Origin of the sequence: Agrococcus sediminis (genome assembly GCF_007923295.1) — a bacterium.
Taxonomy (GTDB): domain Bacteria; phylum Actinomycetota; class Actinomycetes; order Actinomycetales; family Microbacteriaceae; genus Agrococcus; species Agrococcus sediminis.
In genome coordinates, this window is the sequence record NZ_VOIR01000012.1 from 110982 (window position 1) to 167877 (window position 56896).

The 56896-nt window shown below is 73.8% G+C and carries 47 protein-coding genes and 1 riboswitch (2 of these 48 only partly in view); of the genes, 19 read left to right on the forward strand and 28 right to left on the reverse strand.

The features are described from left to right. Positions 1–1202, forward strand: the 3' portion of a protein-coding gene (locus FQ330_RS04215; RefSeq protein WP_146355540.1) for an extracellular solute-binding protein. 157 nt of this gene lie to the left of the window's left edge; 1202 of the gene's 1359 nt are visible here — the last part of the coding sequence; its start codon lies beyond the left edge, outside the window; the stop codon is at positions 1200–1202. A gap of 68 nt (positions 1203–1270) precedes the next feature. On the opposite strand, the gene FQ330_RS04220 is transcribed toward FQ330_RS04215, so the two are convergent. The 3 genes from FQ330_RS04220 to FQ330_RS04230 all read right to left on the reverse strand — a co-directional run bounded on the left by FQ330_RS04220 (position 1271) and on the right by FQ330_RS04230 (position 3636). Further along, on the reverse strand, positions 1271–2242 hold the full coding sequence (locus FQ330_RS04220; RefSeq protein ID WP_128190289.1) for a carbohydrate ABC transporter permease: 972 nt from the start codon (positions 2240–2242) through the stop codon (positions 1271–1273). Beyond that, positions 2239–3144 carry a carbohydrate ABC transporter permease gene (locus FQ330_RS04225; RefSeq protein ID WP_164877176.1) on the reverse strand — a complete coding sequence of 302 codons (906 nt, stop codon included), beginning with the start codon at positions 3142–3144 and terminating at the stop codon, positions 2239–2241. Before FQ330_RS04225 ends, FQ330_RS04220 begins: the two co-directional genes overlap by 4 nt. A 120-nt stretch (positions 3145–3264) precedes the next feature. Continuing rightward, on the reverse strand, positions 3265–3636 hold the full coding sequence (locus FQ330_RS04230) for an A1S_2505 family phage non-structural protein (RefSeq protein WP_146355542.1): 372 nt from the start codon (positions 3634–3636) through the stop codon (positions 3265–3267). 42 nt (positions 3637–3678) lie between these two features. On the opposite strand from FQ330_RS04230, the gene FQ330_RS04235 reads away from it, so the two are divergent. Then, on the forward strand, positions 3679–4218 hold the full coding sequence (locus FQ330_RS04235; protein WP_146355544.1) for a gamma carbonic anhydrase family protein: 540 nt from the start codon (positions 3679–3681) through the stop codon (positions 4216–4218). 65 nt (positions 4219–4283) lie between these two features. Then, complete coding sequence (locus FQ330_RS04240; RefSeq protein WP_192575840.1) at positions 4284–4784, forward strand: SRPBCC domain-containing protein; 501 nt, start codon at positions 4284–4286, stop codon at positions 4782–4784. Here FQ330_RS04240 and FQ330_RS04245 read toward each other — a convergent pair. Next, on the reverse strand, positions 4781–5668 hold the full coding sequence (locus tag FQ330_RS04245) for a bifunctional methylenetetrahydrofolate dehydrogenase/methenyltetrahydrofolate cyclohydrolase (RefSeq protein WP_146355548.1): 888 nt from the start codon (positions 5666–5668) through the stop codon (positions 4781–4783). The genes FQ330_RS04240 and FQ330_RS04245 overlap by 4 nt on opposite strands. Further along, on the reverse strand, positions 5665–6996 hold the full coding sequence (glyA, locus tag FQ330_RS04250) for a serine hydroxymethyltransferase (protein ID WP_146355550.1): 1332 nt from the start codon (positions 6994–6996) through the stop codon (positions 5665–5667). The genes FQ330_RS04245 and glyA overlap by 4 nt, the downstream gene beginning before the upstream one ends. 38 nt (positions 6997–7034) lie before the next feature. Further along, positions 7035–7113, reverse strand: a riboswitch (ZMP/ZTP riboswitch). A 101-nt stretch (positions 7114–7214) separates the two neighbouring features. Between glyA and FQ330_RS04255 the strand changes: the two genes are divergently transcribed. From FQ330_RS04255 to FQ330_RS04265, 3 genes are read left to right on the forward strand one after another with little or no spacing between them, the layout of a single operon-like run. Continuing rightward, positions 7215–7985: an SDR family oxidoreductase gene (locus FQ330_RS04255; protein WP_146355552.1), complete on the forward strand. Its 771-nt coding sequence runs from the start codon at positions 7215–7217 to the stop codon at positions 7983–7985. A gap of 29 nt (positions 7986–8014) precedes the next feature. After that, positions 8015–8527 carry a DinB family protein gene (locus FQ330_RS04260; protein WP_146355554.1) on the forward strand — a complete coding sequence of 171 codons (513 nt, stop codon included), beginning with the start codon at positions 8015–8017 and terminating at the stop codon, positions 8525–8527. Between the two features lie 11 nt (positions 8528–8538). After that, positions 8539–8898 (forward strand): DUF5655 domain-containing protein, encoded by a 360-nt coding sequence (locus tag FQ330_RS04265; RefSeq protein ID WP_146355556.1) that lies wholly within the window; start codon positions 8539–8541, stop codon positions 8896–8898. Between the two features lie 132 nt (positions 8899–9030). Here the strand turns inward: FQ330_RS04265 and FQ330_RS04270 are convergent, their stop codons facing one another. Then, positions 9031–12540, reverse strand: a complete 3510-nt coding sequence (locus FQ330_RS04270) for a proline dehydrogenase family protein (RefSeq protein ID WP_146355558.1) — start codon at positions 12538–12540, stop codon at positions 9031–9033. A gap of 139 nt (positions 12541–12679) precedes the next feature. Between FQ330_RS04270 and FQ330_RS04275 the strand changes: the two genes are divergently transcribed. Continuing rightward, a complete protein-coding gene (locus FQ330_RS04275) occupies positions 12680–13570 on the forward strand; it encodes a LysR substrate-binding domain-containing protein (protein ID WP_146355560.1) in 891 nt (296 codons plus the stop codon). A gap of 6 nt (positions 13571–13576) precedes the next feature. Here FQ330_RS04275 and FQ330_RS04280 read toward each other — a convergent pair whose 3' ends face one another. Beyond that, entirely contained in the window at positions 13577–14791 is a 1215-nt protein-coding gene (locus FQ330_RS04280; RefSeq protein ID WP_192575841.1) for an MFS transporter, read from the reverse strand. Positions 14792–14815: 24 nt separating this feature from the next. On the opposite strand from FQ330_RS04280, the gene FQ330_RS13230 reads away from it, so the two are divergent. From FQ330_RS13230 to FQ330_RS04290, 3 genes are all read left to right on the forward strand, one after another. After that, complete coding sequence (locus FQ330_RS13230) at positions 14816–14998, forward strand: hypothetical protein (protein ID WP_164877157.1); 183 nt, start codon at positions 14816–14818, stop codon at positions 14996–14998. Beyond that, a complete protein-coding gene (gene purU / locus FQ330_RS04285; RefSeq protein WP_128190135.1) occupies positions 14995–15846 on the forward strand; it encodes a formyltetrahydrofolate deformylase in 852 nt (283 codons plus the stop codon). The genes FQ330_RS13230 and purU overlap by 4 nt, the downstream gene beginning before the upstream one ends. 100 nt (positions 15847–15946) lie before the next feature. After that, positions 15947–18439 carry an ExeM/NucH family extracellular endonuclease gene (locus FQ330_RS04290; RefSeq protein ID WP_146355564.1) on the forward strand — a complete coding sequence of 831 codons (2493 nt, stop codon included), beginning with the start codon at positions 15947–15949 and terminating at the stop codon, positions 18437–18439. Between the two features lie 120 nt (positions 18440–18559). Here FQ330_RS04290 and FQ330_RS04295 read toward each other — a convergent pair whose 3' ends face one another. The 5 genes from FQ330_RS04295 to FQ330_RS13240 all read right to left on the reverse strand — a co-directional run bounded on the left by FQ330_RS04295 (position 18560) and on the right by FQ330_RS13240 (position 27497). Continuing rightward, positions 18560–21955: an error-prone DNA polymerase gene (locus FQ330_RS04295; protein ID WP_146355566.1), complete on the reverse strand. Its 3396-nt coding sequence runs from the start codon at positions 21953–21955 to the stop codon at positions 18560–18562. Positions 21956–22133: 178 nt separating this feature from the next. Then, positions 22134–23690 (reverse strand): Y-family DNA polymerase, encoded by a 1557-nt coding sequence (locus FQ330_RS04300; RefSeq protein WP_192575842.1) that lies wholly within the window; start codon positions 23688–23690, stop codon positions 22134–22136. A 123-nt stretch (positions 23691–23813) separates the two neighbouring features. Next, the gene (locus FQ330_RS13500; protein ID WP_146355571.1) at positions 23814–25631 is read right to left on the reverse strand and encodes a beta strand repeat-containing protein; all 1818 of its coding nucleotides are present in this window, start codon (positions 25629–25631) and stop codon (positions 23814–23816) included. Positions 25632–25720: 89 nt separating this feature from the next. Then, positions 25721–26677, reverse strand: coding sequence for a hypothetical protein (locus FQ330_RS04310; protein WP_146355573.1), 957 nt, complete (start codon positions 26675–26677; stop codon positions 25721–25723). A gap of 88 nt (positions 26678–26765) precedes the next feature. Then, a complete protein-coding gene (locus FQ330_RS13240) occupies positions 26766–27497 on the reverse strand; it encodes a hypothetical protein (protein ID WP_192575843.1) in 732 nt (243 codons plus the stop codon). A 120-nt stretch (positions 27498–27617) separates the two neighbouring features. On the opposite strand from FQ330_RS13240, the gene FQ330_RS04320 reads away from it, so the two are divergent. Genes FQ330_RS04320 through FQ330_RS04330 form a run of 3 tightly spaced genes read left to right on the forward strand, consistent with a single transcriptional unit; the run spans position 27618 to position 30578 of the window. Continuing rightward, complete coding sequence (locus FQ330_RS04320) at positions 27618–28586, forward strand: 1-phosphofructokinase family hexose kinase (protein WP_192575844.1); 969 nt, start codon at positions 27618–27620, stop codon at positions 28584–28586. A gap of 59 nt (positions 28587–28645) precedes the next feature. Next, complete coding sequence (locus tag FQ330_RS04325) at positions 28646–29092, forward strand: GNAT family N-acetyltransferase (RefSeq protein WP_128190652.1); 447 nt, start codon at positions 28646–28648, stop codon at positions 29090–29092. A 28-nt stretch (positions 29093–29120) separates the two neighbouring features. Beyond that, positions 29121–30578 carry an alpha-amylase family glycosyl hydrolase gene (locus tag FQ330_RS04330; protein WP_146355579.1) on the forward strand — a complete coding sequence of 486 codons (1458 nt, stop codon included), beginning with the start codon at positions 29121–29123 and terminating at the stop codon, positions 30576–30578. A gap of 342 nt (positions 30579–30920) precedes the next feature. Here FQ330_RS04330 and FQ330_RS04335 read toward each other — a convergent pair whose 3' ends face one another. The 6 genes from FQ330_RS04335 to FQ330_RS04360 all read right to left on the reverse strand — a co-directional run bounded on the left by FQ330_RS04335 (position 30921) and on the right by FQ330_RS04360 (position 39564). Next, positions 30921–32729, reverse strand: coding sequence for an ABC transporter ATP-binding protein (locus tag FQ330_RS04335; RefSeq protein WP_146355580.1), 1809 nt, complete (start codon positions 32727–32729; stop codon positions 30921–30923). Continuing rightward, a complete protein-coding gene (locus FQ330_RS04340; RefSeq protein WP_146355582.1) occupies positions 32726–34606 on the reverse strand; it encodes an ABC transporter ATP-binding protein in 1881 nt (626 codons plus the stop codon). Before FQ330_RS04340 ends, FQ330_RS04335 begins: the two co-directional genes overlap by 4 nt. A gap of 427 nt (positions 34607–35033) precedes the next feature. Beyond that, on the reverse strand, positions 35034–35582 hold the full coding sequence (locus tag FQ330_RS04345; protein WP_128190191.1) for a P-loop NTPase family protein: 549 nt from the start codon (positions 35580–35582) through the stop codon (positions 35034–35036). A gap of 25 nt (positions 35583–35607) precedes the next feature. Further along, entirely contained in the window at positions 35608–37341 is a 1734-nt protein-coding gene (purH, locus tag FQ330_RS04350) for a bifunctional phosphoribosylaminoimidazolecarboxamide formyltransferase/IMP cyclohydrolase (RefSeq protein ID WP_146355584.1), read from the reverse strand. Continuing rightward, positions 37338–37976, reverse strand: coding sequence for a phosphoribosylglycinamide formyltransferase (gene purN, locus FQ330_RS04355; protein WP_146355586.1), 639 nt, complete (start codon positions 37974–37976; stop codon positions 37338–37340). The genes purH and purN overlap by 4 nt, the downstream gene beginning before the upstream one ends. A 10-nt stretch (positions 37977–37986) precedes the next feature. Beyond that, complete coding sequence (locus FQ330_RS04360; RefSeq protein ID WP_128190194.1) at positions 37987–39564, reverse strand: cell division protein PerM; 1578 nt, start codon at positions 39562–39564, stop codon at positions 37987–37989. 152 nt (positions 39565–39716) lie between these two features. On the opposite strand from FQ330_RS04360, the gene FQ330_RS04365 reads away from it, so the two are divergent. Beyond that, complete coding sequence (locus FQ330_RS04365; RefSeq protein WP_146355588.1) at positions 39717–41933, forward strand: NADP-dependent isocitrate dehydrogenase; 2217 nt, start codon at positions 39717–39719, stop codon at positions 41931–41933. Between the two features lie 135 nt (positions 41934–42068). Here FQ330_RS04365 and FQ330_RS04370 read toward each other — a convergent pair whose 3' ends face one another. The 4 genes from FQ330_RS04370 to sucC form a co-directional block, all read right to left on the reverse strand. Then, complete coding sequence (locus tag FQ330_RS04370; RefSeq protein ID WP_128190758.1) at positions 42069–42881, reverse strand: MBL fold metallo-hydrolase; 813 nt, start codon at positions 42879–42881, stop codon at positions 42069–42071. 55 nt (positions 42882–42936) lie between these two features. After that, the gene (locus FQ330_RS04375) at positions 42937–43134 is read right to left on the reverse strand and encodes a hypothetical protein (RefSeq protein WP_146355590.1); all 198 of its coding nucleotides are present in this window, start codon (positions 43132–43134) and stop codon (positions 42937–42939) included. 108 nt (positions 43135–43242) lie between these two features. Further along, a complete protein-coding gene (gene sucD / locus FQ330_RS04380; protein ID WP_128190687.1) occupies positions 43243–44142 on the reverse strand; it encodes a succinate--CoA ligase subunit alpha in 900 nt (299 codons plus the stop codon). A gap of 11 nt (positions 44143–44153) precedes the next feature. After that, positions 44154–45320 (reverse strand): ADP-forming succinate--CoA ligase subunit beta, encoded by a 1167-nt coding sequence (gene sucC / locus FQ330_RS04385; protein WP_146355592.1) that lies wholly within the window; start codon positions 45318–45320, stop codon positions 44154–44156. A gap of 184 nt (positions 45321–45504) precedes the next feature. Between sucC and FQ330_RS04390 the strand changes: the two genes are divergently transcribed. Further along, on the forward strand, positions 45505–46227 hold the full coding sequence (locus FQ330_RS04390) for a VIT1/CCC1 transporter family protein (protein ID WP_225792685.1): 723 nt from the start codon (positions 45505–45507) through the stop codon (positions 46225–46227). 19 nt (positions 46228–46246) lie between these two features. Here FQ330_RS04390 and FQ330_RS04395 read toward each other — a convergent pair whose 3' ends face one another. Together FQ330_RS04395 and FQ330_RS04400 are read right to left on the reverse strand one after the other, a co-directional pair. Beyond that, positions 46247–46924 (reverse strand): response regulator, encoded by a 678-nt coding sequence (locus FQ330_RS04395; protein WP_146355594.1) that lies wholly within the window; start codon positions 46922–46924, stop codon positions 46247–46249. Further along, positions 46921–48516, reverse strand: coding sequence for an ATP-binding protein (locus tag FQ330_RS04400; RefSeq protein ID WP_128190434.1), 1596 nt, complete (start codon positions 48514–48516; stop codon positions 46921–46923). Before FQ330_RS04400 ends, FQ330_RS04395 begins: the two co-directional genes overlap by 4 nt. Before the next feature lie 162 nt (positions 48517–48678). Between FQ330_RS04400 and FQ330_RS04405 the strand changes: the two genes are divergently transcribed. The 3 genes from FQ330_RS04405 to FQ330_RS04415 are packed head-to-tail and all read left to right on the forward strand — an operon-like array spanning position 48679 to position 51949. Beyond that, positions 48679–49722, forward strand: coding sequence for a Bug family tripartite tricarboxylate transporter substrate binding protein (locus FQ330_RS04405; protein WP_146355596.1), 1044 nt, complete (start codon positions 48679–48681; stop codon positions 49720–49722). Beyond that, positions 49719–50261, forward strand: coding sequence for a tripartite tricarboxylate transporter TctB family protein (locus tag FQ330_RS04410; RefSeq protein ID WP_146355598.1), 543 nt, complete (start codon positions 49719–49721; stop codon positions 50259–50261). Before FQ330_RS04405 ends, FQ330_RS04410 begins: the two co-directional genes overlap by 4 nt. Then, positions 50261–51949: a tripartite tricarboxylate transporter permease gene (locus FQ330_RS04415; RefSeq protein ID WP_146355600.1), complete on the forward strand. Its 1689-nt coding sequence runs from the start codon at positions 50261–50263 to the stop codon at positions 51947–51949. The genes FQ330_RS04410 and FQ330_RS04415 overlap by 1 nt, the downstream gene beginning before the upstream one ends. Before the next feature lie 27 nt (positions 51950–51976). On the opposite strand, the gene FQ330_RS04420 is transcribed toward FQ330_RS04415, so the two are convergent. Further along, positions 51977–52981 carry a cation diffusion facilitator family transporter gene (locus FQ330_RS04420; protein WP_146355602.1) on the reverse strand — a complete coding sequence of 335 codons (1005 nt, stop codon included), beginning with the start codon at positions 52979–52981 and terminating at the stop codon, positions 51977–51979. Continuing rightward, entirely contained in the window at positions 52978–53457 is a 480-nt protein-coding gene (locus tag FQ330_RS04425; protein WP_225792686.1) for a transporter substrate-binding domain-containing protein, read from the reverse strand. The genes FQ330_RS04420 and FQ330_RS04425 overlap by 4 nt, the downstream gene beginning before the upstream one ends. Before the next feature lie 63 nt (positions 53458–53520). Here FQ330_RS04425 and FQ330_RS13245 point away from each other — a divergent pair, with 63 nt between their 5' ends. Beyond that, positions 53521–53697 (forward strand): hypothetical protein, encoded by a 177-nt coding sequence (locus FQ330_RS13245; RefSeq protein WP_164877197.1) that lies wholly within the window; start codon positions 53521–53523, stop codon positions 53695–53697. Between the two features lie 67 nt (positions 53698–53764). On the opposite strand, the gene FQ330_RS04430 is transcribed toward FQ330_RS13245, so the two are convergent. Continuing rightward, a complete protein-coding gene (locus tag FQ330_RS04430; RefSeq protein WP_146355606.1) occupies positions 53765–56137 on the reverse strand; it encodes an ATP-dependent helicase in 2373 nt (790 codons plus the stop codon). A 65-nt stretch (positions 56138–56202) separates the two neighbouring features. Next, a protein-coding gene (locus tag FQ330_RS04435) for a glycerophosphodiester phosphodiesterase family protein (protein WP_146355608.1) crosses the window boundary here: on the reverse strand, positions 56203–56896 show its 3' portion. The gene runs 281 nt beyond the window's last position; 694 of the gene's 975 nt are visible here — the last part of the coding sequence; its start codon lies beyond the right edge, outside the window; it ends in the stop codon at positions 56203–56205.

Here is a 56896-nt window from a genome sequence, read left to right on the forward strand (position 1 = left end):
CGCGCCTCGACCACGCGGCCTCGCAGCTGGAGGGCGTCGAGATCGAGCTCGACCAGACCGCGTTCGACGCGCAGAAGTTCACGACCCTCGCCGCCTCCGGCAACATGCCGGACGTGGTGCAGATCGACCGGCAGTTCGTGGCGACGTACGCGGCGCAGGGCCTCATCATGCCGCTCGACGAGTGCTTCGCGGCGCACGAGGTCGACGCGCAGCAGCGCTGGTACCCGCAGGTCGTGCAGGACGTCACGTGGCAGGACCAGGTGTGGGCGGTGCCGCAGTTCTACCAGCCGCCGCTCATCCTCACGAACACCCGCGTCATGGAGGAGGCCGGCGTCTCGGCCGACGACCTCGACCCGAGCGACCCCGAGGCGCTCATCGCGGCCGCCGAGGCGATGACGGTCTCCGAGGGCGGCTCGATCAGCCGCGTCGGCTTCGACCCGCAGGGCGTCTCGAAGGCGGCGATGTGGATGCTGTCGTTCGGCGGCGGCATCGTCGACGAGTCGGGCGCTCCCACGCTCGACCGCGAGGAGAACGTCGCGGCCGCGGAGTTCCTCATCGAGCTCTACGACGCGCAGGGCGGCTTCGCCGAGGTCACCGGCCTCGTCGAGTCGTTCGACATCTTCGGCGACGGCAACCCGTACGTGACCGACGGCGTCGGCGCCGCCGTATTCGACCAGTGGTACGTCAACGTGCTCACGCCGTACGCCGAGCAGATCGAGATCGGCGCGGTGCCGATCAGGAACCAGGAGGGCCAGCCGTTCACGGCGACCGGCGGCTCGTCGTTCGTCATCCCCGCGAGCGCCGAGAACCCGTCGGCCGCGTGCGCGTGGGCGCTCGCGCTGACGGACCCCGAGGCGTGGCAGGCGGCCGCGGAGGCGCGTGCCGAGACGACCGAGGCGGAGCCCGAGCGGCTCGGCATCAACACCGGCCTCTTCACCGGCTCGCCCGAGAGCGACATGCAGATCCGCGACGAGTTCGCCTCGGCGGAGGGCTTCCCCGGCTTCGAGGAGGCGATCGAGGCGTACTACGCGGTCGCGGCGGAGGGCGCGTCGCTCGGCGGCTCGCCCGCCGGTCAGCAGATCCAGGGCGAGCTCGAGAACGCCATGCAGTCGGCGCTCCTTGGCGAGCGCTCGGCGCAGGAGGCGCTGACCGCGGCCCAGGAGGCCGCGCAGCGCGCGTACGACCAGGTCGCGGGCGGCTGACGCGGCGCTGGACGGAGCGACGGGGCGGAGGCGACTCCGCCCCGTCGTGCTGTCTGCGCCCGGGCCGCTCAGCCCTTGCGGCCGGAGGTCGCGAGGCCCTCGATGAACGAGCGCTGCCCGAAGGCGAACAGGATGAGCATCGGCAGCGTCACGATGAGCGCCGCGACCATCACGTACTGGTAGTCGCCGTGGCCGCCCGAGGTGGGGCTGTACTTCGTCATCGCGCTCGCGATGCCGAGCGGCACCGTGTAGGCCTCCGGGGATCCGGCGTTCAGGTAGATGAGCGCGCCCTGCAGGTTGTTCCAGCTGGCCTGGAACTCGAAGAGGAACACGATCACGAACGAGGGCACCGAGAGCGGGAAGGCGATCCGCCAGAACTGCCCCCACGCGCTCAGCCCGTCGATGCGCGCCGCCTCGAACAGCTCCTTCGGCAGGCTGAGGAAGAACTGGCGCTGCAGGAAGATGTAGAACGCGGAGCCGAAGAGGTTGGCGCCCCACAGCGGCACGTGGGTGCCGACGAAGCCGAGCTGGTTCCAGATGAGGAACTGCGGCACGAGGGTCACCGCGCCCGGCAGCATCATCGTGGCGAGCACGACGCCGAAGAGCACCTTGCGGCCGGGGAAGCGGAAGTAGGCGAAGCCGAAGGCGACGAGCGAGCTCGACACCGTCACGAGCGCGGCGGCGAGCACGGCGATGAGCAGGCTGTTGCCGAGCCACGCCACGAGCGGCAGCTCGTCGAAGACCTGCACGTAGTTCTCGGGCTGCCACGTCTGCGGGATGAGGCGGTTGTCGAAGACCTCCCCGCGCGGCTTGAAGCTCGCGGCCAGCAGCCACGCGAACGGGTAGAGGAACAGCGCGCTGCAGCCGAGCAGCAGGACCCATCGCACCGCCTCCCCCACGCGGCCGAGCGGCGAGAGCGCGGGACCGGGCCGGCGACGGCGCCGGCGGGGCGACGCGTCGGCCCGCTCGACCGGCTCGGCCGGCTCGGGCGCGACGACGTGCGCCTCCTGGATCTGGCCTGGCTGGACGGGCGAGCTCATCGCGCCTCCTCGCTCTCGTAGTAGACGAACCGGTTGCCGACCCGCATCTGGATGAGCGAGATGACGAGGATGATGAGGAACAGCAGCCACGCCATGGCCGCCGCGAAGCCGAAGTTGAACTGCCGGAACGCCTGCTGGAAGAGGTAGATGGCATAGAAGAGCGATGCGTCGGAGGAGCCCTGCACCGTGTCGCGGTGGAAGAGCAGGAACGCCTGGTCGAAGATCTGGAACGCCGCGATCGTGAGCACGAGCACGTTGAAGAAGATCGCCGGCGAGATCATCGGCAGCGTCACGTTCCAGAACCGCCGGAAGGCGCCCGCGCCGTCGAGCGAGGCCGCCTCGTAGAGGTCGGTCGGCACGTTCTGCAGCGCGGCGAGGAAGATGACCATCGTGCCCGCGACGCCCCACAGCGTCATGAGCACGATCGAGGGCTTGATCCACGCCGGGTCGAGCAGCCACTGCGGCCCGTCGATGCCGATCGCCGCGAGCCCGCGGTTGATGGCGCCCTGGCTGCCGTTCAGCAGCAGGAGGAAGACGGATGCCGTGGCCACCACCGGCGTCATCTTCGGCAGGTAGAAGATGGTGCGGAAGAGCCCCGCGCCGCGCCGCTGGCTGTTGAGCAGCAGCGCGAGCCCGAGCGCGAGCAGCACCTCGAGCGGCACGGCGAGCACCGCGTAGTACAGCGTGTTCGCGAGCGCCGTCATGACCTTCGGGTCCTCGACGAGCGCCTGGTAGTTCGAGAAGCCGGCCGGCCGGGCCGTGTCGGTCGCGAGCTGGTAGTGGCTGAACGAGATGACCAGGCTGTAGACCATCGCGCCGAGCGTGAACACGAGGAAGCCCACGATCCACGGCGAGATGAACAGGTAGCCGGCGATCGCCTCCCGCCGCTGCAGCTTGGTCATGCGCGGCTTCGCGGTCGTCGTCGACACCGTGCCTCCCTCGGATCGGGCGTCCCGGGCGGGCCGCTCCTCTCTGTGTACCCCACTTCTCCGAGAAGCGCACGAATCGCTTCTCGGCATGCCTCAGTCGAGCAGCGCCCGGAAGCGCCTCGGCAGCAGCACGTTCTCGCCCGCGCCGGCGAAGAGCGGCGCGATCTCCTCCGGGCGGTGCCCGGCGATGCCGCAGCCGAGCTCGGTGACGAGGAAGTCGAGCTCCGGATGCTCGGCGGCGTAGCGCAGCAGGGTCGTGACCCCGTCGCGGATGGTGGCGAGCCCGCTCATCGTGTCGACCGCGTACGACTGCCCGTGGTGCCCGTGCCCCTCGCCCCACACGGCGCCGAAGCGCTCGTGCGCGAGGCGCGCCGCGCCGCCGTGGTGGGCGCCTGCGGCATTGGAGCCGAAGACGAAGACCTGGTTCGGCTGGAGGGCGTCGATGCGGTCGGGCGAGGTGCGCATGCGGCCATCATGGCCCCTCGCGCCCCGGCGTAGGCTGACGCCATGACCGTCCACGAGCGCGCCACGATCATCCCGCTGCCGGGGCACGCGCCCCACCTGCCGAAGTCGGCGCTCGTGATGCCGGGCGCCGTGATCGCCGGCGCCGTCTCGCTGGGCGAGCGCGTCGGCGTCTGGCCCGGTGCGAGCCTCCGCGCCGAGGAGGAGCCGATCACGATCGGCGACGACTCGAACGTGCAGGACAGCTGCTCGCTGCACGTCGACCACGGCTCGCCGCTCAGGATCGGTGAGCGCGTGTCGATCGGCCACAACGCGGTCGTGCACGGCTGCACCGTCGAGGACGACGTGCTCATCGGCATGCACGCGACCGTGATGAACGGCGCCGTCATCGGCACCGGGTCGATCATCGCGGCCGGCGCGCTCGTCACCGAGGGCACCGTCATCCCCGACCACTCGCTCGTGGCGGGCGTGCCGGGCAAGGTGCGCCGCGAGACGACCGAGGACGAGCGGCGCGGCATCGCCCGCAACGCCGAGACGTACGCCAAGCGCATCCAGCTCTACGTCGACGCCATCCACGCGCACTGACCCGCCGGCGCCCTAGCGGGCTGGGTCTGCGGATGCGTAGGCTCGGCCGCACCGGAGGGAGCCACATGCCCGTCACACCGACCGGCACGGTCGTGCGGCACGGCGACGCCGCCGAGCTGGTGCTCGAGCGCAGGGTCGGCAACGACGCGATCGCGGTCTGGCCGTACCTCGCGGAGTCGCGCGAGCTCAGCACCTGGTTCGGCGCCTACGTGGGCGACCCCGACTCCGGCGAGGTGGTGCTCGCGATGACCGCCGAGGAGGGCGACGCCACCCAGGCGGTCGAGATCCTCGACTGCGACGCCCCCGAGCACCTCGCGGTGCTGACGACCGACGAGCACGGCTCGTGGAGCCTCGAGGTCGAGCTCGTCGACGGCGGGCACGAGACGGGCTCGGGCACGACCATCCGCTTCACCCACCACGATGTGCCCGCCGCCTCGGTGCCCGACATCGCGGCCGGCTGGGAGTGGTACCTCGACCGGCTGGTCGCCGCGCTCGCCGGGCAGCCGATGCCCGACTGGGATGACTACTACCCGGCGCTGCGCGACGCCTACCGCGGCTCCGACTAGCGGGAGCGCACCGCCTGCTCGGCCATCTGCACGACGTTGTCGAGCAGCATGACGCGCGTCATCGGGCCGACGCCCCCGGGCACCGGCGACACCCACGCCGCGACCTCCTTGACGCCGGGATCGACGTCGCCGAGCAGCTTGACCTTGCCGGTCTCGGCCGACAGCCCGCGCGTGATGCCGACGTCGAGCACCGCGGCGCCCGGCTTCACCCAGTCGGCCTTGATGAGGCCGGGCACACCGACCGCCGCGACGACGATGTCGGCCTCGCGCACCTGCGCGGCCAGGTCGGGCGTGCGGGAGTGGCAGAGCGTGACGGTCGCGTCGATCCCCTTGCGGGTCAGCAGCAGCCCGAGCGGCCGCCCCACCGTCAGCCCGCGGCCGACGATCGCGACGGTCGCGCCCGCGATCTCGATGTCGTGCCGGCGCAGCATCTGCACGATGCCCGCCGGGGTGCACGGCAGCGGCGAGTCGATCGGGCCGTCGACGCCGAGCACGAGCTTGCCGAGGTTGATCGGGTGCAGCCCGTCGGCATCCTTCGCCGGATCCATGAGCGTGAGCATCGCGTGCTCGTCGTGGCCCGGCGGCAGCGGCAGCTGGATGATGTAGCCGGTCACCTCGCGCGCCGCGTTGAGGTCGCGGATCGCGGCCCGCACGTCGGCGCTCGAGGCGCTCGCGGGCAGGTCGACGCGGATCGACTCGATGCCCACCTCGGCGCAGTCGCGATGCTTGCCCTTCACGTACGACTGGCTCGCCGGGTCGTCGCCGACGAGCAGGGTGCCGAGGCCGGGCGTGACGCCCTTCGCCTTCAGCGCGTCGACCCTCTCGCGCAGCTCCGCCTTGATGGCGGATGCGGTGCGGTTGCCGTCGAGGATCTGCGCGGTCATCGGTCGACGCTCGATCCGAGCTCGTGCACCACCTCGGGCTGCCCGGAGGGTCCGACGCCGGGGTAGAGCGGGAACGCCTCGGCGAGCGTCGCGACGCGCGCGCGGAGCGACTCGAGGTCGGCGCCCGGCAGCAGCGCGAGCGCGATGACGTCGGCGACCTCGGTGAACTCGTCGTCGCCGAAGCCGCGGGTCGCGAGCGCGGGGGTGCCGATGCGGAGGCCGCTCGTGACCATCGGCGGGCGCGGGTCGTTGGGGACCGCGTTGCGGTTCACGGTGATGCGGATCTCGTGCAGGAGGTCCTCGGCCTGCTTGCCGTCGATGGCGGCGTCGCGCAGGTCGACGAGCACGAGGTGCACGTCGGTGCCGCCGGCGCGCACCGAGATGCCCGCGTCCTCGACGTCCTGCTGCTGGAGCCGCTCGGCGAGGATGTGCGCGCCGCGGAGCGTGCGCTCCTGGCGCTCCTTGAACTCCTCCGACGCGGCGAGCTTGAACGCGGTCGCCTTCGCGGCGATCACGTGCATGAGCGGGCCGCCCTGCTGGCCGGGGAAGACCGCCGAGTTCAGCTTCTTGGCGATGTCGGCGTCGTTCGTGAGGATGAAGCCCGAGCGCGGGCCGCCGATCGTCTTGTGCACGGTCGACGACACGACGTGCGCGTGCGGCACGGGGTTCGGGTGCAGGCCGGCGGCGACGAGGCCCGCGAAGTGCGCCATGTCGACCCAGAGCAGCGCGCCGACCTCGTCGGCGATCGCGCGGAACTCGGCGAAGTCGAGCTGGCGCGGGTACGCCGACCAGCCGGCGATGATCACCTTCGGCTGGTGCTCGACGGCGAGGCGGCGCACCTCGGCCATGTCGACGCGGCTCGTCTGCTCGTCGACGCCGTACGCGACGATGTCGTAGAGGCGGCCGGAGAAGTTGATCTTCATGCCGTGCGTCAGGTGGCCGCCGTGGTCGAGCGAGAGGCCGAGGATCGTGTCGCCCGGGCGGGCGATCGCGTGCAGCACCGCCGCGTTGGCGGTCGCGCCCGAGTGGGGCTGCACGTTCGCGAACGCGGCGCCGAAGAGCGACTTCGCGCGCTCGATGGCGAGCGACTCGGCGACGTCGACGAACTCGCAGCCGCCGTAGTAGCGGCGGCCCGGATAGCCCTCGGCGTACTTGTTCGTGAGCACCGAGCCCGCGGCCTCGAGCACCGCGACCGGCACGAAGTTCTCGCTGGCGATCATCTCCAGGTAGTCGCGCTGGCGGTCGAGCTCCTGCTGGAGCACCGCGGCGATCTCGGGGTCGACCTCGGTGAGAGGCGAGTTGAACGTGCTGGGCAGGCGGTCGGTCACGGATGCTCCTTCGCTGGTGCGCTGGCGCGCGTCGCTGGATGGGACGCCCAGGCGCGCGGCTCACGGTCGGCCGCTCCCCGGTGGTGCTCCACCTCTGCGCCAGTCACGGCCGCTCTCATGGTACTTGCGCGGGACCGACGCGGGGGCACGCTGAGCGGAGGATCCCTCGGGAGCGGCCCCGAGCCGCGGAGCCGCCCCGACCGGTGTGAGGAGCGTCCATGAGCGTCATCGACCTGACCGGCAAGGTGGCCGTCGTCACGGGCGGGGGCAGCGGCATCGGCCGCAGCATCTGCCAGCTGTTCGCGACCCTCGGCGCGAGCGTCGTCGTGAGCGACATCGCCGCGACCGCCGACGAGACCGTCGCGACCGTCGCGGGCGACGGCGGGACCGCATCCGCCATGGTCGGCGACATCGGCGACCCGGCCGTCGCCGACGCGGTCGTCGCGGCCGCCGTCGAGCGCTACGGCCGGCTCGACGCGCTCGTCAACAACGCGGGGATCATGGACCACTTCGCCGGCGCCGCCGGGGTCGACGACGCGCTGTGGGAGCGCGTCATGCGGGTCAACCTCTCGGCGCCGTTCTACCTCACGCGCGCGGCCCTGCGCGTGATGCTGCCGCAGAGCTCGGGCTCGATCGTGAACATCGCGAGCGAGGCGGGCATCCGCGGCGCGGCCGCCGGCGCCGCCTACACCGCCTCGAAGCACGGCCTCATCGGCCTCACCCGCAACACCGCGTACGTCTACGCCAAGCAGGGCATCCGCGCGAACGCGATCTGCCCCGGCGGCGTCGAGACGAACGTGATGACGCCCGACATCCAGCAGCACATCGACCAGGAGGGCCTCGCGGCGCTCACGCCCGTGCACCAGTCGGCGATGCGCGTGGCGCAGCCGATCGAGCAGGCCAACCTCGCGGCCTTCCTCGTCTCGGACGCGGCGAGCAACGTCTCGGGCGCGATCATCCCGAACGACGGCGGCTGGTCGGCGGGCTGAGCCGCAGGGGCGCGTGGTTGGATCGCCGCGTGAGCCACGACCGCGTCCGCGCCCAGCTGCTCGAGGCGCTCGACGCCCAGCGCCGGCACATCCTCGCCGCCATCGAGGGGCTCGACGACGCGCAGCTGCGCACCCCCGCGCTGCCGTCGGGCTGGTCGCCGATCGGGCTCGTGCGGCACGTGACGCTCGGCTGCGAGCGCTACTGGTTCCACACGGTCATGGCCGGCGAGCCGCTCGACTACTGGCCCGTCGGGGACGCGGCGCTCGACGAGGGCCGGCCCGCCGACTGGCGCGTCGAGCCCGACGAGTCGACGGATGCGGTGGTGCAGGAGTACCGCGACGCGATCGCGCGCTCCGACCGGATCCTCGCCGCGCTCCCCCTCGACGCGGCACCGCGCATGCCCGACCCCGACTGGCCGGAGGCGGCGTTCGGCGACCTCGGCGCGGTGCTGCTGCACGTGCTCGTCGACACCGCGACCCACGCGGGGCACCTCGACGCCGCCCGCGAGCTGCTCGACGGCCGCCAGCACCTCGTGCTGTAGCCGGGCGCGGCATGCGGGCACCGGCGGCAGCGCTCTTCGCCGACGACCCGCGCGGTGCGGCGCTGCATCGCGCGATCGCCGCCCGCGTCGAGGCGCTCGGCGAGGTCGAGGAGCGGGCGTCGAGGACGCAGATCGCCTACCGGCACCGCCGCACGTTCGCGATCGTCTGGCGGCCCGGGATGGTCGTGCGCTCCGACGTGCCCGTCGTGCTGTCGATCGCGCTCCCGCGCCCCGACCCGTCGCCGCGCTGGAAGCAGGTCGCGCATCCGTCGCCGCGCGTGTGGATGCACCACCTCGAGGTGCGCGACGCGAGCGAGGTCGACGACGCGGTCGACGCCTGGCTGCGCGAGGCGCACGCCGCGGCCGCCTGACCCGCCGCATCCCGGCCCGCGCGGCCGCCGCCTGCTCCTCCGCGCCCGAACCCGCTCCATCCCGATTGGTCACTCGTTGCTGCCGGAGCGGGCTCCAGGCAGCAACGAGTGACCAATCGGCGGGCGGACGCGCTAGATGAGCGCGTCGGTGAGGTGGTTGGGCGTGCCGAAGCGGTGCGCCGTGATGGCGACCGCCTGCTCCCGCAGGAACGGCAGCAGCTCGAGCCGGCCCGACTCGGTCACCGGGTGGGCGACGATCGCGAGGTCGGGGCGGCCGTCGACCGCCTCCGCGAGCGCGCGCACGCCCTCGGCGACCGCGTCCTCGGCGGCCAGGTAGCGGATGCGGCCCTGCGCGAGGCGCTGCGCCGAGACGCGGAAGGCCGCGTCGTCCTCGACCGCCACGGGGATGCCCGCGGCCGCGAGCGCCGCCCGCATCGCGGGCGCCGGCTCGACCGCGGTCGAGACGCGCACCTCGGCGCCGGCGCGCAGCGCCGCGGCGACCGTGCGCGCGAGCTGCGCGACGCGACCGCCCTCGGCGAGGCGGATGGTGACGCCGGGCATCGGCAGGTGGCGCAGGATGTCGCGCTCGGCCGAGAGGCGCTGCACGTCGAGCGCGACGCCCAGCTCGCGCGACCACACGTGCTGGTCGGAGCCGGCCGCCCGCCGGACGGCGGCGGCCTCGTCGGCCGTCACCGACGCATCTGCCGACCGCGCGAGCGACTCGGCCGCCTCGACGACGACGCGCACGCCCTCGTGCTCGAGGGGCGCGAGCTCGCGCGCCTGCGAGGGGCGCCAGTCGACGAGCGGCATGAGGTAGCTGGGGCCGCCCGCCTTGGTCGTGGGGCCGACCACCGAGCGCTTCCAGCCGCCGAAGGGCTGCCGCTGCACGATGGCGCCCGTGATGCCGCGGTTGACGTAGAGGTTGCCCGCCTCGACGCGCTCGAGCCACGTGCCGATCTCGGCCGGGTCGAGCGAGTGCAGGCCGGAGGTGAGGCCGTAGTCGACCTCGTTCACGAGCGCGATCGCCTCCTCGAGCGTCTCGACGCGCATGATGCCGAGGATCGGGCCGAAGTACTCGGTGCGGTGGTACTCGCTCCCCGGGCGCACGCCCGCGCGCACGCCGGGGCTCCACAGGCGCCCCTCCTCGTCGAGCCGCTCGGGCTCGATCACCCACTGCTCGCCCTCCCCGAGCGTCGTGAGGCCCTCGAGCAGCTTGCCCTCGGCGGGCGCGATGATCGGGCCCATCTGGGTCGTCGCATCCCACGGCTGGCCGACGGTGAGCGAGCGCACGCCGTCGACGATCTGGTTGTGCAGGCGGCGCGAGCGGCCCGCCTGGCCGACCAGGATCGCGAGCGACGCGGCCGAGCACTTCTGGCCCGCGTGGCCGAAGGCGCTCGCGACGATGTCCTTCGCGGCGAGGTCGTAGTCGGCCGAGGGCGTGACGATGATGGCGTTCTTGCCGCTCGTCTCGGCGAGCAGCTGCAGGTCGGGGCGGATGCGCCGGAAGGCCTGGGCGGTCTCGAAGCCGCCGGTGAGGATGACGCGGTCGACGCGCGGGTCGCCGATCAGCCGGTCGCCGAGGCTGCGCTCCCCCAGCTGCACGAGCTGCAGCACGTCGCGCGGCACCCCGGCCGCCCAGAGCGCCTCGACCATCACGGCGCCGCTGCGCGCGGCGACGCGGGCGGGCTTGATGATGACGGATGCGCCGGAGGCGAGGGCGGCGAGCGTCGAGCCCGCGGGGATCGCGATCGGGAAGTTCCACGGCGGGGTGACCGCGATGAGGCGCGACGGCACGGCGACGGCCCCGTCGACCCGGTCGAGGCCGCGGGCGCGCTCGGCGTAGTAGTGGGCGAAGTCGATCGCCTCGGAGACCTCGGGGTCGGACTGGTCGAGCGTCTTGCCCGCCTCGGCCGCCGCGACCTCCATGAGGTCGGCGCGGCGCGCCTCGAGCTCGCGGCCGGCGCGGTGCAGGATCTCGGCGCGCTCGTCGCCCGAGAGCACCCGCCACGCGGCGTTGGCGGCGACGGCCGTCTCGATCGTCTGCTCGAGCTGCGCGGCGTCGTGCAGGGTGCTCTCGGCGACGAGGTCGACGCCGAGCCGCGAGTGCTGGGCGCGCTCGCGGATGCCGGCCGCCCACGCCTGGTTGGCGGGCAGCGACGGGTCGGAGTCGGGCGCGTTGCGGAAGCCGTCGGCGAGCCCCTCGGCGACCGGCTGCGTGCGGTCCTGCACGCGGTGCGTCGCGGGCGCCGGGGCCGCGAGCGCGTCGAGCGATGCGAGGAAGCGGTCGCGCTCGCGCTCGAAGAGGTGCTCGTCGCGCGCGAGCTCGAACACGGCCGACATGAAGTTCTCGCGGCTCGCGCCCTCCTCGAGGCGGCGGATCAGGTAGGCGATCGCCACGTCGAACTCGGCCGGGTGCACGACGGGCGTGTAGAGGAGCAGCCCGCCGACGTCGCGGCGCACGACCTCGGCCTGGCCCTGCGCCATGCCGAGCAGCATCTCGAACTCGAGGCCGGAGCCTGCGCCCGCGCCCGCCTCGATGCCGCGCTGCTTCGCCAGCAGCCACGCGAAGGCGACGTCGAAGAGGTTGTGGCCGGCGACGCCGAGCCGCACGGCGCGGACGCGCTCGGGCGTGAGCGCCCAGGCGAGCACGCGCTTGTAGTGGGTGTCGCTGTCCTGCTTCGTGTGCCACGTGGCGAGCGGCCAGTCGTGCAGCGACGACTCGACGCGCTCCATGGGTAGGTTCGCGCCCTTCACGAGGCGCACCTTGACGGGTGCGCCGCCGGCGGCGATGCGCTCGGCCGCCCAGGTCTGCAGGCGCTCCATCGCGGGCATGGCGTCGGGGAGGTAGGCCTGCAGCACGATGCCGCCCTCGTACGACTCGAGGCCCTCGGTGGCGAGGATCCGCGTGAAGACCGCCATGGTCATCTCGAGGTCCTTGTACTCCTCCATGTCGAGGTTGATGAAGGTGCCGGTCGCGTGCGCGCGGCGGTAGAGCGGCAGCAGGCGCTCGACGACCTCCTCGACGGCGGCGTCGAAGGCCCACGGCTGGTGCGGCGCGGTGGTGGCCGAGACCTTGATCGAGACGTAGTCGACGTCGGGGCGCTCGATGAGCGCGAGCGTGCCCTCGAGCCGGCGGGCGGCCTCGCGGTCGCCGAGCACGGCCTCGCCGAGGAGGTTGACGTTGAGGCGGGCGCCCGTGGCGCGGATGCGCGCGATCGCGGCGCCGAGCCGGGCGTCGGTCGCGTCGATGATGAGGTGGCCGACCATCTCGCGCAGCACCCGGCGAGCGATCGGTACGACGACCTGGGGCGCGAGCGGCGCGACCCCGCCGCCGAGCTTGAGCGCCTGGCGCATCGGCCAGGGCAGGAAGGCGGGTGCGGCGCCGGCGATCTCGCGGAGCGTGCGGGCTGCGACGTGCACGTCCTCGGGGCGCACGACGCCGTCGACGAAGCGCACGGCGAAGTCGAGGCCCTTCGGGTCGCGCAGCACGCCGGCGAGCTGCTCGGCGCTCGCGTCGGCGGGGATGCGCTCGGCCTCCTCCAGCCACGTGCGCACCTGCGCGACGATGGCGGGCGCGAGCGCGCGGAGGCTCTCGAGCTCGCTCGCGTGGTCGGTCTCGGCGGGGGTGGCGCCTGCGCCCATGCGGCTGACCTCTCTTCAACTCGTGCTGCGGGCACGCGAGCGCGCGCCGCGGCAAGTCTGCACCCGCCGACCCATCGCGTACAGTGACGGTTCACGACGGATACCCGTCGCGATCGACGATGCTTCCGAGGGAGGGCCGATGCTCGACATCCGTCGCCTGCGCCTGCTGCGCGAGCTGCGCCTGCGCGGCACGATCGCCGCCGTCGCGACCGCGCTCGCCTACGCGCCGAGCGCCGTCTCGCAGCAGCTCTCCGCGCTCGAGCGCGAGGTGGGCGTGCCGCTCACGCGCAAGCAGGGGCGGCGGCTCGCCCTCACCCCGCAGGGCGAGCTCCTCGCCCAGCACGCCGAGGGCATCCTCACCGCCCTCGAGGCCGCCGAGCGCGCCGTCGCCGCCTCGCTCGGCCGCCCGGTCGGCACGGTGCGCGTGGCGGTGTTCCAGTCGGCGGCGCTCGGGCTCGTGCCGCAGATGCTGCGGATCCTCGCCGGCACGGCGCCCGAGGTGCGCGTCGAGATGGTGCAGCGCGAGCCCGAGACGGCGCTCTACGACACGTTCGTCGGCGACTTCGACCTCGTCGTCGCCGAGCAGTACCCCGGGCACGCGGCACCGCAGCACGCGGGGCTCGACCGGCGGCTGCTCATGACCGACGCGCTGCGGCTCGCCGTGCCGCCGGGCAGCGGCATCCGCTCGCTGGCCGACGCCGCCGGGATGCCGTGGGTGATGGAGCCGGTGGGGGCCGCCTCGCGCCACTTCGGCGAGCAGCAGTGCCGGGTGGCGGGCTTCGAGCCCGACGTGCGCTTCGCGACCGCCGACCTGCAGGCGCAGATGCGGCTCATCGAGACCGGCCACGCGGTGGCCATCATGAACGACCTGACGTGGGCGGGCACGCCCGTGCGCTTCCGCATCGTCGAGCTGCCGGGCGCGCCCCGCCGCGAGGTGTTCACGGCCGCCCGCGCGGCCTCCGACGGCAATCCGGCCATCGCGGCCGTGCGGGCAGCGCTGCAGGAGGCGGTGCCCGCCGGCCTCGCGTGAGCGCGGTCAGGCCGCGAGCGACCGCCGGTGCGTCGTGAAGCCGATGAGCACGAGGCTGATCGCGACGGCCGCGAAGAGCACCCACGGCAGCGCGCCGGGGCCGGCCGCGTCGTAGACGATCGCGCCGAGCAGCGCGCCGCCGCCGATGCCGGTGTTGAAGCCGGTCGTGTACCAGGCCATCGCCGGCTGCAGCAGCCGCTCGGTCGAGGCGTGCAGCACGCGCGTCTGTAGCAGCGGCGGCAGCGCCCCCATCGCGAGCCCCCAGACGAGCACGGCGGCGATCGTCAGCGGCAGCGCGGTCGAGAGCACGAGCACGAGCATCGTGGCGAGCATCAGCACCATGCACAGCACGGCGCCCGCGAGCGCGCGGCGCCCGAGCCACAGGGTGAGCGCCACGATCGCGAGCGCGCCCATGAGGCCGTAGGCGAGCAGCGCGGGGCTGAGCCACGCCTCCGGCAGGCCCGCGTGCTGCACGAGGAACGGCGCGATGAACGTGTAGAAGGCGTACTGGCCGGTCATCGCGAGGGTGGTCGAGACGACCGCGACGACGATGCCGCGCACCGACTTGTCGGGGTCGGCCACGGGCACGGCGATCGAGCCCGTCTCGGTCGTCGCGACGTCGGCGAGGTGGTCGACGGCCGGCAGCACCCGCCACACCGCGAAGGCCGCGACGAGGCACGCGACGCCCAGCACCGCGAACGACGCGCGCCACCCGACCGCCTGGCCGAGCAGCGTCGACAGCGGCAGGCCCAGCACGAACGCGAGCGAGCCGCCGGCGCTCGTGATCGCGACCGCCCGCCCGATCTGCTCCTTCGGCACGAGGTAGGCGGCGTAGGCGCCCACCACCGTCCAGAAGACGCCGTGCGCGAGGCCGCCGACGATGCGCGTGGCGACGACCCACTCGTACGAGGGCACGACGGCGCCGGCGGCGGTGGCCGCGGCGAAGACGAGCAGCACGCCGATGACGAGCCGGTGCCGTGGCAGCCGCCGCGTGAGGCGGATGAGCGGGGTCGACGAGAGCACGACGGTGAAGGCGAAGACCGACACGAGCAGGCCGATCGCGCTCTCCGAGACGCCGAGGTCGCGGCTCATCGGCAGCACGAGGCCCATCGGCAGCATCTCGATGGAGATGTTCACGAAGATCGCGAGCGCGAGCACGAGCAGCGCCGCGAGCGGGAAGCGACCGGTCGTCTCGCCCCGGGCCGTGCTCTGCTCGCTCACGACCGGCAAGCCTACGCTGGGCGGATGCTGACCCTCGAGGCGATCGTCGCGCTGCCGCTGCGCTCCGCACGGGGGTGGCAGCCCGGCTACCCCGCCCCGGCCGTCGACGCGTGGCGAGCCCACGCGCTCGCCTTCGCGGCGCATCCGGAGTCCGACGCGCTCGCGGCCCGAGTGAGCGCCGCGCGCCTCGTAGACTCGACCGGGTGAGCGCGAACCACTGGATCCTGTCGTTCGTCTGCGACGACCGGCCCGGCATCGTGCACGCGATCACCGGCGCCATCGTCGACTGCGGCGGCAACATCACCGAGTCGCAGCAGTTCTCCTCGGCCGACACCGACCGCTTCTTCATGCGGCTGCAGGTCGAGGCCGAGGCCGAGCGGGCCGACTTCGAGGCGCGGCTCGCGCCGGTCGTCGAGCGCTACGGCATGCAGTGGCAGCTCGACGACGTCGGCCGGCCGCTGAAGACGCTCGTGCTCGCGTCGAAGGCCGCGCACTGCCTCAACGACATGCTCTTCCGGCAGCGCGCCGGCCAGCTCTCGGTCGAGATCCCGCTCGTGCTCGCGAACCACCCCGACCTCGGCTCGCTCGCCGCGTTCTACGGGGTGCCGTTCGAGCACGCGCCGGTCGTCGACGCCGAGTCGAAGGCCGCGTTCGAGCGCCGCATCCTCGAGGTGGTCGAGCGCGAGGGCATCGAGCTGGTCGTGCTCGCCCGCTACATGCAGATCCTCTCCCCCGAGCTGTGCGCGGCGCTCGAGGGGCGCCTGATCAACATCCACCACTCGTTCCTGCCCGGCTTCAAGGGCGCGAGCCCCTACCGGCAGGCGCACGCGCGCGGCGTGAAGCTCATCGGCGCGACGGCGCACTTCGTCACGAGCGACCTCGACGAGGGCCCGATCATCGAGCAGAACGTCGAGCGCGTCGACCACGCCCAGTCGCCCGCGCAGCTCGTCGCGATCGGGCAGGACGTCGAGTCGCGCACCCTGTCGCGCGCCGTGCAGTGGTTCGCCGAGGACCGCGTGCTGCTCGACGGGCAGCGCACCATCATCTTCCGCTAGCCGCGCGCATCCGTCATCGGATGTTCATCGGCGGGTCTGGTCCCGCGTCACACCCTCCGGCTAGGTTCAGGAGCGTCCCTGCACCTCGACGGAGAGATCCTTGCGCGCACGCACCCTGCTCGGCACCGGAACGGTCGCCGCGCTCGCCCTCACGGGCATCGTCACCGCCCCGGCACACGCCGCCGGCCACCCGGTGATCAACGAGTTCTCTGCCAACATCACCGGCACAGACATCGAGTACATCGAGATCCTGGCCGACCCCGGCACCGACGTCAGCGGCCACTCGCTGCTCGTCGTCAAGGGCGACACGGGCACGCAGCAGGGCCTGGTGCTGCAGTCCAACCCGGCGCCGGCGCTCGACGCCGACGGCCGCGGCACGCTGCAGTACCCGGTGAACGGCATCCAGAACGGCTCGGTCTCGCTGCTGCTCGTCGACGGCACCGCCGCGGTGGGCTCGAGCGTCGACGCCGACCTCGACGGCACGATCGACGCGGGCGTCGCCTTCACGGTCGTCGACGCGATCGCGCTGCTCGACGGCGGCTCGGGCGACCTCGGCTGGGGCACGGCGCTCGCGCCGTCCTTCGACGGCGGCTCGTTCACGGTCGGCGGCGCGAGCCGGGTGCCCGACGGCGTCGACACGGATGCGCCGTCCGACTGGGTGCGCAACGACTACGACGGCGCGGGGCTCGCGGGCTACACGGGCACCATCTCGGCCGGCGAGGCCTACAACACCCCGGGCGCGGCGAACGAGGTCTTCGAGGCCGAGGAGCCGCCGGTCGAGCTGACCTGCGAGGCCGACGCGACCGCGATCGGCGCCGTGCAGGGCGCCGGCGACTCGACCCCCGTCGAGGGCACGACGGTGACCGTGCGCGGCACGGTCACGGGCGACTGGCAGAGCGGCGGCTTCAACGGCTTCACGCTGCAGGACGCCGGCGACGGCGACGCGGCCACGAGCGACGGCATCTTCGTCTACGCCCCCTCCTCCCCCGACGTCGCCGCGGGCGACCTCGTGCAGGTGACGGGCACCGCCGCCGAGCACTACGGCATGACGCAGGTCTCGAACGCCTCGGTGCTCGACTGCGGCGACGGCGCGCTGCCCGCGCCCGTCGAGCTGACGCTGCCGGTGGCCGACCACGAGCCGACCGAGAGCATGCTCGTCACGCTGCCCCAGACGCTGTCGATCCTCGAGTACTACAGCTACGGCCGCTACGGCCAGGTCGTCGTCGGGACCGAGCGCCAGATGCAGCCGACCGCGGTCGCCGACCCCGGCTCCGCCGAGGCGGCCGCGATCGCCGCGACCAACGCGGCGAACCGCATCACGATCGACGACGGCCGCTCGACGCAGAACCCCGACCCGGCCATCCACCCCGGCAACCTCGCCGAGTTCACGCTCGAGAACGACTTCCGCGGCGGCGACACGATCACCGGCATCACGGGCGTGCTCGACTGGCGCTTCGACACCTGGGCGATCCAGCCGACCGCGGCGGGCACCTACGCCGAGGTGAACAGCCGCGAGGCGTCGCCCGAGATCGCGGGCGCCACGCTCGAGGTCGCGTCGTTCAACGTGCTGAACTACTTCACGACGCTCGGCAGCCGCGGCGCGCAGACCGCTGAGGAGCTCGCGCGTCAGGAGGCGAAGATCGTCGCCGCCATCACCGAGCTCGACTCGGCGGTCGTCGGCCTGCTCGAGATCGAGAACAACGACGGGGCCGCGCTCGACGCGCTCGTCGCGGCGCTCAACGAGGCGGCCGGCCCGAACGCCGACGGCTCGGCGCGCTGGGCGGGCATCGACACCGGCACGCTCGGCACCGACGAGATCACGACGGCGATCATCTACCAGCCGGCGCTCGTCAGCCCCGAGGGCGCCCACGCCGTGCTCGACTCGAGCGTCGACCCCCGGTTCGACACGACGAAGAACCGGCCCGCGCTCGCGCAGTCGTTCCGCGACCTCGCGACCGACCGCATCCTCACCGTCGCGGTCAACCACCTGAAGTCGAAGGGCTCCGCGTGCGAGGGCGACACCGGTGAGCCGGAGCAGGGCAACTGCAACGACGTGCGCACGGCCGCGGCCGAGGCGCTCGCCGACTGGCTCGCGACCGGCCCGACGGGCGTCGAGTCCGACGGCTCGCTCATCATCGGCGACTTGAACTCGTACGACCACGAGGACCCGATCGCGGCGCTCGCGGCGGCCGGCTGGACCGACCTGCTCGCGCAGTTCCAGGGCGAGGAGGAGTACACCTACGTGTTCGACGGCCAGCTCGGCTACCTCGACTACGGCCTCGCCGACGCCGAGATGCTGCCGTACGTGGTGGGCGCCGACGCGTGGCACGCGAACGCCGACGAGACGAGCCTCATCGACTACTCGATGCAGTTCAAGCAGGCGGCGCAGGATGCGCTCTTCGCGCCCGACCCCTACCGGGCGAGCGACCACGACGCCGTCGTGATCGGCCTCGCGTTCCCCGAGGACGAGCCCGAGGAGCCCGGCACGGGCGGCCACCCGGTGTTCGGCGACGCGCACCCGGTGCACGGCGACGACCACCCGGGCCAGGGCTTCGGCAAGGGCAAGGGCCCGGGCGCGCCGCGCGCGGTGTGACCGACGGGGCGACGGACTGACGTCCTGACGCGGAGGGGCTCGGCTGCGGCCGGGCCCCTTCGCCGTGCCCGGCAGTTCGCAGCCCGCACTCCGCAGCCCGACTCCCCTCGACCGGCGCTCCTACGCGAAGTCGCGCGACCGCGGGCTCGGCACATCGAAGCGGTCGAGCCGATCGGCCAGCACCGCGATGACGCCCTCCGGTGTGCGCTGCAGCATGCCGCGCACGACGAGCGCGGGCGAGTGTCGCGCCACCTGCCGCGAGTGCGCCCACAGGCCCTTCGAGACGATCACGTTGAGCATGCCCGTCTCGTCCTCCAGGTTCATGAAGGTGACGCCCTGCGCCGTGCGCGGCCGCTGGCGGTGCGTGACGATGCCGGCCGCCTGCACCCGCCTGCCCGGCTCCGCCTCGGCGAGCGACGCGATCGGCAGCACCCCGCGCGCCTCGAGCATCGCCCGCGCGTGCCGCACCGGGTGGTCGTCGGTGGCGACGCCCGTCGACCAGACGTCGAGCGCCACCTGCTCCTCGGCCGACAGCAGCGGCAGCAGCGGCACCTCGAGCGTCACCTGCGTGCCCTCGAGCTGATCCTCGCGCTCCGTCGACGCCGGGCCCGCGAGCCACAGCCCCTCGCGGCGTCCGACCCCCAGCCCCTCGAGGGCACCGGCGGTCGCGAGCGCCTCGAGCTCGCCGCGGTCGAGCGACGCGCGCCGGGCGAGGTCGTGGATGCCCTCGAGCGGACGCTCCTCGCGCGCCGCCACGATGCGCTCGGCGGCGGCGCGGCCGACGCCCGCGACGCTCGACAGGCCCATGCGCACGGCCAGGCCCGCGTCGCGCCGGTGCCGCTCGCGCATCCGCCTCGACTCGGTCGCCGCGGGCGGCACCGGCGGCTGCTCGCGCGCGAGGCACGCGTCGTCGCCCGGGCGGCGCTCGCCGTGCGGCTCGAGGCCCGCGTCGACGCCCGAGCGCACCGCATCCGGCCGCAGCGTCTCGACGCCGTGCCGCGCGGCGTCGGCGACGAGCGACGCCGACGACCAGAAGCCCATCGGCTGGCTGCGCAGCAGCCCCGCGAGGAACGCTGCCGGGTAGTGCAGCTTCAGCCACGACGACGCGTAGACGAGCTTCGCGAACGCGAGCGAGTGCGACTCGGCGAAGCCGAAGCCCGCGAACGCCTCGATCTTGCGGTAGATCGTCTCGCCCACCTCCTGCGAGATGCCGTTCGCGGCCATGCCCTCGAACAGCTTCGCCTTCAGCGCCTCGATCCGCTCGCGCGACCGCTTCGAGCCGATCGCGCGCCGCAGCTGGTCGGCCTCGCCGGCGTCGAAGCCGCCCACCGCGACCGACATCTGCATGAGCTGCTCCTGGAACAGCGGCACCCCGAGCGTGCGCTCGAGCACCGGCACCAGCAGCGGGTGCGCGTACGTGATCGGCTCGGCCCCCACCCGCCGGCGCAGGTACGGGTGCACCGCGTCGCCCTGGATGGGGCCGGGGCGGATGAGCGCGATCTCGACCACCAGGTCGTAGAAGCAGCGCGGCTTCAGGCGAGGGAGGGTGGCCATCTGCGCGCGCGACTCGACCTGGAACACGCCCACCGCATCCCCCTCGCAGAGCATGTCGTAGACGCCCGCCTCCTCGGCGGGCATGCTCGCGAGCGACCATGACTCCCCCGTGTGCTCGGCCGCGAGCGCCAGCGTGTGCGAGAGGGCGCCGAGCATGCCCAGGCCCAGCAGGTCGAACTTCACCAGGCCCATCCACTCGCAGTCGTCCTTGTCCCACTGCAGCACGGTGCGGTTCGGCATGCGCGCCGGCTCGATCGGGCAGACCGAGCCGACCGGCTCCTCGGTGAGCACCATGCCGCCGGAGTGGATGCCGAGGTGCCGCGGGGCGTGCAGGAACTCGCCCGCGAGCGACACGACGGGCTCGGGGATGGTGTCGACGTCGACCTTCGAGTACGACTCGACCGACTTCGACCAGGCGTTCTGCTGGCCGACGGCGTAGCCGAGCGCCTTCGCCGCGTCGCGCACCGCCGACTTCGGCCGGTACGTGATGACGTTGGCGACCTGCGCGGCGTTGCGGCGGCCGTAGCGCTCGTAGACGTGCTGGATGACCTCCTCGCGGCGGCCGGCGTCGAAGTCGATGTCGATGTCGGGCTCCTCCTCGCGCATCATCGAGATGAAGCGCTCGAACGGCAGCCGGTAGCGGATCGGGTCGACGGCGGTGATGCCGAGGATGAAGCAGACGGCGCTCGCGACGGCGCTGCCGCGGCCCTGGCAGAGGATGCCCTGCGCGTGCGCGAACTCGGCGATCTCGAAGACGATGAGGAAGTAGCCGGCGAAGCCCTTCTGCTCGATGAGGCCCAGCTCGTGCTCGAGCCGGGCGGCGACCTCGGCGCTCGGGCGCCCGTCGACGGTGTCGTAGACGCGCGGCAGCCGCTCGGCGACGAGCTCGCGCAGCCAGCTCATCGGGGTGTGGTCGCCGGGCGCGTCGATGACGGGCAGGCGGGGGGATGCGGCGCGCAGGTCGAAGGCGAGGGCCCGGCCGAGCGCGGCCGCGGTGCCGACCGCGCCGGGGAACGCCCGGAAGCGGCGCGCCATCACGCTGCCGGCGCGCAGCGACGGCACGCCGCCCGCGGGCAGCCACGCGTCGAGCTCGTCGATCGAGCGGCGGGCGCGCACCGCGGCGACGGCATCGCCGAGCCGCTGCCGGGCGGGGCTCGCGATGTGCGCGTTGGTGGTCGCGACCACGGGCAGGCGGCGCTGCTCGGCGAGCTGCGCGAGCACCCGGTTGCGCTCGAAGTCGCGGGGGTCGCCGATGTCGCTCAGCTCGACCGCGACCCGGTCCGGGCCGAACAGCGACGTGAGCCGGTCGAGCTCGCGGCCCGCGGCATCCGCCCCGTCGGCACCGGCGCCGTGCCGCTCGAGCGCCTGCCGCACGCCGCCCTTGCGGCAGCCCGAGAGGATGAGCCACTCGCCCCGTGCGGTCTCGGCGAGCCGCTCGAGCTCGAAGATGGGCCTGCCCTTCTCGCCCGGGCCGTGCAGGTCGGTGGCGAGGTAGCCGTCGGTGAGGGCGGTGGCGAGCGCCGTGTACCCGGCCGGACCGGTCGCGAGCGCCACGAGGTGCGAGCCGTCGGGGTCGGGCACGCCCTGCTGCGGCGCCTCGAGGCCGAGCGTGAACTCGGTGCCGAAGACGGTCGGCAGGCCCGCCTCGGCGGCGGCCTCGGCGAAGCGCACGGCACCGTAGAGGCCGTCGTGGTCGACGAGCGCGAGCGCCTCGAGGCCGAGCCTGCGCGCCTCGTTCACGAGCTCGGCAGGGCTCGAGGCGCCGTCGAGGAACGAGTAGTGCGAGTGCGCGTGCAGCTCGGCGTACGGGGTCGCGGCGCCGGGCGCGGGCACGCGGATGCGCTCGCGGCGCGCGTCGTCGAGCTCGGCCGGGTGGGCGACCTTGCCGGCGCCGACGTCGCGGTCGGAGAGGATGCCCTCGAGCTCGCGCCAGGGCATCGCGGGGTTGTTCCAGCCGGCCATCGGTCACCTCCCCCGCTCATCCGCCGGTCGAGCCGCCCGCGCAGCGGTCGAGTCGAGGCCACCCGCCCGGCCCCAGGCGCCGTTCGTCGACCGGCTCCGTGTGCGCCCGACCGGATAGTCCGGTCGAGCGCGCACAGGACCGGTTGACGGACGAGCGCGGCCGGCCGGCAGCGCGACGTCACGCATAGCGGCCCTCCGCGAGCCAGGCGCCGTCGGCCTGCAGCAGCACCCACGCCTCCCCCTCGCCGTCGAGGATCTGCACGCGGTGCACGACGTCGCCGAGGTCGCGGCGGCGGATGGGCCACGGCCCGGCCCAGGCGACGACGCGGCGGCGGGGCGCGGCGGGCGGGGAGAACGCCGCGGGCGCCCCCTCGCGCACGTCGAGCGCCGCCGCCTCGACCGGCGCGCCCGCCGCATCGAGCAGCCGCACCGGCAGCGGCGGCCGGAACACGACCGCCGGCCGGGGCGGCGGCAGCGCGCCGGGCCACGGGCCGGCCGCCTGCGCGGGCGCCGCGTCGCCCCAGGGCGTGAGCACGCCGCGCTCGGCGAGCAGCCGGCCGCCGCCGGGGGTCGCGGTGAGCACCGCCTCGCGGCCGAGCATGCCCTGCAGCCGCTCGAGCGCGTGCTTCGTGCGGTCGTCGATGTCGCCGCCGCCCCACAGCCCCGGCATGTGCTCGGCGTCGGCGTCGAGCCGCTCGGGCAGCGCCTGCACCTCGACGAGCGCCGAGCCGAGGTCGCCCTCGGTCAGCTGCCAGCGCATGCGGTCGACGATGTCGCCCGCGCGCAGGAAGCCGGGCTGCCGCCACAGCCGCTCGCTGACGCGGCCCTCCTCGCCGCGCAGCACGATGCGGATCTCGCTGCACACGAGCCGCTGCTCGGCCAGCTGCCGCACGAAGCGCTCGACCGGCTCCCGCACGGCGAGCGCGAGCTCCTGCACGCCCTCGATGCCCGGCTCGAACACGAGCCGCAGCGCCCGCTCCTCGCCGAGCCCGCTGTCGTCGACGCGGCGGTCGTCGCCGCCGCGGGCGCGGGTGAGAGCGACGAGCCCCGCCTCGCCGAACCGGTCGCGCACGCTGTCGTCGGGCAGCTGCGCGAAGCCGCCGAGCGTGTGCACGCCGAGCCGGTGCAGCATGCCGGGCAGCTCGTCGTCGCCGAGCACGCCCACCGGCAGCGGGCCGAGGAAATCGCGGCTGCGCCCCGCCGGCACGATCGTCTCGCGGCCCAGCTGGGCGGCGAGCTCTGCCGTGAAGCGGTCGTCGGCGACGCCGAAGCTCGCCGAGAGCCCGAGCGGGTCGAGTGCGCCGCGCACCGCCTCGAGCGCCCGCGACTCCGAACCGTAGAACCGGCTGGCCCCCCGCATCCGGAACGCCAGGGCGCCGTCGCCGATCGGCTGGGCCGCCGGCACGACGGCGAGCACCGCGCGCACCACCCGCTCGAACGCGAGCGCCTCGCCCACCGGGTCGGCGGGGGCGAGCGCGAGCATGGGCGACGCGGCCTGCGCGTCGCGCACCCGCATGCCGACCCGCACGCCGTCGGCGCGGGCCTGCTCGTCGCACGCGACGAGGCGCAGCGCGTGCACGATCGCGCCGGGCGCGCCCTGCTCGCCGCCGGCGGGCAGCGCGCCCGTCTGGCGCGCGACGACGACCGGCCAGTCGGGCACCCGCAGCACGCCCACGCGGCCGCCGCCCACCCGCGCGCGGGGCGGGGCGCTGCTGCTGGTCGTCTCGGCTGCCACACCCCATGATCGAACAGACGTTCGAATGCCGTCAAGCGGATGCGGCGTGTCGAGCGGGGCGGTCGGGCCGGGCACGCCGAGGTGCGGGACGCGCCGCTGCGCGCCCCGCACCCGGGCCCGGGCTCACCGCATGGAGCGCACGCGGCGGGCGCCGACGAGCACCAGCGCGCCGAGCGCGAGCAGCGCGAGCGCCGGAGCGAGCACGTCGGCGCGCTCGGTGCCGGTGCGCGGCAGCTCGTCCTCCGAGGCGTCGGCCGAGACCTCGAACGAGGCTCGGTCGACGACCGCACCCGCGGCCGCCCCGACGTCGCCCTCGAAGGCGGCACCGACGTCACCGCCGCCGAAGGAGGCACCGACGTCGCCCGAGGCGTCTCCGACCTCGGGCTCGGTGCCGTCCTCACCCGTGCCGGGCTCGATCGGCTCGACCGGCTCGACCGGCTCGACCGGCTCGACCGGCTCGACCGGGATGACCGGGATGACCGGCTCACCGGGGACGACCGGGACGCCGGGCTCACCCGGCTGGCCCGGCTCGACCGGGGCGACCGGCGCATCGGGATCGACCGCACCGGTCGTCGAGCCGCTGCTCGACGCATCGCCCGCGAGCGCCACGGCGTTGCCGCCGACCGTCACCGGCGCGCTCGGGACGAGCACCACCTGCGAGCCCGACACCAGGCCGTCCTCGCCCGACGTCACCGCGCCATCCGACGAACCCGACGTCGCGGCCGGCGCCGTCGCGGTCGAGCCGGAGCTCGACGCGTCGCCGAGCACCGCCACGGCGTTGCCGCCGGCGGTCACCGGCGCAGCGACATCCGCGACGACCTGCGAGCCCGACGCGAGACCGTCGGAGCCCGACGTCACCGCGCCGTCGCCGCTCTGCTCAGCCGAGCCCGAGTCAGAGCCGGCGGTCGAGCCGGAGCTCGACGCGTCGCCGAGCACCGCCACGGCGTTGCCGCCGGCGGTCACCGGCGCAGCGACATCCGCGACGACCTGCGAGCCCGACACGAGACCGTCCTCGCCCGACGTCACCGCGCCGTCGCCGCCGCTCTGCGCAGCCGCGCCAGAGCCCGAGCCGGCGGTCGAGCCGGAGCTCGACGCATCGCCCAGCACCGCCACCGCGTTGCCGCCCGCGGTCACCGGCGCAGCGACATCCGCGACGACCTGCGAGCCCGACACCAGGCCGTCCTCGCCCGACGTCACCGCGTCGTCGCCGCCGCTCTGCGCAGCCGCGCCAGAGCCCGAGCCGGCGGTCGAGCCGGAGCTCGACGCATCGCCGAGCACCGCCACGGCGTTGCCACCTGCGGTCACCGGCGCAGCCACGTCGCCGACGACCTGCGAGCCCGACCCGAGACCGTCGGAGCCCGACGTCACCGCGCCGTCGCTGCCACTGTCGGCAGCGCCGGAGCCCGCCGTCGAGCCGGAGCTCGACGCGTCGCCCGCGACCGCGACGGCGTTGCCGCCGACGGTCACGGGCGCCGAGGCATCCACGACGCCCTGCGTGCCGCCGAGCACGCTGTCGTCGCCGCTCGTCGACGCCGGCTCCTGCGTGCCGGTCGGCGCGGGCTCCACCGTCGAGCCCTGGCTCGACGCGTCGCCGAGCACCCCGACCGCGTTCCCCGCGACCGTGACCGGCGCGTCGACGGCCAGCACCGCCTGCGTGCCCGAGAGCACGCCGTCGGCGCCGGAGGTGTCGACCGCCGCCGACGGCTGCGCGGTGTCCGCGGTCGAGCCGGTCGGCGCATCCGTCGACTCTGCGTCGCCGAGCACGCCGACGGCGGTGCCGCCGATCGTGACCGGCGCCTCGACCGCCACCACTGCCTGGCTTCCCGACCCGACGCCGTCCGAGCCGTCGGTCGTCACTGCACCGGCCACGCCGGTGCCTGCGGCCCAGAGGCCGCCTGCGAGCGCTGTCGTCCACAGCGCCCGTGAGATGAGCTTGTTCATCGCTCTGCCCTTCTGATTGAAGTGATCCGTACTGGCCGTCCCGCTCCGGGACGGCTGCGTGCCGTGCTCAGGGCACGGCGTCGGATCGCTCAATCAGGGCGTGCGGTGCGCTCCTCCGCGAGGGAGACGGGAAGGCGGTCGTGCTCGACCGCCGTGAGGCGTCCGCCCGTCGGCGCGGGCTGGACATCGGCATGCAGGATGGCCGCCGGCGACGGCGACGCGCCCGCGGCCGGCGCGCTCGCGCCTGCGGGCGCCACCGCGATCGGGGCGGGCTGCGGCAGCAGCGGGTCGGCGGCGCCCGCCTCGTGCTGCGTGCTCAGGGTCACCGGGCTGACGCGCTGCGCCGCACCCGGCAGGGCTGCGGATGCGTCGTCGGCGTCCGCGCGCACGTCGCCGTCGGCGCGCACGGCGGGATCGCCGCCCGGCGCGACGGCCGCGGGAGGCTCCTCGGCTGCGGGCGGGAGCTCGGGCAGCACCTCGGGGTCTCGCGGCTCGACCGCGCCCTCGACGACCGGCTCGATCACCGGCTCGATGCTCTCCCCGACCGACGCGACGCTCTCGCGCACGGGGTCGAGCACCGGGTCGACCACGGCATCGACCACCGGGTCGACCACCGGCTCCACGACGTCCTCGACGAGCGGCGCCACCACGGCCTCCAGCGCAGGCGTGACCACGACGTCCACGACCGTCTCCGCCACGGGCGCGACCGGCTCCACGAGCTGCTCGGCGATCGGCGCCACCACCGGCACGACCGGCTCGACCGCCGTCTCGACGACCTCGGCCACCGGCGGCAGCGCGGCCTCGAGCTCGGCGGCGACCTCGTCCATGGGGTCGGACACGATCTCGACCGCCTCGCCTGCCGCGCTGCCGACGTCCTCGAGCAGCCCGCTGATCGCGCCGCGCGCATCGTCGGCGTCGGCGTCGGCGGCAGCAGCACCGGGAGCGCCGAGGAGGAGCGAGAGGGCGACCGCGCCGAGCGATGCCGCTCCCGCTGCGAGGCCGAGGCGCAGCGCGCGGGATGGGATCCCTGCGCCGCTGGCCGTCATGGCTGCCTCCGAAGTCGTGACCTTCTGGGCTCTGTCCGCGCCACGGTACGCCGCCGCCGGGCGACGGGCAACGAATCCCAGCAGAGTCTCAGGCTGCGGGCTGATGCTCCGCGAGCGCCGATCCCAGGGCGAGGCCGGGCTCGGGCGCGAGCTCCGGCGCGAGCTCGGGCCCCGCTGGCCCGCCGCCGATGGGGATGCGCGCGAGCCGCGGCGCTCCGCCCGACGACGCCTCGACGAGCAGGCTGCCCCCGGCGATCCGGCCGTCGCCGTCGGCGAGCCCCTCCCACTCGGCGCGCAACGACCGCACGACGGTCGCGGCGTTCGGCCACGGGCCGGCGACCAGCAGCGTCGAGGACGCCTGGCGCAGCCGCGCCGCGATGCGCGCCGCGTCGGTGTGGGTCACGCGGCCGGGCGAGGCGGCGAGCACGACCGGCATCGCCTCGGCGAGGCTCGCGACCACGTCGAGCCAGGCGCGGCCCGGATGCGGCACGAGCGCGATGCGCTCGATCGGCACACCCAGGTCGCGGGCGGCCTCGACGCCCAGGTCGGGCATCCCCACGATCGCGCCCCACGCGCCGGCCGGCATCGCCGCGCCCAGGCAGGCGAGGGCGAGGCTGCGCGACTCGATGCTGTGCGCGGCGCCGGGCCGGAGCGCGCGCACGACCTCCGCGAGCCCCACCGCGGCCGGCTCGACCGGGGCGGGCTCGACCTGCAGGGAGCCCGCCTGCTGCATGCCGCGCAGCCGCTCGCGCAGCGCCTCGACCGTCGCCGTGCGGTCCTCCCCCGTGCGGCGCTCGAGCCTCGTCGATGCCATCCCCATCCCTCCATTCTCGAACACACGTTCGAACGGGTCAACCGGCGGCGGCGTGTCGACGACCGGCCCGCGTGGGATGATCGAGCCACCCCGCCCGAGCGGGGACGACCGCGACGAGGAGGCCAGATGGCGACCGACGCCGATGCCCGAAGCGTCGCACCGACCGCTGACTCGGCCACTCGCGGCCCGATCCTCTGCGTCACCACCAACCCCGCGATCGACATCACGTACACGATCGACGAGCTGCGACCGGGCGTCAGCCACCGCGTGCCCACGGGCCTCGCCCGCGCCGGCGGCAAGGGCGTCAACGTCGCGCGCGTGCTGCACCAGCAGCACGAGGACGCCATGGTCATCGCCCCGATCGGCGGCCCGGTGCAGGCGATCTTCGTGCACGACCTCGACCGCTCGGGCATCCGCCACCGGCTCGTCGAGGTCGACGCGCCCACCCGCCGCACCACCGCGATCGTCACGCCCGCCGGCACCACCAACCTCAACGAGACGGGCGAAGCGGTCGACGCGCGCGGCTGGGAGCAGCTGCTCGACATCCTGCGCGAGGAGGCGCCCGGCGCCCGCGCGATCGCCTCCTCGGGCTCGCTGCCGCCCGAGACGCCCGCGCACCTGTGCGCCAGCATCGTCGAGATCGCCGTCGCTGCCGGCACGCCCGTGATCGTCGACGTCGGCGGCGAGCAGCTGCGCCACGCGGTCGCCGCGGGCGCCACGGCCGTCAAGCCCAACCGGCACGAGCTCTTCGACGCCATGGGCGGCGCCGACCCGCTCGATGCCGCCCGCAGGCTCGCCGCCCTCGGCACCGGCACCGTCTTCGCGTCGCTCGACGTCGAGGGGATGCTCGCGGTGCTGCCCGACGGACGGGCCTGGCACGCGCGCATCCACCAGGTGCTCGACGGCAACCCGACCGGCGCGGGCGACGCCGCCGTCGCCGCGCTCGCGCAGGCGATCCCCGAGGGCGCGACCCTCGAGGAGCAGCTAGCGCGGGCCACCGCGTGGTCGGCCGCGGCCGTGCTGGCGGCCCAGGCGGGCACGATCGCCGACCCGCGCGAGCTCGCTCGGCACATCCGCATCACGCCCATCGGCTGACGCCGAACGTTCATCCCCAGGCCCCTGGGCATCCGTGGGCGCGCTGGTACGGTGTGCGCATGGAGAACCTGCGCCTCGAAGAGCTGAACGCGGCCAACATCGTCGCCGCCAACGGCATGACGCTCAAGCGGGGCCAGGAGGCCTTCCTCGCCGGCAACGCGCGGCTCGAGGAGTTCGTCAACACGCAGAGCGCCTGGCAGCGCGTGATCTTCGACGGCGACGACCCGGTCGCGTTCGTGATGGCGAACTTCGACCCCGAGGTCGACCGCGAGGAGTACCGCTCGAGCATCCTGCGCATGTACGTCGCGGGCGACGCGCAGCGCAAGGGCGTCGGCAGCTTCACCGTCGACCAGGTGTGCGAGGAGGCGCGCCGGCTCGGCTTCGACAGCGTCTACGCCGTCTGGGAGGAGGGCGACCTCGGCCCCGGCAAGTTCTTCGAGGCCGTCGGCTTCGAGGTGATCGGCGAGAACGAGTACGGCGAGGCCATCGGCCGCAAGAGCCTCTGACGCGCCGAGCGCCGAGCCCGAGCCTGCCGTGCCAGCGAGTCGCACCGCGCGCCGCCTGACGGCAGCCGTCGCCACCGCCGCCGTCCTCGCCGTCGCCGGCTGCGCATCCGCCGCCCCCGAGCGCCGCGACACGGGGCTCGCGATGTTCCAGTGGACGTGGGACGCGATCGCCGCCGAGTGCCCCGCGCTCGGCGAGGCGGGCGTCGCCTGGGTGCTGACGTCGCCGCCGCAGGAGCACGTCGACGGCGCGACCGCCGGCCTCGCGGGCGCCGACGGCTCCGAGTGGTGGTGGTCGTACCAGCCGGTCTCGTACGCCGTCGAGTCGCGGCTCGGCACGCGCGAGGAGTTCGCCGCGATGACCGCCGCCTGCGCCGAAGCGGGCGTCGACGTCTACGCGGATGCGGTGGTCAACCACATGGCGGGCGTCGAGTCGGGCACGGGCTGGGCGGGCACCGACTTCACCCACTACGCGTATCCCGGGCTCTACGCGCCCGACGACTTCCACGACTGCGACCGCACGCCCGACGACGACATCGACGCGTACCGCGAGCCGTTCGTGATCCAGCACTGCGAGCTCGAGAACCTCGCCGACCTCGCGACCGAGTCCGAGCGGGTGCGCGCGACCATCGGCGCCTACCTCGACGACCTGCTCGCGCTCGGCGTGGCGGGCTTCCGCATCGACGCGGCGAAGCACATCGACCCCGACGACGTCGCCGCGATCGTGGCGGCGCTCCCCGAGGGCACGCCCGTCATCAGCGAGGTGATCCGCGGCACGGGCGAGCCGGTGCAGCCCGAGCAGTACACGGCCTCCTCGACCGTGTGGGAGTTCGGATGGGCCGACCGGGTCGGCGCGTTCGTGCGCTCGGGCGCCGCGCGGGCGCTCGCCGACCTCTCCCCCGAGGCGTACGGGCTGCTCGACGAGCAGGCGCGCACCTTCGTCGCGAACCACGACACCGAGCGCAACGGCTCGACGCTCGCCTACCGCGACGGCGGCGCGTTCGCCGCGGCGACCGCGGTGATGCTCGCGAGCGACTACGGGCCGCCGACGCTCTACTCGGGCTACGCCTTCAGCGACCGCGACGCGGGGCCCGCGCTCGAGGCCGACGGCTCGGTGACGGATGCGTCGTGCACGGGCGACGAGACCGCCGACACCGAGTGGGCCGACGGCGCGTGGGTGTGCCAGCACCGCTGGCCCGGCACGCTGGAGCTCGTCGCGTGGCGCACGCGGGTCGTGGATGCGCCGGTGACAGCGACCGAGCCCATGGGCAGCGTGCTGGCGCAGCTGCGCGGCGAGACCGGGGCGTTCGCCGTGCAGCTCGACGACGGGCCGACGACCGTCGAGGTGCCGGTCGAGCTGCCCGACGGCCGCTACTGCGACGTCGTGGTGCCCGACTGCGCATCCGTCGTCGAGGTCGTCGACGGTGTCGCAGCCCTCGAGCTGGGCCCGTGGCAGGCGGTCGCGCTCGACCGCTTCAGCCGGCCGTAACCCTCGGGCCGCCGCTGGTCGAGGAGCCGGCGGCCGCCCTCTCCGCTGGTCGAGGAGCCCGCGGCCGCCCCCTCCGCTGGTCGAGGAGCCCGCGGCCGCCCCTCCGCTGGTCGAGGAGCCCGCGGCCGCAGGCCGCGGGCGTCTCGAGACCACCCCGCGTCCGCCCCTCCGCTGGTCGAGGAGTCCGCGGCCGCAGGCCGCGGGCGTCTCGAGACCACCCCACATCGTGCAGCAACGGGGTGGTCTCGACTCGCCGGCCTCCGGCCGGCGGCTCGACCGGCGACGGGGGCGGGGTGGTCTCGACTCGCCGGCCTCCGGCCGGCGGCTCGACCAGCTGGGGGGCTAGACGAGCGACTCCCGCCACGCTCGGTGCAGCGACGCGAACTTGCCGCCCGCCTCGATCAGCTCGTCGGGCGAGCCGTCCTCGATGATGCGGCCGTGCTCCATGACGAGCACCCGGTCGGCGATCGCGACCGTCGACAGGCGGTGCGCGATGATGATCGCCGTGCGGTCGGCGAGCAGGGTCGTGAGGCCCTCCTGCACGAGCCGCTCCGAGGGGATGTCGAGCGAGGCGGTCGCCTCGTCGAGGATGAGCACCCGCGGGTCGGCGAGGAACGCGCGCGCGAACGACAGCAGCTGCCGCTGCCCCGCGCTCACGCGCCCGCCGCGCTTGTTGACGTCGGTGTCGTAGCCGTCGGGCAGCGCCTCGATGAACTCGTGCGCGCCCACCGCGCGGGCGGCCGCCTCGATCTCGTCGTCGCTCGCGCCGGGCTTGCCGAGCGCGATGTTGTCGGCGACGGTGCCCGAGAACAGGTACGCCTCCTGCGTGACCATCACGACCGCGCGCCGCAGGTCGTCGTTCGACAGCTGGCGCAGGTCGACGCCGTCGAGCTTGACGCTGCCCGCCGTCGGGTCGTAGAACCGCGAGACGAGCTTCGCGAGCGTCGACTTGCCGGCGCCGGTGGTGCCGACGAGCGCGATCGTCTGGCCGGACGGGATGTGCAGGTCGAAGTCGGGCAGCACGACCTTGCCGCTGCCGTACGAGAACTCGACGCGGTCGAAGTCGATCTGGCCGCGCGAGGCGGGCAGCGCCTGCGCGGCGACCGGCTCCTTGACCGTCGGCTCCTCCTCGAGCACGCCCGAGATCTTCTCGAGCGCGGCCGAGGCCGACTGGTAGCCGTTGAAGAACATGCCGATGCCCTGGATGGGCTGGAAGAAGTTGCGGGCGTAGAGCGCGATCGCGAGCAGCGCGCCGATCTGCAGCGACCCATCCACGACCCGCAGGCCGCCGACGAGCACGAGCGTCGCGACCGTGATCGCGCCGATCGCCATGATGCCCGGCTCGTAGATGCCGAAGATGTTGATGGTGCGGAAGTTCGCGTCGCGGTAGTCGTCGACTCGCTCGTCGAAGTCGCGCTGGTTGGCGGGCTCCTTGCGGAACGCCTTCACGGCGCGGATGCCGGTCATCGTCTCGACGAAGTGCACGATCATGCGCGCGCTCGTCGTGCGCGTCTCGCGGAACAGCACCGTCGAGCGCACCTGGAACCAGCGCGTGAGGATGATCGCCGGGATGAGCGCGATGCCGATGATGAGGCCCGACAGCGGGTCGAGGATCGCCATCGCGATGCCCGTGAACGACATGAACAGCACGCCGCGCACGAGCTCGTTGAGGCCCTGGTCGAGCAGGTCGCGGATCGACTCCAGGTCGCTCGTCTGGCGCGCGATGATGCGGCCCGACGTGTAGGACTCGTGGAACTCGAGGCTCAGGCGCTGCGCGTGGTCGAAGAGCCGGCGGCGCAGCTCGAACAGCACCGTCTGGCTGATGCGCGCGATGCTCACCGTGTAGACGTACATGAGCACGCCGCCGAGGATCGCCGCGACGATGTAGGCGAGCGTCGCCGCCCACAGCGGCATCCAGTCGGCGCGCTCGACGATCGCCGGCAGGCCGTGGTCGATGCCGTACGCGATGAGCATGGGCCCGGCGATGTTCGCGGCGACCGCGATCACCACCAGGATCATCGTCACGACGACGCGGCCGATGTGCGGCCGCAGCAGCGCGCCGAGCAGCTTCCGCGAGCGCGCTCGGATGGCCTTCGACTCGGCCTTCGTGTAGTCGGTGCGGTCCTCGCCCGCGACGCCCTGGACGGTCATCGGGACACCTCCTCGGTCTGTGCGTCGAGACCGTCGAGGTCGTCGAGGTCGACGCGCTGCATCGAGCCGGTGACGGCCTCGATGCTGGTCCTGTCGCGCTCGGCCTCCTCGAGGCTCGAGATCACGTAGCGGTAGTGCTCGCTGCGCGCGAGCAGCTCGGAGTGGGTGCCGACGTCGTCGATCCGGCCGTCGCGCATGAGCGCCACCCGGTCGGCGAGCTGCACCGTGCTCGGGCGGTGCGCGACGATCAGCGCCGTCGTGCGCTCGAGCACGTGCCGCAGCGCCGCCTCGACCTGCGCCTCCGTCTCGACGTCGAGCGCCGAGAGCGGGTCGTCGAGCACGAGCACCGCGGGGTCGGCGGCGACCGCGCGGGCGAGCGCGAGGCGCTGCCGCTGGCCGCCGGAGAGCGAGAGGCCCTCCTCGCCGATCTGCGTGTCGAGGCCGTCCGGCAGGTCGCGCGCGAAGTCGGCCTGCGCGATCGCGAGCGCGCGGTCGAGGGCATCCTCCGACGCATCCGGGGCGCCCATGAGCACGTTCTCGCGCACGGAGGCCGAGAAGAGCGTGGCGTCCTCGAAGGCCATCGCGACGTGCGTGCGCAGCTCCTGGAGCGACAGGTCGCGCACGTCGACGCCGTCGAGCAGCACGCGGCCGCCCGTGACGTCGTACAGGCGCGCGGGCAGCGCGGTGAGCGTCGTCTTGCCGGAGCCGGTGACGCCGATGAGCGCCATCGTCTCGCCCGGCTCGAGCACGAGGCTCGCGCCGTCGACGAGGTCGCGCTCGTGCGGCTGCGCGTCCTGGTAGCGGAAGTGCACGTCATCGAACACGAGCCGCCCCTTCGGCGCCGGGATCGTCGTCGGCAGCTCGGGGTCGACGATCGTGTTCTCGGCGTCGAGGATCTCGTGGAAGCGGCGCGAGGCGTTCGACGCGTCGATGAGGAACGCGAAGAGGAACCCGATCGACTCGATCGGCCAGTTCAGCACCATCGCGACGGCGAAGAAGGCGAAGAGCGTGCCGACGGAGATCTGGTCGCTCGCGGCCAGCCAGACGCCCAGGAAGAGGCAGACGGCGTACGAGATGTACGGCACGATCGTCAGCCACATCCACAGGTACCCGTCCATGCGGGCCTTGTCGATCTCGGTCTCGCGCAGCGTCGACGCCTGGTCGGTGAAGCCCTCGAGCGCGTGGCGGCCGCGACCGAAGGCCTTCAGCACGCGGATGCCGTGGATCGACTGCTCGACGGTCGTGGCGAGGTCGCCCGCCTGGTCCTGCGCGGCGCGCGAGACGACGAAGTAGCGGCGCTCGAAGCGCAGCGCCACGAACACGACCGGCGCCGAGAGCACGACGAAGACGGATGCGAGCAGCGGGCTCCAGAAGAACAGGATGACGATGCCCACCACGAGCGTGATCGCGTTCACGACCAGCAGCGGCGCGCCGAAGGCGCTGAAGCGGCGGATCATGCCGAGGTCCTGCACGGCGCGGCTGAGCAGCTGGCCCGACTGCCAGCGGTCGTGGAAGGCGACCGGCAGCGCCTGCAGCTTCGCGTAGAGGGTGCGGCGCATCGACGCCTCGACCTGCGTCGACGGCAGCGTCACGAGGAACCGGCGCATGTAGACGAAGAACGCCTCCCCGAGCGCGAGTGCCAGGATCGCGATCGCGACGGGCCACACGGCGGCGGAGTCGCGCTCGGCGAGCGGGCCGTCGACGAGCGCGCGCATCGCGATCGGGGTGGCGAGGCTCAGCAGCGCCGAGACGAGCGCGGCGGCGGTGCCCCAGAGCAGCCGCGGCAGCACCGGGCGCAGGAACGGCAGCAGGCGCGCGAGCGCGGGCAGGTGCCCGGCGACCTTCGTGGGAGTGGGATCGGGAGGCGTCGAGGACATGGGAGGGGATCCTTCGAGGTCGCCGACGTCGTGCATCGGCGATGGTGCGGTGCGACGGGTGGGTCGCGATGGTGGTGCTGCGTCGATCGTCGGCGGTGCCGCCGACACGACGGGGCGAGCGGTGCTCGCGGCGGGCGGGAGGCCCTGCTCGCTACCGGCGTCCGGCGAGGACGAGGCGGACGCGGAGGGCACGGCCGGCAGCGATCGGGGCGGTCGTCGTCGTGCTCATGGCATCCTCCAGGTCAGCCGCTCCCTGGTGGCGCGGACAGCCTTCGATTCTAAGCAGGCTCACAGCGCCGCGTCCAGCCCCCATCGGCGTTTCCCGATCACTTCCTCGAGCAGTCCTCACCGCGGTTCCCGACCCGATCGACCCGACACGACCCGGTGCACCGGGTCGCCCGGGGTGGAACGGGTCGGCGAAGCTGGGTCAGCCCAGCTGCGCGAGCAGCGCGTCGGCCTCCGCGGGCCGGCGCAGCAGCAGCACCGGCGGGGCCGACGCATCCGCGTGCCATCGGCGCATCCGCTCGCGCTTCGAGCGCCACGAGCGGAAGTGCCACACGATGATCGAGTCGCGCGCGAGGGCGAGGCGCAGGGTCTCGACGTTGCCGTTGCAGACGAGCTCGCCCGTGCGGATGCGGCGGGCCGTGCGGCGGATGAGCCGCGCGAGCGAGACGTGCCGGGGGTAGTCGAGCGCGACGATCGCGTCGACGCGCTCGAGCGCGACCGCGTTGTGCGGGCCGTAGACGGAGTCGAAGACGTACGCCTCGCGCTCGAGCAGCGGCAGCACGCGCCGGTCGCGCTCCTCCTGCGACGGCTCCCGCCAGCCCGGATCCCAGCACAGGTCGTCGACGAGGGTGACGGGGAGCCCGAGCCGCTCGCCGAGCCGCGTCGCCATGGTCGACTTGCCCGACCCGGTCGCGCCGAAGCACAGCAGGCGGCGCGCCCGCCGCACGTCGTCGATGGTCCCCGCGCTCACCCGGCGACCCTACACAGCCGCCCGGTCAATGCGCGAAGTGGCGCTCCCCCGTGAAGTACATCGTGATGCCCGCGGCGTTCGCGGCCGCGATGACCTCCTCGTCGCGCACCGACCCGCCCGGCTGCACGACCGCGGTCACGCCGGCGTCGAGCAGGATCTGCAGGCCGTCGGCGAACGGGAAGAAGGCGTCCGACGCGGCGACCGAGCCCGCGGCCCGCTCCCCCGCGCGCGTCACCGCGAGGCGGCACGAGTCGACCCGGTTGACCTGGCCCATGCCGACGCCGACGGAGGCGCCGCCCGAGGCGAGCAGGATCGCGTTCGACTTCACCGACCGCACCGCGCGCCACGCGAACTCCAGGTCGGTGAGCACCGCATCCGGCACGTGGGGGCCCGAGACGCGGCGCCACGTGTGCGACGAGAAGCCCTCGAAGGTGTCGGGCTGCTGCACGAGCACGCCGCCCGAGACCTGCCGCAGCTCGGAGCCCTCGCGCGCGTAGCCCTCGGGCAGGCGCAGCAGGCGGATGTTCTTCTTCTGCGTCAGCAGCTCGAGCGCCTCGGGCTCGAAGTCGGGCGCGACGACGACCTCGGTGAAGATGTCCTTGACCGTCTCCGCCATCGCGCGCGTGACCGGCCGGTTCGCGGCGATCACGCCGCCGAAGGCCGAGACCGGGTCGCACGCGTGGGCGCGCTCGTGCGCCGACGCGATCGGGTCGTCGGCGCGCGGCGCGGCGATGGCGATGCCGCAGGGGTTCGCGTGCTTGATGATCGCGGCCGCCGGCTCGGTGAAGTCGAAGGCGGCGCGCAGCGCGGCGTCGGCGTCGACGTAGTTGTTGAACGACATCGGCTTGCCGTGCAGCAGCTCGGCCTGCGTGATGCCGCGGCCGCCCGGCAGCGCGAAGATGCCCGCCTGCTGGTGGCTGTTCTCGCCGTAGCGCAGGCCGGCGACGAGCGTCGCCCGGCCGACGGCCTGCAGCAGTCCCGTCGCGCTCGAGGTGTCGGGGGCGGATGCCTCGGCCGGCTCCGGCGCGCGGGTCGCCGCGGGCGAGGCGGCAGCCGGCGCCGCCTCCTCCACCGGCGCCGCGGCCGCATCGCCCGCCGCGGCAGCGGCCGGCTGCGCGGCGGCCGCCTCGTCGACCGGCTCGCCGGCGAACCAGCGCGCGACGGCGCGGTCGTAGGCGGCGGTGTGGGCGAAGGCGTCGCGGGCGAGCGCGCGGCGCTGCATGAGCGACAGCCCGGTGGCGGCTGCCTTCGCGATGAGCGGGTAGATGCGCGGGTCGGTGACGATCGCGACGTTGGCGTGGTTCTTGGCCGAGGCTCGCACCATCGCCGGTCCGCCGATGTCGATCTGCTCGACGACGTCGGCGTCGGCGGCGCCCGAGCGCACGGTCTCGACGAACGGGTAGAGGTTCACGACGACGAGCTCGAACGGCGCGATGCCGAGCTCGGCCAGCTGCGCCTCGTGGTGCTCGAGCCGCAGGTCGGCGAGCAGGCCAGCGTGGATCGCGGGGTGCAGCGTCTTCACGCGTCCGTCGAGCGCCTCCTGGAACCCGGTGACCTCGGCCACCTCGGTGACCGCGAGGCCCGCATCCGCGAGCATGCGCGCGGTCGAGCCGGTCGAGACGAGCTCGACGCCCGCGTCGGCCAGGGCGCAGCCGAGCTCGACGATGCCGGTCTTGTCGCTCACCGACAGCAGCGCCCGGCGGAAGGGCACCGCGTCGCGCTCGCGGTAGAGGCTCGGGTCGTGCTGGGGTCCGCTCACTGTGCTTCCTCTGGTCTCGGGTCGGGGTGCGTCGGTCGCTTGCGGCCGCGCTCGCTGCCGTGCTCGGCGAGGTCGCACGTGCCGTCGGCGATGTCGCCGATCACCTGTGCGAGCAGGTCGCGCTCGACGAGCTTGATGCGCTCGTGCAGCGAGTCCTGCGTGTCGCCCAGCAGCACGGGCACGCGCTGCTGGGCGAGGATCGGACCGGTGTCGACGCCGCTGTCGACGATGATGACGGATGCGCCGGTCTCGGTCGCGCCGGCCGCGAGCGCGTCGCGCACGCCGTGGGCGCCCGGGAACTCGGGCAGGAACGCGGGGTGCGTGTTGAGGATCGCCGGCTCGAAGCGGGCGACCGCGGCGGCCGACAGCAGCCGCATGAAGCCCGAGAGCACGATCACGTCGGGCTCGAACGCCGCCATCCGGTCGGCGATCCGCATCGACCACGCCTCGCGCGGCGGCTGGAACGGCTCGACGAAGGTGGGGATGCCTGCGGCGCGGGCGATCTCGAGGCCGCCGCACTCGCGGTCGGCGCCGACGGCGATGATCTCGGCGGGCACCCGCCCCGCGCGCGTGCGCTCGAGCAGATCCGCGAAGTTGGTGCCGCTGCCGGAGACGAGGACGACGAGGCGCAGCACGCGCTCCATCCTACGTCGCAGGACGATCCTGCTCGGGCGCGGGCTCCGGATGGGTCGGCTCGGTCCCGGCCGCGCGCTCGGCACGGGCGTCGGCGAGCGGCGCGATCGCCGCCGTCTCCTGCGCATCCGCGAGCGGCGCGATCACCGCGGTCTCCTGCTCGTCGGCGCTCGGCGCGACGACCGGCGCGTCGTCCGCCGACGCATCCGCCGCCGCATCCGCCGCCTCGACCTCGCCCTCGCGCCCGTGAGCCGCATCCGCCGCCTCGTCCCGAGCGTCGGACGCATCCGCCGCGCCGAAGCCGAGGAGGTCGCGCACCCGCGACCCTTCGCGCTCGCCGGCGAGCGGCAGCGCGATGCCTGCGAGCGCCCCGGCGCCGCGACCGCCCGCGGTCATGCCGACCAGCAGCCCGGCGCCCACCTCGAGCGCGCCCCACGCCGCGACGAGCACCGCGTCGGATCCCGTCTCGGCGAGGCGGCCGGGCCCCGCCGAGCCCGTGGCGAGCATGGCGGCGACGCCGAGCAGCGCCCCCGCGAGCACGCCGCCGCCGACGCCCGCGATCGCGAGCTCCCACCAGTGCACCGGGCGCTCGACCGTGCCGGCGAGCATCGTCTGGCGCGCGAGCACCCCGACGAGCACGCCCGCGAGCACGGGCAGCGCGACCACCGCGAGCATCCAGGGCGCCGCCTCGGGGTCGATCGCGGCGAGGAGCGGGAGCGACGGCACCGGCCCCAGGTCGGTGCCGAGCGGCGAGATGCTCGAGCCGGTGCCGATCATGAAGCCCGGCCCGATCGCCCATGACGCGGCCCACACGACCGCGACGGGCAGGAGCGCCAGCTGCACGAGGAACAGCACGACGACCCCCACGTGCGAGACCTGCAGCGCCTCCATCAGCAGGATGCCGTCGGTGAAGCGCAGCACGAGGCCCGCCCCGAGCACGAGCGCGCCGACGCCGAGCACCCCTGCCGCCCCGCCGAGGCCCGACCGGATGGCGGTGCGGATGGCGCGCATCCACCCCTCCTCGATCGTGAGCCCGCGCGCGGCGGCGGCGAGCCAGTCGTGGCCGTGCACCGCGAGGACCGCGGCGAGCATGCCCGCGAGCGCGACGAGCGCCGGGTGGGCGAACGCCTGCCCGAGGTTGGGCGCCGCGATGCCGTGCGTCGCCGTCGCGGCGGCGCCGAGGCCCACGAGGCCGGTGGCGAGGGCGCCCGCCGCCACGGCGATGCCGGTCTCGATCAGCGGCAGCTCGGCGAGCCGGCGGCCGCTGCGCCAGTGGAGCCAGAAGGTGACGAGCCCGATCCCCCACGCGCCGAGGCTGAGCACGAAGGGCCTCCCGGCCTCCTCGATGCCCACCGCGACGATCGCGTCGGTGCCGAGCGTCACGCCGATCGCGACGCCGTGGCCGAGCAGCCACGCGTCCACCGCGACGCGCCACTGCGCGGACGGGTCGCCGGCGAAGCCCTGGTCGATGCCCCAGACGGCGAGCAGCACGAGCGCGCACAGCACGATGCCGACCGCCACGATGGCGGCCGACTCCACCGCCTGGCCGATCCCGGCCCACAGGCGGCGCACTGCAGGCCCTGTTCTCACGGCTGGCAACTGTATCGACGCATCCGCCCTCGTCGGGGCTGCCCCGCCGCGCGCCGCCCGAGCGAGGTCGCGGTAGGTTGGAGCCGCACGGCGCGGCCCGCGCACGCACTCGCGGCCGCCGCCATTCCGAGACCGCGAGGGGTTCGAGCCGCATGGCCAAGATCATCTACACGTACACCGACGAGGCGCCGATGCTCGCGACGCACTCGTTCCTCCCGATCGTCGAGGCATTCGCCGCCGCGGCCGACGTCGAGGTCGAGCGCCGCGACATCTCGCTCGCCGGGCGCATCGTCGCGTCGTTCGCCGACCGCCTGCCGGCCGACCAGCAGGAGGCGGATGCGCTGGCAGAGCTCGGCGAGCTCGCCAAGACGCCCGAGGCCAACATCATCAAGCTGCCCAACATCTCGGCATCGGTGCCGCAGCTGAAGGCCGCGATCGCCGAGCTGCAGTCGCAGGGCATCGCCCTCCCCGACTACCCGGACGAGGTCACGACCGACGACGAGCGCGACATCCGCGCCCGCTACGACTCCGTCAAGGGCTCCGCCGTCAACCCCGTGCTGCGCGAGGGCAACTCCGACCGCCGCGCGCCCCGCTCGGTGAAGGAGTACGCCCGCAAGCACCCCCACTCGATGGGCGCGTGGGCCGACGACTCGAAGACCGCCGTCGCCACGATGGGCGCCGACGACTTCCGCGCCAACGAGCAGTCGGTCACGATGCCGGCCGCCGACACCCTCCAGATCCGCCTCGTCGCCGACGGCGAGACGACGGTGCTGAAGGACGGCCTCGCGGTGCTCGAGGGCGAGATCGTCGACGCGACGTTCATGAGCGCGAAGGCGCTCGACGCGTTCCTCGCCGAGCAGGTGCAGCGCGCCCGCGACGAGCACGTGCTGTTCTCGGCGCACCTGAAGGCGACGATGATGAAGGTCTCCGACCCGATCATCTTCGGCCACGTCGTGCGCGCGTTCCTGCCCGCCGTCTTCGAGCGCTACGGCGCCCAGCTCGAGGCCGCAGGCCTCTCTGCCGAGAACGGCCTCGCCTCGATCCTCTCCGGCCTGTCGGAGCTCGACGAGTCGACCGCCGCGGGCGTCCGCCAGGCGATCGAGCAGGGCCTCGCCGACGGCCCCCGCCTCGCGATGGTGAACTCCGACCGGGGCATCACCAACCTGCACGTGCCCTCCGACGTGATCGTGGATGCGTCGATGCCGGCGATGATCCGGCAGTCCGGCCACATGTGGGGCCCGGACGGCGAGGAGGCCGACACGCTCGCCGTGATCCCCGACTCCTCCTACGCGGGCATCTACCAGGTCGTCATCGAGGACTGCCAGGCCAACGGCGCCTTCGACCCCACCACCATGGGCTCGGTGCCGAACGTGGGCCTCATGGCGCAGAAGGCCGAGGAGTACGGCTCGCACGACAAGACGTTCCGCATCGAGCGGGACGGTCGGGTCGAGGTCGTGAGCTCCTCCGGCGAGGTGCTCATGGCGCACGACGTCGAGGTCGGCGACATCTGGCGCGCCTGCCAGACGAAGGATGTGCCGGTGCGCGACTGGGTGAAGCTCGCGGTGACGCGCGCCCGCGCCTCGTCGACCCCCGCGGTCTTCTGGCTCGACAAGGCGCGCGCGCACGACGCGGAGCTGATCAAGAAGGTCGAGGAGGAGCTCGCGAAGCACGACACCGACGGCCTCCAGATCACGATCCTCAGCCCGGTCGAGGCGACGAAGCTCTCGATCGAGCGCATCCGGCGCGGCGAGGACACCATCTCGGTCACCGGCAACGTGCTGCGCGACTACAACACCGACCTGTTCCCCATCCTCGAGCTCGGCACGAGCGCGAAGATGCTGTCGGTCGTGCCGCTGCTCAACGGCGGCGGCCTGTTCGAGACCGGCGCCGGCGGCTCGGCGCCGAAGCACGTGCAGCAGCTCGTCGAGGAGAACCACCTGCGCTGGGACTCGCTCGGCGAGTTCATGGCGCTCGCGGAGTCGTTCCGTCACCTGTCCGAGACGACCGGCAACGCCCGCGCGGGCGTGCTCGCCGAGACCCTCGACGCGGCGACGGGCACCTTCCTGAACGAGAACAGGTCGCCGTCGCGGAAGGTCGGCGAGATCGACAACCGCGGCAGCCACTTCTGGCTCGCGCACTACTGGGCCGAGGAGCTCGCGGCGCAGACCGACGACGCCGACCTCGCGGCCACGTTCGGGCCGGTCGCCGAGCAGCTCGTCGCGCAGACGGCGACGATCGAGCAGGAGCTGCTCGACGTGCAGGGCAGCCCGGTCGAGCTGGGCGGCTACTACCGCGTCGACGCCGAGCTCGCCGACGCGGCGATGCGCCCGAGCGCGTCGCTGAACGCGATCCTCGCGCCGCTGCGCTGACGCAGCGCGCGAAGGGCCCGGCTCCGGCCGGGCCCTTCGTCGTCGAGCGGGGCGGATGCGCCCGAGCGGGGTGGGCGCGCCGGCCCCAGACGGGCGCATCCGCCCCACTCGACGCGGCGGGTGCAGCGCGGCGCCCTAGGTGAGGTCGTCGTGCTCGCCCGTCACCCAGGCGATGTGCCGCTCGGCGCTGCGGGCGATCGCGGCGGGGCCGTCGTCGATCACCTGCCCGCCGATGTTGCCGTAGATGCGCCGGAAGCGCAGCGTCGCCGCCTGGTCGGCCAGCCGCCGCACGACGCCCGCCGACAGCGGGATGTTGTTCGGGTACGACCGCATGAAGCCGACGCTCGCGCGGTCGGGCTTCGGCTGCATCGTGTCGCCCGCCAGCAGCGAGCCGTGCCCGTCGCTGCCCTGCTCCCACAGCACGACCGCCGCGCCGGGGAAGTGCCCGCCCATGCGGATGAGCCGCACGCCGGGGAGCACCTCGAGCTCGTCGTCCCACTGCTCGACGCGCGGATGCTCGCGCTGCACCCAGGATGCGTCGCGCGCGTTCACGAGCACGCGCGCGTCGAGCGCGTCGGCCCACGCGCACTGCACGCCGAACATGTGCGGGTGCGAGGCCGCGACGACCGCGAGGCCGCCGAGCTCCTGCACCTGCTCGACCGCCGCATCCGTGATCGTGCCGAGCGGATCCCACAGCAGGTTGCCCTCGGGCGTCTGCACGAGCAGCGACCGCTGCCCGATGCCGACGGCCGGGTCGGAGGTGAGCGCCCACAGGCCCGGCTCGTCCTCGACGAGGTCGATGCGCATCCCGCGCTCGGCGTGCTCGCCGGTGCTCGTCCAGATCTGCCCGTGCAGCGGCACCCACTGCCGCTCGTCGGCGCAGATGGCGCAGGTCTCGGGGAGCGGCTCGCCGGTCTCGACGCCGCACGTCGCGCAGAGGATGGTCATGCGCCCACTCTGCACCCGCACCGGGCGCTCGCGCGAGCGTCCGATGCCGCCGGCGCTACCGCGACGGCAGGTCGGGGTCGGCCTGCTCGTCCTCCTCGGGCTCGAACGTCGACTCCTCATCGGTCGTCGTCGCGCCGAGGCCGTCCGGGTCGTTCGGGATGGTGCCCTCGTCGCCGAGGCCGCCGGGCTTCCTCGTGCCGTCGTCGCCCGCGTCGTGCTGGTGGTCGTGCTGGTGGTCGTCGTGATGGCTCATGTCGTCCTCCGTGCTCGCGTCAGGTGCGCCCACCCTAGCCCCCCGCATCCGCACGCCGGCATGACGGAGGGCCCCGGCCGCAGCCGGGGCCCTCCGCGAGCGCTCACGTCAGAGCGACTCGATGACCTCGCGCATGAGGCGGGCGGTCTCGGACGGCGTCTTGCCGACCTTCACGCCGGCGGCCTCGAGGGCCACCTTCTTCGCCTCGGCGGTGCCCGACGAGCCCGAGACGATCGCGCCGGCGTGGCCCATCGTCTTGCCCTCGGGCGCGGTGAAGCCGGCGACGTAGCCGACGACCGGCTTCGTCACGTGCGCCTTGATGTAGTCGGCCGCGCGCTCCTCGGCGTCGCCGCCGATCTCGCCGATCATCACGATCGCCTTCGTCTCGGGGTCGGCCTCGAAGGCCTCGAGCGCGTCGATGTGCGTCGTGCCGATGACCGGGTCGCCGCCGATGCCGATGGCGGTCGAGAAGCCGAGGTCGCGCAGCTCGAACATCATCTGGTACGTCAGCGTGCCCGACTTCGACACCAGGCCGATCGGGCCCTTGCCGGTGATGTTCGCCGGCGTGATGCCGACGAGCGACTCCTCCGGCGTGATGATGCCGGGGCAGTTCGGGCCGATGATGCGGGTCGTGCCCTTCGCCTTCGCGTGCGCCCAGAACTCGGCGGAGTCCTGCACGGGGATGCCCTCGGTGATGACCACGAGCAGGCCGATGCCCGCGTCGATGGCCTCGATGACGGCGTCCTTGGCGAAGGCCGGCGGCACGAAGACGATCGAGACGTCGGCGCCGGTCTCGGCCATCGCCTCGGCCACCGAGCCGAAGACCGGCAGCGAGACCTCGGAGCCGTCCTTCGCGGTGTGCGTGACGGTCGTGCCGGCCTTGCGCGCGTTGACGCCGCCGACGACCTGGGTGCCGGCCGCGAGCATGCGGGCGGTGTGCTTGGAGCCCTCGCCGCCGGTGATGCCCTGGACGATGACCTTGCTGTCCTTGTTGAGGTAGATCGACATCTTCTGCTCTCCTATGCCGCAGCCAGCTCGGCGGCCTTGGCCGCTGCCTCGTCCATGGTGCCGACGACGGTCACCAGCGGGTGGTTCGCCTCGGCGAGGATGCGTCGGCCCTCCTCGACGTTGTTGCCGTCCAGTCGGACGACGAGCGGCTTCGAGGCCTCGTCGCCGAGGATCTCGAGCGCCTTCACGATGCCGTTGGCGACCTCGTCGCACGCCGTGATGCCCCCGAAGACGTTGACGAAGACGCTCTTGACGTCCTGGTCGTGCAGGATGACGTCGAGGCCCGCCGCCATGACCTGGGCGGATGCGCCGCCGCCGATGTCGAGGAAGTTCGCGGGCTTCACGCCGCCGAACTGCTCGCCGGCGTACGCGACGACGTCGAGCGTCGACATGACGAGGCCCGCGCCGTTGCCGATGATGCCGACCTGGCCGTCGAGCTTGACGTAGTTGAGGTCGGCGGCCTTGGCCTTCGCCTCGAGCGGGTTGGCCTCGGCCTTGTCCTCGAGGTCGGCGTGCGCGGGGTGCCGGAACGCGGCGTTCTCGTCGAGCGTGACCTTGCCGTCGAGCGCGATGACGTCGCCGCCCGCGGTGAGCACGAGCGGGTTGACCTCGACGAGCGTGGCGTCCTCGGCGGCGAAGACGCCGTAGAGCTGCACGAGCACGGGGGCGACCTTGGCGACGAGCTCCTCGGGGAAGCTCGCGGCGCGCACGATCTCCTCGGCCTTGGCGGCGTCGATGCCGACGGCGGGGTCGACCTCGACCTTCGCGAGCGCCTCGGGGCGCTCCTCGGCGAGCTGCTCGATCTCCATGCCGCCCTCGTACGAGCACATGGCGAGGTACGAGCGGTTGGCGCGGTCGAGCAGCACGGAGAAGTAGTACTCCTCCTCGATCGATGCACCCTCGGCGACCATCACGCGGTGCACCGTGTGCCCCTTGATGTCGAGGCCGAGGATGGCCTCCGCCGCCGCCTTCGCCTCGGCGGCGCTCTTCGCGAGCTTCACGCCGCCGGCCTTGCCGCGGCCGCCGGTCTTGACCTGCGCCTTCACCACGACGACACCGCCGCCGAGCTCCGTGGCTGCTGCCTCGGCCTGCTCGGGGGTGTCGGCGGTGATGCCTCGCAGCACGGGCACGCCGTGCTGCTCGAACAGGTCCCTTGCCTGGTACTCGTAGAGATCCACGCGTCATCCAATCCGTGTGTGGGTGGGGGATTCGCCTGGGCAAGCCTAGCCCTCCGGCGAATGCCGCCCCCGCCGCTTTCGGCCCGCCGAAGCCCGAAGATTCGGGTTTCTTGCCGGAATCGCACGAGCCTCGCCTTGCTTGCGGGGGTCCCGGCGACCGCCGACGATGGACCCAGGAGGAACCATGGATCCCGCGATGCAGCGCCGTCCCGACCTGCCCCCGCCGGTCGAGTCGATGGCGTCGAAGCTCAACTGGCTGCGCGCCGGCGTGCTGGGCGCGAACGACGGCATCGTGTCGACGTCGGCGCTCATGGTCGGCGTCGCCGGCGCCGGCACGGGCATCGGCGGCATCCTCACGGCGGGCGTCGCCGCGCTCGTCGCGGGCGCCTTCTCGATGGCGGTCGGCGAGTACGTCTCGGTCTCGTCGCAGCGCGACAGCGAGCGCGCGGCGATCCGCCGCGAGCTCGCCGAGCTCGAGAGCAACCCCGAGGGGCAGATCGACCAGCTCGCCCACATGTACGAGGCGCGCGGCCTCGCCCCGGCGACCGCGCACCAGGTGGCGGTCGAGCTCACCGAGGCCGATCCGCTGCGCGCGCACCTCGACGTCGAGTACAAGCTCGACCCCGACGACCTCAACAACCCCTGGTCTGCAGCGGCGTCGTCGGCGGTCGCGTTCACGCTCGGCTCGCTCGTGCCGCTCGTCGCGGCGCTCGTCGCGCCCGCGGCGTGGATGCCCTGGCCGATCGTCGTCGCGACGGTGCTGGCGCTGCTCGTCACGGGCGTCGTCTCGGCACGGATCGGCGGCTCCGGCAAGCGCATCGGCATGCTGCGGGTGCTGCTCGGCGGCATCGTCGCGCTCGCCGCGACGTGGCTGATCGGCACGCTCGTCGGCACGCCCGTGCACTAGCGCGGCAGGCCGCCCGCGCTCAGCGGCGCGCGGTGTACCGCAGCTCGGGGCGCCCGGTGCCGCCGTAGCGGGGCGCGACCTCGGCCGCGCCGTCGACGACGAGCCGCTCGAGGTAGCGGCGGGCGCTCACCCGCGACATCCCGAGCCGCTCCCCCACCTCCGCCGCGCTCACGTCGGCGCCGATCGACTCGAGCAGCGCCGCGACGCGGTCGAGGGTGAGCTGCGACCCCGCCGGCGCCGGCTTCGCCGAGCGCTCGGACGGCTGCAGCATCGCGTCGACCGCGCGCTGGTCGAGCGCGCGCGGCCCGTGCGCCTCCGCCCGCTCGATCTCGGCGCGGATCGCCTCGAGCCGCTCCCGCATCGCCTCGAGCCCGAACGGCTTCACGAGGTAGTGGCGCACGCCGAACGCGCGCGCCGCGCGCACGGTCTCGAGGTCGCGCGCAGCGGTGACCGCGACCACCTCGCCCGCGAAGCCGCGCGCGCGGGCGACGCGCAGCACCTCGATGCCGGATGCGTCGGGCAGGTGCACGTCGAGCAGCACGAGGTCGGGGCGCACGGCCTCGATCGCCTCGAGCGCGTCGCGCCCGGTGGCGGCCTCCCCCGCGACGACGAACCCGCCGTGGCGCTCGACGAAGCCGCGGGTGACGATCGCGACCGCCTTGTCGTCCTCGACGATCAGTGCGCGCAGCGGCCTCACGCGGGCACCTCGCTGCGGTCGACCGGCAGCGTCGCGACGAAGCGCGCGCCGCCGAGCGGCGACGTCTCGACCCGCACGTCGCCGCCGAGCCGCTCGGCGACGCGGCGCACGAGCGTCAGCCCGTAGCCGCGGGTGAGGCCGGCGGCGTGCGTCTTCGTCGAGACGGCGAGGTCGAAGATGCGCTGCCGCCGCTCCTCGGGCACGCCGGGGCCGTCGTCGTCGACCGCCATCGTGACGACCCGGCCGGCGTCGGTGTCGTCGTCGGCGATCGCGACCTGCACGCGCCCGCCGCCCGACGCATCCACCGCGTTGTCGATGAGGTTGCCGAGCACCGTCACCCAGTCGCTCGAGCCCGCCGTCGACGCGGCGGGGCGCAGCGTCGACCCGGGCGCGACCGCCAGCTCGACGCCGTGCTCGCGCGCCTGCGCCCGCTTGGCGAGCAGCAGCGCCGCGACCTCGAGGTCGAGCACGCCCTCGGCGGGCGCGAGCGACGACAGCGCCCCGCCGGCGCCCGCGCGAGCGATGACCTGCATCGCCGCGTCGGCCTCGCCGAGCTCGAGCAGGCCGCCGAGCGTGTGCAGCGTGTTGGCGAACTCGTGCTGCTGCGCCCGCAGCGTCTCGGTCATGCCCTGCGCGCCCGCGAGGTCGCGCAGCGCCGCGTCGAGCTCGGTGCGGTCGCGCAGGATGAGCACGGTGCCGACCGTGCGGCCGTCGACGACCACGGGGTCGGCGCGCGCGACGAGCACCCGCTCGCCCGCGAGCACGAGCTGCTGCTCGCCCGCGTCGGCCAGCAGCGGCTCGAGCCGCGCGTCGAGCACCTCGGCGACCGGCACGCCCGCGAGCTCGTCGCCCTCCCGCCCCAGCAGCCGCAGCGCCGCGTCGTTGCAGAGCGCGATCGTCGCCCGCTCGTCGAGCACCACGAGGCCCTCGCCGATGCCGTGCAGGGTCGCGTTGCGGGTCTCGAGCATCGACTTGATCTCGTCGGGCTCGACGCCGTGGATGCGCCGGCGCACGAGCGACGCGGCCCAGCTCGCGAGCAGCACGCCGACGACGGCGGCCGCGGCGAGGCACAGCGCGAGCACCCAGATGCTGCCGAGCCAGTCGGCGTGCAGCTCGGCCTCGAGGATGCCCACCGAGACCTGGCCGATCACCTGACCGTCGGCGTCGTGCACGGGCACCTTCACGCGCCACGAGGTGCCGAGCGTGCCGGTCTGCGTGCCGACGAACCGCTCGCCGGACTGCGCGGCGGTCGGGTCGGTCGAGACGACCTCGCCGATGCGGTCGGGGTTCGGATGCGAGTAGCGCACGCCCGCGACGTCGGTGACGACGACGTACGTGACGGCGGATGCGACGCGCACCGTCTCGGCGATCGGCTGGATGACCTCGGCGGGGTCGGGATCGTCGAACGCGTCGACCACCGACGGCAGCTGCGCCACCGACGAGGCGACGCCCACCATGCGGTCGAGGTAGGCGTCGCGGATCGCGCGCTCCTGCACCCAGGCGGCGGCGACGCCGGAGCCGACGATGACGACGAGCATGATGGCGCTCTGCAGCAGCACCAGCTGCGTCCGCAGCGTCATCGCCCGCCCCATGCCCTCAGGATAGGCGCGCGCTGGCTCCCGCGGAGGGCGACCGAAACGACCGAAACGTGCACATCGACCACAACCGCGCACCGGGCATCCGTCGCCGCTAGCGTCGCCCCCAGATCGCGACCCGGCACGGCGCCGGGCGCTCAAGGAGGAGACGTGCGATCCATGCACCCACGCACCGCGCCCAGCACGCGCACCAGCACCATCGTCCGCATCGGCCTCGCGGGGGCTGCAGCGCTCGCGCTCGCCGCCTGCTCGTCCGGCGGCGCCCCCGCCTCGACCGGCGGCGCCGAGGGCGAGGCGCCGGCCGCCGTCACCGAGGTCAGCGTCATCGCCCCCGCCGACCCGGGCGGCGGCTGGGACCAGACCGCCCGCGCCATCGGCCAGGTGCTGACCGACACCGACCTCGTCAGCTCGGCGCCGGTCGAGAACATCGGCGGCGCTGGCGGCACCGTCGGCCTCGCGAGCCTCGCGACCGAGACCGACCCGAACACGCTCATGATCACCGGCTCCGTCATGGTCGGCGCCGTGGAGACGAACGCCTCCGAGGTGCGCATCGAGGACATGACGCCGATCGCGAAGCTCACCGAGGAGCCGCTCGTCATCGTCGTGCCGGCCGACTCTCCCTACGAGAGCCTGCAGGACCTGGTCGACGCGATCGTCGCCGAGGGCCAGGGCCTCGCGGTCACCGGCGGCTCCGCCGGCGGCATCGACCACATCCTCGCGGGCCTGCTCCTCACCGAGGCCGGCGTCGACGCGGCCGAGGTCCCGACCACGCTCAACTACGTCGCCAACTCCGGCGGCGGCGAGGCGCTCACGATGCTGCTCGGCGGCACCGTGCAGGCCGGCATCTCGGGCGTCGGCGAGTTCTCGGAGTCCGTGCTCTCGGGCGACCTGCGCGCCCTGGCCGTCTCGAGCGAGGAGCCCGCGCAGGCGCTGCCCGACGTGCCGACGATCCAGGACGAGGGCATCGACGTGACGCTCACGAACTGGCGCGGCGTGATCGCCCCGGGCGGCATCACCGACGAGGAGCGCACGGCGCTCGTCGACCTCGTCACGCAGCTGCACGAGCAGGACGCGTGGACCGAGACGCTCGAGACCAACGGCTGGACGGATGCGTTCATGCCGGGCGACGAGTTCGACGCGTTCCTCGCCGACGACATCACGCTCACCCAGGAGACGCTGCGCACGATCGGCCTGATCGAATGAGCACCGCCCCGGCCGGCGCACCCACGGGTGCGTCGGCCGCGGCGCGCTCGGCCCGCATCGAGGCGATGGTCTTCGTCGGGCTGCTCGTGGTGCTGGCGATCGCCGTGCTCATCTCGACCACCACCATCCGCGAGCCCCCGGGATCGACCAACACGCTCGGCGCGCGCGTCGTGCCGTACGCCGTCGGCGGCCTGCTGCTGCTCTCGTCGCTCGTGGTGCTCGTCGGCCAGCTCCGCGGCCGCTTCGGGCACGCCGAGGAGGGCGAGGACATCGACCTCGAGCACGGCACCTCGTGGGGCTCGACCGGCATCGTCGTGCTGAGCTTCCTGTCGCTCATGCTCACCATCCCCCACCTCGGCTGGCCCCTCGGCGTCGCCATCCTCTTCACCGGCGCCTCGCTCGCCCTCGGCGCGAAGCGCTGGTGGCTCGCCGCCGCGATCGGTCTCGCCCTCGGCGTCGTCACGCAGCTCGTGTTCGGCACGCTGCTCGGCCTCTCGCTGCCCGCCACCGGCACCCTGACCTCCTGGATCGGCCTCTGATGGACACCTGGACCCTGCTGCTCGAGGGCTTCGCGACCGCGCTCCAGCCCGTCTACCTGCTGTACGCGCTGCTCGGCGTGCTGCTCGGCACCGCCGTGGGCGTGCTGCCCGGCATCGGCCCGGCGATGACGGTCGCGCTGCTCCTGCCCATCACGTACGCGCTCGAGCCGACCGCGGCGTTCATCGTCTTCGCCGGCATCTACTACGGCGGCATGTACGGCGGCTCGACCACGTCGATCCTGCTCAACACCCCCGGCGAGTCCGCGTCGATCGTCACCGCGCTCGAGGGCAACAAGATGGCGCGCGCCGGCCGCGGCGCGGCGGCGCTCGCCACCGCCGCGATCGGCTCGTTCGTCGCGGGCACGATCGCCACGGTGCTGCTGACGCTCCTCGCGCCCACCGTCGCCCGCCTCGCGGTCAGCCTCGGCCCATCCGACTACTTCGCGCTCATGGTGATCGCGTTCCTCACGGTCGGCGCGCTGCTCGGCGACAGCGCCTGGCGCGGCATGGTGTCGCTGTCGATCGGCCTCTTCATCGGCCTCATCGGCGTCGACTCGCTCACCGGGCAGGCGCGCTTCACGCTCGGCATCCCGCAGCTCGGCGACGGCATCGACGTCGTGCTCGTCGCGGTCGGCCTCTTCGCGCTCGGCGAGGCCCTGTACGTGGGCTCCCGCCTGCGCAACGGCGAGATCCCGATCATCCCCATCACGCGCGGATGGCGCACGTGGATGCGCCGCTCCGACTGGGCGAGGTCGTGGAAGCCGTGGCTGCGGGGCGCCGGCATCGGCTTCCCGATCGGCTCGATCCCCGCCGGCGGCGCCGACGTCGCGACCTTCCTCTCCTACGCGACCGAGCGGAGCCTCGCGAAGGGCGAGTACCGGAAGCAGTTCGGCAAGGGCGCGATCGAGGGCGTCGCGGGTCCGGAGTCGGCCAACAACGCGGCGGCCGCGGGCGTGCTGGTGCCGCTGCTGACGCTCGGCATCCCGACGACGGCGACCGCGGCGATCATCCTGAGCGCCTTCCAGACGTACGGGATCCAGCCGGGCCCGCGCCTGTTCGACACGCAGCCGGCGCTCGTGTGGGCGCTCATCGCGAGCCTCTTCATCGGCAACGCGATGCTGCTCGTGCTCAACCTGCCGCTCGTGGGCATGTGGGTGAAGCTCCTGCAGATCCCCCGCCCCTACCTCTACGCGGGCATCCTCGTCTTCGCCGGGCTCGGCGCCTACGCGGCGAACTTCACCGTCTTCGACATCGCGGTGCTGCTCGTGCTCGGCGTGCTCGGCTTCTTCATGCGGCGGCTCGGCTTCCCGATCGCGCCGCTCGTGGTGGGCGCGATCCTCGGCCCGATGGCCGAGGAGCAGCTGCGCAAGGCCATGCAGATCGGCCAGGGCGACCCCGCCTACCTCGTGCACAGCCCGTTCTCGATCGTCGCCTACGCGCTGCTCGCGCTCATCATCGCGCTCGCGCTGTGGCTCAAGCGCCGCCGCGCGCGCTTCGAGGCCGCGCTGCCGTCGATCGACACGACCACGATCGCCGCGGTCGACGAGGAGATCGAGTCGCACGAGCCGCACCCCGAGCTCGACCGCGGCCGGCTGTCGACCCGCGCGGTGCCGCTGCAGCGCGGCGGCGCCGACCCGGACGCCGAGCCCGGCCCGGGTCGCGACCCGGATCGCGACCGCGACGCGTAGCGACCCGCATCGGAGCCGCCGCCCGGATCACTCCGGCGCGGCGGCTCCGTCGTCGGAGCGGTCGTCGTCGCGCCGCTCGGCCTCCGGCGACGGCAGCCGGCCCATGACCGCGATCGTGACGTCCTGCACGCGCCAGTCGAGCGCGGTGACCTGCGCGACCGCGCGGTCGACGTCCTCCACCTTGACCTTGCGCCGCAGCGGCACGACGTACGCCTCCACGTGGAACACGTGCCCCTCGTCGCGCACGCGACTGGCCGCATCCCGCACCCACGGCAGCCGCCGCAGCGTGTCCTCGATGCGGACGATGAGCGGGTCGGGCTCCGACTGGTCGACGGTCGTCGCGCGCATGTCCATGAGGTCGAGCACCGAGGCGCGGGTGTTCTTCACGCCGTCCCAGATGATGCCGGCCGAGATGAACAGGGCGGCCGCGCCGTCGAGCCACCAGATGCCGAGGCCGACGCCCAGCACGCCCACGATCGAGCCGGCGTGCGTCGTCCAGTCGGCGCGCATCATGTCGGCGTCGGCGTGCAGCAGCTTGCTGTGCAGCTGCTTCGCGAGCCGCATCTTGACGATGCCGAGGATCACGGGCGGCGCCGAGATGAGCAGCATCGTGCCGACCATGAGCCAGCCGAGCCAGATCGTGGTGCCGAAGAGCCGCACCGTGCCGATCGACGGGTGCTCGAGCGAGGCGAGCCCGCTGATCGCGTCGAACGCGAGGGTCGCGCCGACGGCGAAGAGCGCGACGCCGGCGACGAGGTGGCCGATGCCCATCGCCCGGTGGTACCCGTACGGATGCTTCTGGCTCGGCGGGCGGCGGATGACCGCGAGGGCGATGAGGAACGCGAGCTGCGGGACGGTCGAGAGCATGTCCTCGATCCACGCCGTGCGCATCGCCTGCGAGCCGCCCATCACGAGGCCGACGAGCGTGATCGCGATCGCGGCGTAGCCGAGGCTCAGCCACTCGACGAGGCGCGCCTTGCGGAGCGCCTGCTCCTGGGCCGGGGGCAGCTCGGTGCGGCCGATGCGCTTCATGGCGCCGCCTCGTCGAGGTGCTGCTCGAGGGCGGCGAGGAAGGCGTTCTCGCCCATCGGCGTGAGCATGACGACGCCGGTGGTCGAGCCGTCGGGCTGCAGCGCCTGCGCGTAGGCGCGGGTCGGCGCGGCGTGCGCCGCCCAGGGCGTCTGCTCGGTGATGCCGCCGATGACGAGGTCGAGGTCGCCCTCCTCGAGCTGGCGCACGAGGTCCTCCTCGCTGCCGACCGTCCACGAGAGCTCGGCGTCGATCGACGCCGCGAACGACTCGACGAGCGTCACCTCGGTGCCCGACGGCTCCTCGTCGTCGGCGTCGTCGGTCTCGGTGAACGGCGGGTTGGGCGTGACGCCCACCGCGAGCACGCCGCCCGAGACGGTCTCGAGGGTGCCGTCGGGGTCGGAGGGCACGGTGAGGCCGCAGCCCGCGAGGGCGAGCGCGAGCGCTGCGATGCCGCTCGCTCCGACCAGTCGACGCATGCTCCGCACCATAGTCCGGCCCTGCCTGTGCGTCGCTGATCGTCTCGTGGGAGGCTGGGGCGCATGCAGGAGCAGCGCCACGAGCACGACCGCGTCCCGCCCGAGCTCGACCCCTACTTCGAGCGCTTCGACGACGACCGGCCGCCGCGCACGATGGCGCGCCGGTTCCGCCCGCTCATCGTTGGCGCCGCGGCGCTCACCCTCGTGGCGATGGTGCTGCTGGTGACGCAGGCGCTGTAGCCGCCGCCCTCCCGCCGGTCGAGCCGGGCTGCCGCCGGAGGCGGCCGCCCGAGTCGAGACCAATGGCTCAGAGCAGCTCGATCGGCGCGATCTTGATCAGCAGCCGCTTGCGCCCCACCTGGTCGAACTGCACCTCGGCGATGCGCTTCGCGCCCGCGCCCGAGACCGCCTGCACGCGCCCTTCACCGAAGTCCTTGTGGCGGATGCGGTCCCCGGGCGAGAGCTCGAGGGCCGAGTTGTCGCGCACCTCGGTGATGGTGTTGGCGAAGGTGCCCTTGCCCTTCGGGAGCGGCTTCGGGTCGCGGAAGCCCGTCACGAACGACTCGCGCGGCCCGTCGCTCCAGCGCCCCACGGCGCGCTGCGCGGGCGCCGGCCGCATCGTCGTCGGCAGCGTGCGCCAGTCGACCAGCTCGGCCGGGATCTCCTCGAGGAACCGACTCGGCACCGCGGGGTTGACCTCGCCGAACTGCGCGCGCGTCATCGCGAGCGACAGGTGCAGCCGCTGCCGCGCGCGCGTGATGCCGACGTAGAACAGCCGCCGCTCCTCGGCGGGCCCGCCGGGCTCGTTCGCCGAGATGCGGTGCGGCAGCAGATCCTCCTCGACGCCGGTGATGAACACCGCGTCGAACTCGAGCCCCTTCGCCGTGTGCAGCGTCATGAGCGAGACCTGGCCGCCCGAGTCGTCGAGCTCGTCGGCGGCGGCGACGAGCGCCGTCTCGGTGAGGAAGTCGATGAGGTTGCCGCCCGGGTTCTGGCGGCGGTACTCGCGCGTCACCGCGACGAGCTCCTCGACGTTCTCGAGCCGCGCGGCGTCCTGCGGGTCGGGCGAGCGGCGCAGCTGGTCGGTGTAGCCGGAGCGGCTGAGCAGATCCCGCAGCACCTCTCCCGGGTCGGCCTCGGGCCGCTCGCTCCAGTGGTCGAGCAGCGCCGCCAGATCCTTGATGGCCGCGGCCACCTTCGGGCCGAGGGCGATCTCGTCGACGCGCCGCAGCGCATCCCGCAGCGTGATGCCGTGCTCGTCGGCGAACGCCTGCAGCGCCGCCTCGGTCGCGGGGCCGATGCCGCGCTTCGGCACGTTCATGATGCGCCGCAGGCTCAGCGGATCGGCGGGGTTCGCGACGGTGATCAGGTACGCCATCGCGTCCTTGATCTCGGCGCGCTCGTAGAACTTCGTGCCGCCGATCACCTTGTAGGGGATGGCGGTGCGGATGAGCACCTCCTCGAGCGCGCGCGTCTGGGCGTTGGTGCGGTAGAAGACGGCGATGTCGCTGTAGGCCATGCCGCCGGAGGTGAGCTCGACGATCTCGTCGGCGACGAACTGCGCCTCGTCGTGGCCCGAGTAGCCGGTGAAGCCGACGATCTTGGCCCCGTCGCCCGAATCGGTCCAGAGCCGCTTCTCGCGCCGGTCGAAGTTGTTGCCGATGACGGCGTTGGCGGCCGAGAGGATGTTCTGCGTCGAGCGGTAGTTCTGCTCGAGCAGGATCGCGCGGGCGCCGGCGAAGTCGCGCTCGAAGTCGGTGATGTTGCGGATGTCGGCGCCGCGGAAGGCGTAGATCGACTGGTCGGAGTCGCCCACGACGGTGAGCGAGGCGCCCGGCAGGTCGCTGCGCAGGTCGGGCAGGTCGGCGCGCGTGACGGGCTGCGTCAGCTCGCGGATGAGCGCGTACTGCGCCGCGTTGGTGTCTTGGTACTCGTCGACGAGGATGTGCCGGAAGCGCTTGCGGTACTGGGCGGCGACGTGCGGGAACGCGCGGAAGAGGAAGACCGTCTGCGAGATGAGGTCGTCGAAGTCGAAGGCGTTGGCCCGCCGCAGCTCGCGGTCGTAGTCGCGCCAGAGCTCGAGGAACGCCTGGTCGAGCGGGTTCTCGAGGTTGGCCGTGCGCGCCCACGAGTCGACGTCGTGCAGCTCGTTCTTGGCCTTCGAGATGCGCGCCGAGACGCCGCCGGGCGTGAGGCCCTGGATGTCGGCGCCGCGCTCCTTGATGAGCCGCTTGATCAGCGCCCGCACGTCGCCCGAGTCGTAGATCGTGAACGACTGCTTGAAGCCGAACTCCTCGGCCTCGCGGCGCAGGATGCGCACGCACGCGGAGTGGAACGTGCGGATCCACATGCCGCTCGCCTCCTCGCCGATGAGGCTGTGCACGCGCTCGCGCATCTCGGCGGCGGCCTTGTTCGTGAAGGTGATCGCGAGGATCTGGCTCGGCCACGCCTCACGGGTCGCGAGCAGGCCGGCGATGCGGTGGGTGAGCACGCGCGTCTTGCCGGAGCCGGCGCCGGCGACGATGAGGAGGGCGGGCCCGCGGTGCAGCACGGCCTCGCGCTGCGGCGGGTTCAGCCCCTCGAGCAGGTGCTCGGGCACGGCGTCGCCGCGCGGCCCGATCGGCGAGGGTCGCTGGACCGAGTCGAAGCCTTCGTCGCCCAGTCCCCAGAGATCGCTCATCAGCAGACCAGTCTACGAGGGGCCGGTGACGCGCCGGGCCGGGCCGGCGTCGTCGGATGCGCCGGCTACGCCTCGAGGCGGCGCCAGAGGTCGGGGTGGTCGGCGAAGACCGCCTCGAGGCCGAGCGATGCGAGCATGCGCCACTCGGTCGTCCAGTCGCCCCACGCGGCCGGGTGCTCGCCGAGCCGGTGCTCGGGCTCGAGGAAGGCGTTCTCGGGCCGCAGCGTCCAGGCGATGGTGCCGAGGCCGACGGCGCGGGCGCGCTCGACGAGGTCGCTCGCGCGCAGCGCGCCGTCCGACCGGTCGAAGAGCACCGCCTTGTCGACGCTGATCGCGTCGACGCGCCGGGCGAGCTCGGCGAGCGACGCGTCGCCGCGCTGCTCGGCGTACGTGGGGGCGGATGCGCCGTCGCGGCCGACGAGGTCGGCGGCGGTGCCGCCCTCCCCCATCAGGTAGACGAGGCGCGCCTCGACGCCGCGGTCGCGCACCTCGTGCAGGACGGCCTCCTCGAACGACTCGACCGTGAGCCGCCCGTCGCCCGCCCAGTGGGTGCCGGCCACCGCATCCGCCAGCAGCGCGTCGAGCGGGAGCCCGAGCGCGGCGTGGTGGCTCGCGTGCTTGAGCTCGGCCACCACGTCGAGCCCCGTCTCGTCGGCGATCGCGAGCAGGTCGCTGAAGCGGAGCACGCCCTCGCGGCCCTCGCGCAGCGCGCCGAGCGGGCGCAGCCGCGGCAGGCGCTCCCGGGCGCGGAGCGTGGCG

What these genes read in the sequence shown, in the direction of transcription:
- FQ330_RS04220 (WP_128190289.1), bottom strand. Translation starts at nt 2,242, where the DNA reads ATGAGCTCGCCCGTCCAGCCAGGCCAGATCCAGGAGGCGCACGTCGTC.
- FQ330_RS04225 (WP_164877176.1), bottom strand. Translation starts at nt 3,144, where the DNA reads ATGACCAAGCTGCAGCGGCGGGAGGCGATCGCCGGCTACCTGTTCATC.
- FQ330_RS04230 (WP_146355542.1), bottom strand. Translation starts at nt 3,636, where the DNA reads ATGCGCACCTCGCCCGACCGCATCGACGCCCTCCAGCCGAACCAGGTC.
- FQ330_RS04235 (WP_146355544.1), top strand. Translation starts at nt 3,679, where the DNA reads ATGACCGTCCACGAGCGCGCCACGATCATCCCGCTGCCGGGGCACGCG.
- FQ330_RS04240 (WP_192575840.1), top strand. Translation starts at nt 4,284, where the DNA reads ATGCCCGTCACACCGACCGGCACGGTCGTGCGGCACGGCGACGCCGCC.
- FQ330_RS04245 (WP_146355548.1), bottom strand. Translation starts at nt 5,668, where the DNA reads ATGACCGCGCAGATCCTCGACGGCAACCGCACCGCATCCGCCATCAAG.
- FQ330_RS04255 (WP_146355552.1), top strand. Translation starts at nt 7,215, where the DNA reads ATGAGCGTCATCGACCTGACCGGCAAGGTGGCCGTCGTCACGGGCGGG.
- FQ330_RS04265 (WP_146355556.1), top strand. Translation starts at nt 8,539, where the DNA reads ATGCGGGCACCGGCGGCAGCGCTCTTCGCCGACGACCCGCGCGGTGCG.
- FQ330_RS04270 (WP_146355558.1), bottom strand. Translation starts at nt 12,540, where the DNA reads ATGGGCGCAGGCGCCACCCCCGCCGAGACCGACCACGCGAGCGAGCTC.
- FQ330_RS04275 (WP_146355560.1), top strand. Translation starts at nt 12,680, where the DNA reads ATGCTCGACATCCGTCGCCTGCGCCTGCTGCGCGAGCTGCGCCTGCGC.
- FQ330_RS13230 (WP_164877157.1), top strand. Translation starts at nt 14,816, where the DNA reads ATGCTGACCCTCGAGGCGATCGTCGCGCTGCCGCTGCGCTCCGCACGG.
- FQ330_RS04295 (WP_146355566.1), bottom strand. Translation starts at nt 21,955, where the DNA reads ATGGCCGGCTGGAACAACCCCGCGATGCCCTGGCGCGAGCTCGAGGGC.
- FQ330_RS13500 (WP_146355571.1), bottom strand. Translation starts at nt 25,631, where the DNA reads ATGAACAAGCTCATCTCACGGGCGCTGTGGACGACAGCGCTCGCAGGC.
- FQ330_RS04310 (WP_146355573.1), bottom strand. Translation starts at nt 26,677, where the DNA reads ATGACGGCCAGCGGCGCAGGGATCCCATCCCGCGCGCTGCGCCTCGGC.
- FQ330_RS13240 (WP_192575843.1), bottom strand. Translation starts at nt 27,497, where the DNA reads ATGGGGATGGCATCGACGAGGCTCGAGCGCCGCACGGGGGAGGACCGC.
- FQ330_RS04320 (WP_192575844.1), top strand. Translation starts at nt 27,618, where the DNA reads ATGGCGACCGACGCCGATGCCCGAAGCGTCGCACCGACCGCTGACTCG.
- FQ330_RS04325 (WP_128190652.1), top strand. Translation starts at nt 28,646, where the DNA reads ATGGAGAACCTGCGCCTCGAAGAGCTGAACGCGGCCAACATCGTCGCC.
- FQ330_RS04335 (WP_146355580.1), bottom strand. Translation starts at nt 32,729, where the DNA reads ATGACCGTCCAGGGCGTCGCGGGCGAGGACCGCACCGACTACACGAAG.
- FQ330_RS04340 (WP_146355582.1), bottom strand. Translation starts at nt 34,606, where the DNA reads ATGTCCTCGACGCCTCCCGATCCCACTCCCACGAAGGTCGCCGGGCAC.
- FQ330_RS04365 (WP_146355588.1), top strand. Translation starts at nt 39,717, where the DNA reads ATGGCCAAGATCATCTACACGTACACCGACGAGGCGCCGATGCTCGCG.
- FQ330_RS04370 (WP_128190758.1), bottom strand. Translation starts at nt 42,881, where the DNA reads ATGACCATCCTCTGCGCGACGTGCGGCGTCGAGACCGGCGAGCCGCTC.
- FQ330_RS04375 (WP_146355590.1), bottom strand. Translation starts at nt 43,134, where the DNA reads ATGAGCCATCACGACGACCACCAGCACGACCACCAGCACGACGCGGGC.
- sucD (WP_128190687.1), bottom strand. Translation starts at nt 44,142, where the DNA reads ATGTCGATCTACCTCAACAAGGACAGCAAGGTCATCGTCCAGGGCATC.
- FQ330_RS04390 (WP_225792685.1), top strand. Translation starts at nt 45,505, where the DNA reads ATGGATCCCGCGATGCAGCGCCGTCCCGACCTGCCCCCGCCGGTCGAG.
- FQ330_RS04400 (WP_128190434.1), bottom strand. Translation starts at nt 48,516, where the DNA reads ATGGGGCGGGCGATGACGCTGCGGACGCAGCTGGTGCTGCTGCAGAGC.
- FQ330_RS04405 (WP_146355596.1), top strand. Translation starts at nt 48,679, where the DNA reads ATGCACCCACGCACCGCGCCCAGCACGCGCACCAGCACCATCGTCCGC.
- FQ330_RS04410 (WP_146355598.1), top strand. Translation starts at nt 49,719, where the DNA reads ATGAGCACCGCCCCGGCCGGCGCACCCACGGGTGCGTCGGCCGCGGCG.
- FQ330_RS04415 (WP_146355600.1), top strand. Translation starts at nt 50,261, where the DNA reads ATGGACACCTGGACCCTGCTGCTCGAGGGCTTCGCGACCGCGCTCCAG.
- FQ330_RS04420 (WP_146355602.1), bottom strand. Translation starts at nt 52,981, where the DNA reads ATGAAGCGCATCGGCCGCACCGAGCTGCCCCCGGCCCAGGAGCAGGCG.
- FQ330_RS04425 (WP_225792686.1), bottom strand. Translation starts at nt 53,457, where the DNA reads ATGCGTCGACTGGTCGGAGCGAGCGGCATCGCAGCGCTCGCGCTCGCC.
- FQ330_RS13245 (WP_164877197.1), top strand. Translation starts at nt 53,521, where the DNA reads ATGCAGGAGCAGCGCCACGAGCACGACCGCGTCCCGCCCGAGCTCGAC.
- FQ330_RS04430 (WP_146355606.1), bottom strand. Translation starts at nt 56,137, where the DNA reads ATGAGCGATCTCTGGGGACTGGGCGACGAAGGCTTCGACTCGGTCCAG.